The following is a 49,876-nucleotide window of genomic DNA, read 5'->3' as shown; positions in this document are numbered from 1 at the left end:
CATCAGCATCAGCATCAGCATCAGCATCAGCATCAGCATCAGCATCAGCATCAGCATCAGCATCAGCATCAGCATCGAATTAAATCCTGCGCACCTTACCCTTACTACAACGTCTTCAGCGGCAGATAAATATCCGTCACCAGTTCATGCTCCGGCACCTCATGCACAAAATTCATATAGTGCATATACAGCGGAAAATCACGCAGCTCCTCGCCGCTGGCGGGCAGCCAGTCGCGATACAGCTGCTGTGCCAGCTCGGTTAATGCATCGTGCGATCCGCAGTGGCGCAGCACCGCACAGCGACCGCCGGGGATCGTGCCGTTCACCACGCCAAATGGATTATCTTCCGGAATCGGTTCGGAAACCGATCCGCAGATATGAAACTGAAATACCTCTGGATCGGTGGTGGCCGGATCGTCCGGCGCAATGCCGAACGTCTGGCTGGTGAGTACCGGTGACAATCCGGTAGTTTTACGCCAGGCAATAAAGCGCGCCGCCGTTTCGTTAATACGCTCGTGCTGCCCGCGATGGGTCAGCATAGCGATCTGCGTTGCCGGAAATGTTTTAATTTCAACGGGCATTTTCTCTCTCCGTCTCAGATTTAGCTGTGGCATACGCTGGTGCCAGGTTACCCAGGCAGGCTGCAGGCGAAATTCACTCGGGGTCATGCCAAACATCTGCTTAAATGCCCGGCTGAACGACTCCGAATGCTGGAAGCCCGCATCCAGCGCGATATCAGTGATTTTTTCCGCAGAGTTGAATGCCAGCCGGTACGAAGCATGCTTCAGCCGCATCAGCTGAATATATCGCCACGGCGTTACCCCACAGCAGGCGGCGAACTGCCGGTGAAAGTGATACGGCGAAAAATGCGCCACCGCACTCAACTTTTCAAGCAGCAGCACATCGTCAAGATGGCGCTCAATATAGGCAAACACCCCGTCAAAGCGGCGGCGATACTCTTCAATTTTATCGTCTGGCATCACATTCTCCTTGAGCAACCACTATTCCACAGCCAGCGGGCGGTCAGCCTGACGGATCTTGCTGACATTGCGCCGGAAGCTGTTGCTGCTGAAGCTTCCACGCGGCCACTTCCTCATCCAGCCAGGCATTGAACAGCGCCACTTCCGCCGGTTTCTCAGCGTGCAGCGGCGTCACCCGCCAGTATGACCAGGGGTAGTCGCCACGAAAACGGGTCAGCTGTACCAGTTCACCGCGCAGCAGCGCATCCTGCACCAGCGTGCGCCTCTCCAGCGCAATGCCCTGCCCGCGCCTTACCGCCTCCAGAACCAGATTGGAGTCATTAATGCACAGCCCCGCAGGCAGGATTTCAGCACCAAGCCCGGCGCTGCTGCACCATGTTTTCCAGGACTCCGACGAGAAAATAATCTGACTTTCCGCCACGTCTTCCGGCGTGGCGGGCAGCCGTCCGCCGTTAAAGGTCGGTGAAGCCACCACAATTAGCTCGTCGCCAAAAAGATACCGGCACTCCACGCCCTGCCAGCCGCCATTGCCCATACGAATAACAATATCACTGGGATGTTCGGCGATATCGTTAACGGTCAGGCTCACCGTCAGGCGCAGGGTTATATGCGGGTGCAGCTGTCGAAAACGCTGTAGCCTTGGCGTGAGCCAGTGGTTGCCAAATGACGGCACGGTGGCGATGGTCAGTTCTGATTTCCGCGGATTAACCTGTACCAGGCGGGTGGCATCACTGATGCGGCTCAGCGCATCACGAATATGCAGTGCATACAGCCTGCCCGCCTCGTTGATCTGTAATCCACGACCGTGACGGATAAACAGCCTCACGCCGATCAGCTCCTCGAGCTGTTTGATCTGCTGGCTGATAGCCGAATGCGTCACGCAAAGCTCTTTTGCTGCCCGGGTCACGCTGCCCAAACGGGCAACGGCTTCCAGGCTGCGCAAACTGGCAATGGGGGGAAAACCTGACATCGGCAACTCCTGAATGATTATCCGGCGATACGGGTTAACTTATCATGCACCCCGCATTTTCAACAGGTTATCGGCGACTACCCCGCCACCCTGATGTAACCAAAACTGACCAAAGCCGTTAGAAAGCGCTGATTATCGCCCGGAAGAATTTACGGTAAGTTAAGGGTCTTAGCGAATGTGTAAACCCGGAGCGGTAATGAAACTGATTGGCATGATGGATTCCCCCTATGTGCGGCGCGTCGCCGTTTCACTGGCGCTGTACGACGTTGAATTTGAAAGCCAGACGCTTTCGGTATTCAGTACCTTTGAGGAATTTTCACAGCAGAATCCGGTGGTGAAAGCGCCGACCCTGGTGCTCGACGACGGCACCGCGTTGATGGATTCCACGCTGATTCTTCACTATTTTGAAGCGGTTGCCGACGCCTCGCACAAACTGCTGCCGCAGCGGCCGCAGGCTCTGGCAGAGGACTTACGGCTGCTCGGGTTGATCCTGGCGGCCAGCGAGAAAGCCGTGCAGCATGTGTATGAGCATCATCTTCGCCCGGCGGAGAAACAACATCAGCCGTGGATTGAACGGGTGACCCGGCAGCTGCTGGCCGCCTGCCGGGAATGGGATCGTGCACTTGAAAAACGTCAGTTCGGCGAAAAAGCCGATCAGGTGGCCATCAGCAGCACGGTGGTCTGGACCTTTATTCAGCAGATGATCCCTGCTGTGGTCGCGGCCGCTGAATTCCCGTCCATTCAGCGGGTCAACGCACGTTTTGAAACACAACCCGCGTTTCAACGCTATCCTCACGGCTGATCCCGTGCAGATACGGTGGCAAAGGTTTCATCCGCCGTTATCTGTCCTTGGCCGTTCCACGCAGAATCGCCTGTGCCAGCGCATCCGGGTGGGTGAGCGCGATCATATGCGGCGCATCGGCGATAACCTCCATGCTGGCTCCGGGGATTGCCAGCATCCCCTGCATCAGCTCGGGCGGCGTGGAGGCATCCTGTTCCCCGGCAATGATATGTGCCGGAACAGCAATTTCCGCCAGCCGGGTGCCGCTTTCAATAGCGGCCAGCGCCAGCCAGCCGGCATTCCAGTCGGTGACAAAGGCACGCTGCACGCAGTCCCGTGCATATCGCACCGCCCAGCCATTTACCGCTAAATCGTCCGGGCGGAACCAGCGCGTCAGGCTGGGTCCCACCTGGGCATCCATCCCCTGCTCTTCTGCTGCACCGGCACGCTGGCGGAAAGCGTCAAACGCCCAGGCGGTGGCAGCGATAATGGTCAGCGTCAGGAAGCGTTCCGGTGCCATTAAGGCCAGCTGCTGGGCAATCGAGCCGCCCAGCGACAAACCGGCGATATGCGCCTGGCGGATGCCAAGCCGATCCAGAACGGCGGCCAGATCCCGCGCATAATCCTGCAGACCGTTCGCGACAGGTGCCGCCGCCGCCGCACCGAAGCCCCGCAGATCGTAGGCAACCACCCGGAAACGCTCGGTAAGGAGTGGAATAACCTCCCGCCACATCCGCCAGTCCAGACCCAGGGCATGAACCAGTACCAGAACGGGTCGGTCGCCGCCGCTGTCATAAAGTCGGGTCTGGTGATCGTCCAGCGTAAATTTACCGGCGGTCAGCGGCTGAAAGCGGTCCATTTCGGTTAACGCCGTGCGCGTGGCGTTCAGCAGGTTCAGCGCGCGAGGATAGCCGACATACACCGAGGCATGTTCCGCCAGGGCAATCAGTTCGTCAGGATCGGCCCCCACGCGCAGCGCTGCCTCAAGGTGAATGCGCAGCTGCGGCTCCGCTCCCCCAATCGCGCCGAGCATCCCCAGAGTCACCAGTTCCCGATCCCGACGCGAAAGCGTAGAGGCGGCAAACACCGTACCAAAAGCATGTTCAATCAGCGTTTCCGCAATGATCGCCGAGGTTTCACTGACCCTGCTGACCGTCTGCTCGCCGCGAGGGCCATCAATGGCGGTTAATTCCTTCCAGCCGATTTGTTGATAATTCATCGTCGTATCCCCTGTTGTCATTCCGAGTACAGAGAGTGTATCTTTGCAAAATTGGTAAATGAACGGGCAAAAAACGATGATAGATTTCGAAAATTCGAAAATGGCAGGCTGGAAGGAAATTCCCGTTTTTCTTGCGCTGGCACGCCTGGGTACGCTGACGGCGGCCGCACAGGTGCTGCACATCGCCCCTTCCTCCGTGGCCCGACACATCGAGCAGCTGGAACAGGATCTCGGCACCGTACTGTTTCAGCGCAGCCCTCAGGGCTATGTTCTTACCGAAGCCGCACAGGCCATACTGATCCATGCAGAGCGTGCCGAATCCGCAGTGAATGACGCATTCCGACAGAGTTCCAGCTTCGCGCAGGAAGTATCAGGCACGGTGCGTATTGCACTGCCGGAGAATTTTGCCAACCATCTGCTGATCCCCGCGCTGCCCGATTTCCAGCGCCGCTATCCACAACTGCGTATAGAGCTGGCGACCAGCATGCGCATAGCCAACCTCACCCGGCGGGAGGCGGATATTGCCATTCGCCTTTCCCGGCCGCAGCACGGTCAGTTTATCGTTTCACGTATCGGCCAGATGACTACCCGCCTGTATGCCAGCGCCGCCTATCTGGCCAGGCACCCGACAGAAATAACGGCACAGGGTGCAGACCATCAGATGGTTGGCTGGGATGATACGCTCCAGGATATGCCGCTGCCGCAGTGGCTTGCGGGCCAGCTGCCATCCGCGCATTCTCCTTTTACCGCTTCAACGTTGCAGGGGCATTTGGAAGCCGCAATAGCCGGAGCTGGATTAACGGCGCTGCCCGATTTTCTTGCGGGTCAATTGATTCCGGTCGGCAAAGAGCGGCTCATTCAGGATATTTATCTGATTACCCACAGCGATGTTCGGCGCGTCCCGCGCATTGATGTGACCATGCTATTTATCCGGGATTTATTTGCAGAGTGGCATGAAAGGTTATTTGGCGGTAAGAATTAAACCGGCTGCTAATTCCCTGTAATCAGTAGGCCAATAATCCTGTCCCAGGGTTCAGGAATCCACACTCACCGTGTTTCTATTACCCACTGGTACTAATGTACAACGTTGGTTAAACATAAATTTACATTTATCTTTAACCGCGATTGATTTTCTGTACAATGACGCCAGATCTCTGCCCATGCCAACGTAATCATCTAATTACAGATGATTAATTTAAAAGTCAGGCATAGACTTCACTACGGAAATATTGATTAAGGAGAACACATTACATTTACGTGGTTTAAGTGATAGCCTGCCGCGCAACCACTTTGCACAATTAAAACACAGATCAAGTTACCTCAATAATACCTTTTCTGCCTTCAGGTAGCGGGATATTTCCGCTCGCCTTAAGGCCGGGAGTTTTATGGACGATACGCAGTTTTATTGAAGAGACGTCATTATTTATGAAAATTTTTTCTGTTTTAATCCTTAGCTTTTTACTGTGTTCTTGCTCGCTGAAATTGGGGAATGAAAAGAAAGGCGGTGCAATTGAATATTTTGAAAAAAATTACAGTACCCAAACCCGCATGCCGTTTCCGGGCGGTGGCGTTTACCTGAATATGGAGCGCTATCTCTATCCGATGGTGGTGAAGTATTGCTACAACCAGAACGCGCGGCTGATCGAAAACTGGTGCGTTGACCAGAATCAAAAGCCGCTGTTCCGCCTTACCAACACCCCGAGCGGCACGGTGCCGGTCTATGTAAACGGCACCTCGTTCAACACTCCAATGGCCAGCTTCCTTGTCATTATTGAGCGAAGTGACTCAATGACCGATGCAGAATGGCTGGCGGCAGCGATCAATAAATACGAATTCGATCCCCAGAAAATCACCGCCGGCATTCAGGCGCAGAAGGAATAACCCGCGTTTGATTATCCCGTGTGCAGCAGTCTGGCAAGCCGCTGCTGCACATCAACACAGCCCGTCAGCACCAGGTTTCCATTCAGCAGGCCGTTGTCTTCAAGAAACGCATTACTTTTCCCTCCCGCTTCTTCAATCAGCAGCATTCCCGCCAGCGCATCCCAGCTGTTCATATGCGCTTCGTAGTAGGCATGTACCTGCCCGGCGGCGACATGTGCCAGCATCAGCGCCCCCGCCCCGAAGCGACGATACTCAATGCCAGCGTTAAGCAGCACGTCAATGGTGCGGCTGTAGCTTTCCACCGGCGCGCGGCTGGAGCGGCCCAGCCCCACGACCACCGCCTCCGCCTCCGGCTCACGCAGGCGCAATCGTTTCTCATTGAGGAAAGCGCCCTGCCCCCTGCGGGAAAAGAAAAACTCATCACGATCCGGCGCGTAAATAACCCCCATCTCGATGACATTTTTGCGGACGTAAGCCAGTGAGATGCACCAGTAATCCATACCAAGAATATAGTTAGTGGTGCCGTCAATCGGATCGATCACCCAGATCCCCTGCTCCCCGCCCTGCAGACCGCTCTCTTCGCCGAGAAAACCGTCTTCAGGCCGATGCGCCTGCAGCCACCCTTTGATTTCCTCTTCCACAAACAGATCCGCATGGGAAACAAAATCCTGGCGGGCCTTTTTGTCAACTTTTAGCCCCGCATCCCGCAGCACCTGCGCCTGCTTACCCAGTTGTCGAATCAACGTACACAATGACTGTTGCTGCTCTTCGGTCATGCCTTGCCCTTATATGATGGATGGCGACGTGCGCCGGTGAATAAGTGCCACCTTCACCCAGAGGGTACGTGAAGGTCGTTGCGGGTCGCTGGCTCTTTCCAGCAGGCAGGAGAGAGCCTGGTGGGCAATTTCAGCGACGTCCTGATGAAGTGTGGTGAGCTGATAACTAAACTGCGCGGTCTGCGGCGTGTTGTCGAAGCCGATCAGCTGAAAATCTTCCGGGGCCTGCCTGCCGCGCTGTTTCATACCGTCAAGAAAACCCAGCGCCAGCTGCGCGTTCGCGCAAAAGACACCCAGTGAGTCAACGTCCTGCCCGGCTGCTGCCCGCAACCCTCCGTCATAGCCCTCTTCCGGCGCGATCAGCGGCAGTAAATCACATTCGGTATCAATGCCCAGATCGGCCAGTGCCAGCCGGAATGCTTCACCGCGCATCCTGCCCGCCCAGGTGGAATCCTGATTATTTAACCAGCCAAATCGTCGGCAACCGGCCCGATACAGCTGTTCCGCCGCAAGGATTGCGCCCGCAGCGTTATCCGAGCAAACGTAATCCACAAACGGGATATCCGGCTGGCGGTTAATGCCCACCACCGGGATCTGTTGTTCAACGCATTCATTCACCAGCGCTTCCGGCGGCTTACCGGAAGTGACGATCACTCCGGACACCCGAAACTGCGTGAAGCGGCGCAGCGTTTCGGCCAGATCCGCTTCACTGCGAATTTCGGCCACCAGCGCCTGAAAGCCGCGCCGCTGAATTTCACTGAGCAGCCCGTCCAGCAGGCTGCTGCGAAACGGATCGCCAATGCGCGAAACAATCACCCCAATCAGATGGCTGCGTCGCCGGTTCAGCCCCTGAGCCAGAAAATTCACCTGATAGCCCAGCTCTTCTGCGGCGCGCAGCACCCGTTCCCTCGCTTCCGGCGAGATACTGCCGTTGTTGCTCAACGCTCGGGAAACCACCGCACGCGAAACACCCGCGCGGCGGGCAACGTCCTGAGCGGTAACGCTCTGCTTACGTAACGACGATGTCAAAACGGGTTCCCTCGCAAAAAAGTTTTCGCCCTTAATTAAATTGTCACAAAGACACGACAAAGTAGGCTCACATAATGTCGAGCCAACATTGCATTTTTTTTACATCAAGATGAACACGTGTTCACAGAAGCAAAAAAATGCCAGCAAACAGAGATTGCGGAAACGGACATGAGTTATTTAACTATCTCCCGGCTGAAAATCAGCTACGGTGAAAAAGTGGTGCTGCAAAATATCGATCTGGCCGTAGAGAAAGGCGAGATGATCGCCCTGCTCGGCCCGTCCGGCTGCGGTAAAACCACCTTATTAAATGCGCTATGTGGATTTATTAACGTTAACGCTGGCGATATTTCGATTGCCGGTAGAGATATTACCCACAGCGCGCCGGAACAGCGCAATATCACCATGGTATTTCAAAGCTATGCGCTTTGGCCGCATCTGACGGTAGCAAAAAATATCGGCTACGGCCTGAAACTGCGGAAATGGCGGCGTGATGATATTGACCGCCGGGTCAACGAACTGCTGCACATCGTGAATTTAAGCGGCCTGGCGGAGATGAAAGTGACCGAACTGTCCGGCGGCCAGCGGCAGCGCGTGGCACTGGCACGGGCGCTGGCCATTGAACCGGACGTGCTGGTGCTGGACGAACCGTTATCCAATCTGGATGCCAAAGTCCGCCTTAACGTGCGCCATGAAATAAAAGCGCTGCAAAAGAAACTGGGCTTTACCTCATTAATTGTCACCCACGATCAGCAGGAAGCGCTGGTGATGGCCGACCGCATCGCGGTATTGAACCAGGGCAAAATTGAACAAATTGGTACGCCGGAAGATATTTATCAACGCCCTGCGACGCCGTTCGTCGCCGATTTTATGGGTGCCGATAACAAATTATCCTTCAACGATATTCAGGCCAGTGCAGACATGGCTCTGCATATTAACGGCAATTATTTATCCGCCTCCAGTCAGCAGCAAATCGTTTATTTCCGCAGTGCCGATGCCGGTCTGTCTGAATTAAATTGCACGCCGCAAGACAGCGGCCTGACCGTCGAGGGCGTAGTTGAGCAAAGCGCGTTCCTTGGCAATTTATATCGCCACAGCGTGCGCTGTAATAACCATCTGCTGCTGGCAGATGCCGGTATCTGCTGGCCGCCGCAAACGCCGGTCAGACTGCACGTTCCGGCTTCGGCACTGCACGTTTTTACTTCATCTCATGTTCGTTAATTCCATCGTTTTCATCCTGGGGAAAAACCATGTTTACTAAAAGCAAAGCGGCCGTTGTTGTTGCCCTGTTTTTGAGCTACGGCGCACAGGCCGAAACCATCCTGAACGTCGCCACCGCGGGCGATCAGAATATGGTGGACTACGTTAAAACCTGGCTGGGGCCGAAGTTCGAAGCCGCGCATCCGGGGGTTAAGGTTCAGGTTGTGGGTACGGGTCCTGGCGATGCCGGATCGAACAAAATCATTGAAAAGCTGAGCGCACAGAAAGAAAGCGGCGCGAAAACCTGGGATATCGACGTTGCCGTGGTGCATCAGAAAGCCGGTGGCGAACTGGTGGAAAAAGGGCTGCTGGAGAAATATCGCCAGCAGATTAAAACCGGCTCGATGGTGACCGCCGACAACGCAAAGAACGCGCTGGGTGTTAACGTGGACGGCTACGTCATGCCGATGTTCCTGAGCCAGACCGCCATCGCCTGGAACAGCGACACGGTGAAAACGCCACCGGCATCCTACGATGAGCTGGTTGCCTGGGCGGCAAAAAATCCGCAGGCGTTCGGCTATAACGGTATTAAAAACGGCATGTCCGGCGTCAGCTTCGTCGCAGGCTGGATTTACGCCTACGGCACCGATGCGCAGCGCCTCTCCTCTCTGCCTTATGACAAAGGCGTGGAGAAAAACTGGGGAGAAGCCTGGCAGAAGCTGAAGGCGTTTAACAAGAACGTGACCTTTACACCGGGCAACGCAGGTACGCTGGATATGCTGAGCCGTGGTGAAATCAGCATGGGCCCGGTGTGGGTGGATATGTTCTACAGCTGGAAAGATCAGGGCAAGCTGCCACCGTCAATCAAGCTTTCCCTGCTGGCACCGGGTATGCCGGGGCAGCCGATGTACTACGTCACGCCAGCAAAAGCGGCTCAGCCGCAGCTGGCTCGGGAATTTATCGAACTGGCCACCAGCCCGGAAATCCAGGCAGAAGGCATTGTGAAGCAGTTTAACTGGTATCCGGGCATTGATGCCGAGCACGTAAAACCGAAGCTGGATGCGGCCACGTGGCAGAAGCTGTTTGCTGAAATCTCCCCGCAGGCGCTGGCAGAATACGGTAAGAGCTTCCCTATCACTCCGTATTTTGACGACATCAAAGAAGGCTATGAGAGCCAGGTTTCTAACTGATTGACTTCTGATGCTCAGGTGCGGCCTGCCGCCCTGAGCTTTTCTACTTGCTGATGTCAGGTTTGCTATGCGTATTTCGCTGAAATATTTGCTGCTGGTCGCCCCGGCGGCGCTGATGATTGCCGTGCTGTTTCTCTATCCGCTCGGTTTTTCGCTGATTGCCGCCTTTACCCGCGATGCACACGAATTCACCTTCGACCATTTCCGTAAGGTTTACTCGCTCTATTCCGGCGATATTCTGTTTACGCTGGTTATCGTGCTGATTTCCGTCGCCCTGCTGGCGCTGTTCTCCATCACGCTGTCGGCGGTGATTACCTTATCGCCCTGCCGCCCGATTGTGCGTACGCTGGCGTTTTTATACCGCCTGCCGCTGTTTATTCCCTTTATCGTTGCCGCGCAGATGATGCGCACCTTCCTGGCAAAAAACGGCCTGATGAACAACGCGCTGGTTTCTGCCGACCTGCTGACCCCGCTGGAAACCGTCTCCTGGCTGGGATGGAAGGGCATTATTATTACCTTTGTCTGGAAGCAGCTGGCGTTTGCCACTCTGCTGATTTGCGGCGCGATGGCCGCACTGGATCAGCCGCAAATTCTGGCGGCACGCAATCTGGGCGCTTCCCGCCCGCGTATTCTGTTTGACATTATTCTGCCGCAGGTGCTGCCAGCTATTGGCGTGGCCCTGGTACTCTCCACCGTCACTATGATGTCGGTGCTTTCCGTTCCAATGATGATCGGCACCGGCACGCCGACGATGATCACCGTGGATATGGCCTTCCGGGTGAATTCCTACAGTGACTACGCCGTGGCTAACGCGCTGGGCGTGGTATCGCTGCTGATTTGTGGCGCGCTGTCCTGGTTTTATCTGCGCCACAGCCTGCGCCAGAAAGGAGGCGAAGCATGAAAGACGTTATCCTGAAAGACGCAGCAATTCCGTTGAAAAAACGCAGGCGATTTGGCCTCAGCCTGCCGCTGCAAACGCTGCTGCTGGTATTTATGCTGCTGATTATGGCAGGGCCGCTGCTTAACCTGCTGATCTGGACGGTGGCGGAAAGCTGGTTCTTCCCGCACAGCCTGCCCAGCCAGTGGGGACTGAAATACTGGTATCAGGTGTTCAGCCCGTACAGCGATGTTTCGGGATCGCTGCTGACCAGCGTGTTTATTGCCGTGCTGTCAGTACTGGTGTGCCTGCTGATTTCTATTCCGGCTGGCTATGCGCTCTCGCGCCGGGCGATGCCGCTGCGGGTGGCGTTTATGCTGCTGTTCCTGATCCCTCAGGCTTTCCCCAATCTGACGGTGTATATGAACATCGCGCGGCTGTTCTATCAGTGGGGGCTGAACGGGACGATTGCAGGCGTGGTGCTGGTACACAGCGTTCACGGTCTGATGTATTCGGTGTGGATCTGCGTAGCGGCCTTTGCCGCCGTTGATCCGCTGCTGGCTCGCGCCTCGCGTAATCTCGGTGCCGGACCCGTTTACACCTTCTGGCATATCGTGCTGCCGCAGGCGGCACCGGGGATTATCGCCGCCAGCATTTTTGTTTTTCTTGAATCACTGGACGAGTTCACCGGCACCTTCTTTGTTGGTGCGCCGGATATCTCCACCCTGCCGCTGCTGCTGTTTAACGCCAGCATGTCGGGTAACTACCAGATATCGTCGATTACCGCGCTGATTCTGCTGGTGCCGTCTTTACTGTTTATGCTGGTGATCCACAAATTTATGCGGCCGGAAATGCTGTCGAAGATAGGTAAATAGCAGGCGGGATAAAACATCGCCCCGACGGAACAGATTCCGACCGGGGCGAAAGAGTGATACTTAACGCTTAACCAGCGTGTTTCTTTTGCCGGGCTAATGCAAACCCGGCAATGTTTTTATTCTCTCCAGCCCAGACCCGGCGCAACGTGCTTCAGAATCGACTCAATCACGTGCACGTTATAGTTCACGCCCAGCTGGTTTGGCACGGTCAGCAGCAGCGTGTCGGCTTCGGCAATCGCCTCATCCTTCTCAAGCAGCTTGATCAGTTTGTCCGGCTCGGCGGCATAGCTGCGGCCAAAGATCGCCCGGGTTTTCTCATCCAGATAGCCGACTTTGTCGCCCTCTGCACCGCTGTTACCGAAGTAGGCGCGGTCCATATCGTTAATAAGCGCAAAGATGCTGCGGCTGACCGACACGCGCGGTTCGCGGGTGTGCCCTGCTTCCTTCCACGCTTCACGGTAGGCGCGGATCTGTTTCGCCTGCTGAATATGGAACGGTTCGCCGGTTTCATCATCCTTCAGCGTTGAGCTTTGCAGGTTCATCCCCAGCTTTGCCGCCCAGACGGCGGTGGCGTTAGAGCCTGCGCCCCACCAGATGCGCTCGCGCAGCCCTTCAGAGTAAGGTTCCAGGCGCAGCAGTCCCGGTGGGTTCGGGAACATTGGCTGTGGGTTTGGCTTACCGAAGCCTTCACCGCGCAGCACGTCCAGCAGCTCTTCGGTATGGCGGCGCGCCATATCCGCTTCGGTTTCACCTTCGCCAGGCTGGAAGCCAAAATAGCGCCAGCCGTCAACGACCTGCTCAGGGGAGCCACGGCTGATGCCCAGCTGCAGGCGTCCACCGGAGATTAAATCAGCCGCACCGGCATCTTCAGCCATATACAGCGGGTTCTCATAGCGCATATCGATCACGCCAGTACCAATTTCAATTTTTTTGGTTTTGGCACCCACTGCGGCCAGCAGCGGGAACGGCGCGCTCAGCTGACGGGCAAAGTGATGCACGCGGAAGTAAGCGCCGTCGGCACCCAGCTCTTCAGCTGCGACCGCCAGGTCGATGGATTGCAGCAGCGCATCAGCGGCTGAACGGGTTCCGGACTGAGGTGAAGGTGTCCAGTGACCAAATGACAGAAATCCAATCTTTTTCATAATCGTTACCTTCCGCGTGAAATTTAAGATGCTGTATCAGTGTATGCATTGATAATAAATCTCATGCAGCACGCAGCGCAAACCGTCATTTTTCGTCATCAACAACAAAAAATTTCAACAAGTGGAAAATGTCGCCGCCACGACTCCGGTTGATGTCCGGGGAGGAAGGAACTCAGGAACAAAGCGCGGATTGCCGCGAACCCGATAGGCTGTCTTACTTTTCCCACAGCTCACGCAAGCGCGCACCCAGAGCGTTGAAATCCTGTTGATGAGTGTCAGGAAAACCACTGGTTGACGTTTCGATGTTATGCATTAAGGCCGCCTCGCAGGTGGCATCATCGTTACGACAGGCCAACTCGTTCCCGTCTTCGTTATCTTTATAACTTGAAGCGTAAACAATGAACGTCTTCAATAATGGGCGCACTTTGATTTTGGCAATATTTTCAACGGAGATGGTTTTCGCTTTCAGCAACGGATTGCCAATGAGATTAAGAGTAAAGTTATTAAATACCTCTGGCCGGAACATGGATGATGTCAAAAAACACTTGCTCATTGACGGTATCCCCAACGTATAGGTGCCCACCTGACAAATAGCATCAATACTGTCGCCTTTACCTAACTCCAGATAAACAGGATCGTTTTTATTGATCTGCAAATGGATCCCCTCAAGGGCACTCACTCGCGACACACTATCAACGGCAACGATATAGCCATTGCCAAAGGCATTTTCATTGATGGAGCTAATCTCCCCTTTAATACGAATACTGTGATTGGTGTATTTCTTCTTAGCGGCCAGTTCGTTACGTTCGTATGCGGCGCGGATCTCGCTGGGTTTCAGCGGGCCGATAAAGTAGGCGTCGAAAGCGGAGGGTTTATCGTGTTTAAACAGTTCGGCCTCAAAGCGGGCGGCCTGCAACATATAGTTATCGAATGCGTCGTTATTGCGGGGTTTGAGAAAGTCCGATTCATCTGCACTGGCAAAACCCGAGCAGATTAACAGCAAGGGCAACGCTAACTTCTTTAGCATGAGATCATCCCAGAAGGTAATAAGGTCAATAAAACGTGTTGTTTTTAATATTAAAAAAGGCCCGCACATTGCTGCGCGAGCCTGTATATATTGCCTGAAAAAATTATTTCAGACGATAAGCAACAACGCTGTCACCCTGCTGGGTGCCCAGCGAACCGTGACCACCCGCAGCGATAACGACGTACTGTTTGTTATCGCTACCCATATAGGTAGCTGGCGTTGCCTGGCCACCGGCAGGCAGCTCGGTCTGCCACAGCAGTTCACCAGTGTTGATATCGTAGGCGCGGAAGAAGTTATCCGCCGTTGCGCCATGGAACACCACATCACCAGCCGTGATCAGTGGACCACCGTGCGCCACCATGCCCATAGGGAAACCGATTGGGAAACGGCCCGGTAGGAAGGTGGTGTTCAGGTTTTTAGTGGTACCAACACGGCGCAGCCATTCGGTTTTGCCCGTCGTCAGATCCACACCGACCATACGGCCCCACGGTGGAGCAATACACGGAATGCCCAGGTTTGAAGAGAGCTGCTGGATATGAATCGCGTAATCACCCTGGAAGTTTTCGTTCCAGTACGGCGTACCGTCTTTGGTGAACAGGCGCTTGTCGGCCGTTTCTGGCGTACGTTTGATCAGGTTGTACTTATAGGCCAGACGAACCGGTGAAGCAATCAGGATCTGGCGCTCAGGATCGACCGCCACAGAACCCCAGTTGAACACGCCAATATTGCCCGGGAAGACGATTGAACCGCGTTCGGTCGCTGGCGTCCACGGATTACCGTCATAGCGCAGCGATTTGAAATCAATACGGCAGGCCATCTGATCGAACGGCGTCAGGCCCCACATCGCTTTTTCAGTCAGCGGGTCCGGAATGAAGTTCAGTTTTGACACTGGCTGAGTGGCAGAGAACTTCTCGCCTGGCACACCGCCTTCCGTAGACACATCCACCTGATTAATCGGATACACCGGCTGGCCGGTCAGGCGATTAAGAACAAACAGGTTGCCGGTTTTCGTCGGCAGGATCACGACAGGCTGTTTCTGGCCCTGATAGTCGATATCCAACAGCGAAGGCTGAGACGGGTTATCGCGGTCCCAGAGATCGTGTTTAGAGGACTGGAAGCGCCATTTGAACGCACCGGTTTTCAGATCCAGCGCCACCAGGGTATCGCGGAACTTCTCGGTGTTACTGTCGGCATTACGCTCAATACCCAGCTCATCCGGGGATGCGTTACCAAACGGCACGTAGACCAGACCGTTTTTCAGGTCAGCGCTCAGCGTGCCCCAGGCAACCGGCGTATCCTGCGGATAGGTTGCGTCAGCAGCGATCGGCTGGGTCAGCTCCGGGTTAGCCGGGTCAAAGTTCCACACCAGACGGCCAGTAATCACATCATAGGCGCGGATCACGCCTGACGGGTTGCCGCTGTTGTAGCCGTTGTCCATGACGGAACCGCCAACAATCACCAGATTACCCGCTACCAGCGGTGCAGCCGTCTGCATCAGCGCGTGTGGACGGATGGTGCCCATGTTAGCACGCAGATCCACCACGCCGCCGTTGCCGAAGTCAGCACACAGCTTGCCGGTATCCGCATCCAGCGCCACCAGACGTGCGTCCGTGGTCGCATTGAAGATGCGTTTACGGCAGATTGCCGGGCTGGCTGCGGTGGTATCGGCCGGGGACACAGAACCATCGTAGTAGCTCACGCCGCGACAGGTCTGGTGCTGCTGCAGATAAGACGGATCTTTCGCCGGCTGATATTTCCACTTCAGCTCGCCCGTTTCCGGGTTAAGCGCATGGACTTCGTTATGCGGCGTACAAAGATACAGTGCGCCGTTCACCTTCAGCGGCGTCGCCTCGAAGGTGTATTCGCTGGCGTCCTGGGACGGATCGCGCAGGTCACCGGTGTGATAGGTCCAGGCCACGTCCAGTTTATTAACGTTATCTTTGGTGATCTGGTTTAACTGGGAAAAACGCAGGCCGTCGGTCGTACCGCCGTAGGCTGACCAGTCATTTTTTGCCAGCTCGGTCTGCACAGGTTTGCGCTCGTTGGTGATATCACCCGCTTTCGGCAGCGGATCGTAGAACATCATGCCGACGACCAGGGCCACGATCAGAATCAGGGTGGTCCCCAGGAAAGGATGGAAACCGCGGGCGCGGCTGCCCTGCTGTGCTTTATACAGCGGGCGGACAACCCACGGCATCGCCAGCCACAGACCTATCAGGCCAATGATGTCGCCGCGTGGAATCCACTGCCACTTATCAAAGCCCACTTCATAAATCATCCATGCAAGGACAATCCACATCAGTACGGCATAGATAGACAGCGCGATTTTTTTGTTCAAAAACAGTGTTACTGCGGTCAGCAACAGTCCCAGCGCCATAATGACGTAGAACGGCGTTCCCCCGACCATCAGCAACTGACTTCCCATGTACAGCATGGCGATCCCGACGATCGCGATGACTATACTGGTTAGCTTATTAACCATGATAATCCCTCAATGTGTTGCGAAAGTACTCAATAAAATTTACGTAGACTTACAGTAAACGCACATTAATTTAACTAAAAAAATAAGATAAAAAAACAATTTAATTTTAGTAATACCCGTAAACAATTCCGCAACGGAATTATTTTTATCGAAAGAGCAGTTTTAAATATCACCCAGCAGTTTATTTTTGGAATTTAAATCCAAAAACTTCGCCATACGTTGCAGGCTTTACCTGGGTTTTGCGAACGGCCTCGATTGTTAACAATTTATGTCAAAACCCGGGCCAAAAATCCCTGACACTCCCGTTATCCTCGCCGTGAGCAATATTTATCCACAACACTTGCAAGTACGAAAAACATCGTACACAATAAGAGCCGCAAAAATGAGATTCAGGGACGTCAAACGCAGGGCAATACACTGCCTCACCGAGGGAGCATACGATCACCAAACCCGGGGCAATATTGATGTGAAAAACCTGTTTGCAACCGGGCAAGTCAGTGAAGCATGGGTCATTGACCTTATCGGCGGTACATCCGGTGAACATTACCAGTGCTCGCCGCATCATCAGGACAGCAGTATTGATGTCCACATTTTTAAACCCTGGCGGCTGGGTCAACGCTGGTATGTGAAATTCTTTTTTTTAGAACCGGACATCATTTTTATTAGCGTACATATCTGCACAGCAGGAGAACGATCATGAAGATTGTGAAAGAAGGCGATACACGAAACGTCCTGTGCCATAACTGCGGTAAATCAACGGCAACCTATCTGCTGCGTGATGTTGATTTCAGCGATCGCAGCGGCGCGGTTAAAAATATTCTGGCGGCCGTCTGTAACGGTTGTCAGCAGGTCGTTTCTATCCCGGCACAGTGCACGCCGCAGATCAAACAGGCGTTTGATCAAAACCGGCAGCCGCTGGAAGTCAGAGTTCCGGCGCACTTTCTGGATATTCTTAACGTCGCGACACAGAAGATCGACGAATCCCTTGGCGAGGAGTTTAGCAAGATGCTGATCCTCTATTACCTGCATGCGCTGATCAGCGGACGCTATACAAAGGATGAACTGAAATCGCTGTTAAACAGCGAACTGGCACAGGCGAAAGCATCAAAACGTCTGTCGATGAAGATCAGCCCCCGGCAAATGGCAGAGCTGACGGCCCTGATGCAGCAGCAAAACCTCAGCAAAATATCGGATGTGGTGAAAGCGGTGATCCTGAAAATCAATCAGGATCTGGTACAGGAGAAAAACCTCAGCGGCCTTGCTGAGCTGCGCAACGTGGCCGCGGCATTTTGCTGACAGGCTGCTCTACGGCCCTGTGTCTTAACCCTTTTACAGACGCGGTGCCCTGCCCGTCCACGCTGCCAGCGGCGGTAGCTCCAGACTGCTGCGGAAATCCGCGCCGCGATAGTCCTCATCCAGCAGCTGCCTTTTGCGCAACTCAGGCAGCAAGCCATTAAGCAGCAGATCCTGCTGCTCCGGCTGCCCCAGCCCGTGCAGTGAGATCACGTCGAGCACGCCGACGCGGTAGCGCTCCTCAATGGCATCGGCCAGCGATTCAGGCGTCCCGGCCACAAACCAGTGCCCGGTTTCCTCTGCGGCAATAATCAGCTGGCGCAGGGTATGCCCTTCGCGGGCAAAACGAGTGAAAATCTCGGCCCGTCCACGACGCCGGTTAACCCTGGCCAGCTCCGGCAGCCGGTGTGAAGGAATCGTGCCATCCAGCGGTAAATCGTGCAGATCAACGCTGCCGCCGAGCATATCCGCCAGCCGCAGGCGGCCGCGCTGATAATCGATGCGCTGGTGCTTCTCTTCCAGCCTGCGTGCCACATCCGCCGGGCTTTCACCGATGATCGAATGGAACGAATTCATGATTAACGGGGCAGAAGGCCGTTCGAATTGCTGCGCACGCTGACGTACATCGCTGACAAAAGCCTGTGCGGCACTCAGCGTAGGCTGCGAAGTGTAAATGACCTCAGCATAGCGCGCACCCAGTGTGATCCCGGCCTCCGACTGTCCGGCCTGGAACTGTACCGGTCGGCCCTGCGGCGGCGGCGGCACGTTTAGTGGCCCGGCCACCTGGAAGAAATCACCGCGATAGTTCGCCGGATGCAGCCTGGTGTGATCAACTTTCGCACCGCCGCTGGACAGTCTGCTAACGGCAGCCGGATCATTAGCGTCAAAAAGCGCGTTGATCACTTCAATAAATTCGGTGGCGCGCGCGTAGCGGCTTTCCGGCGAGGGCAGTTCACCGCCGCCAAAATTTTCCTCGCCGACAGATGAGGTGACGGCGTTCCAGCCTGCACGACCGCCACTGATATGATCCAGCGTGCCAATTAATCGGGCAAGATTGTAAGGGTGCTGAAAGGTGGTGGTCACGGTGGCAATCAGGCCAATCTGTCGCGTCACCTGGCTTAGCGCCGCCAGGACGACTATCGGGTCCTGGCTACCGGTGATCCCCGCCAGCCCGGCAGGATCGCTTTGAAGCAGATCGGCGGTAAACAGTCCGGTGATTTTTTCGCGTTCGGCAATTTTTGCCAGCGCCACGGCGCGATCGATGCCGTAAGTCACCGGTGAATCGGCAGCGGCATAAATCGCACTGCTCGCGCCCACCAGCGTTTTTAACCGTCTTTTCTCTCCACCAGCCACCGTCTTCCCCTTATTTATCACCCTGTTCAGAGGGTTAAAACATAGCGGGATGGTATTTTAGCGCCACCAAGAAAAATGAATGTCGATGGGCGAAATTCAGCTAAAGGTACGTTATCCGCGCAGGGATTTTGGCGAAACACCAAATTTTTTGCGAAAGGCGACAGAAAAATGCGCCGGGGTGTAGCCCACGCTGTAAGCCGCCGTGGATACGCTGACTTCCCCTTCGGTCAGCATCCGCCACGCGGTATCCAGCCGCAGATTTTGCAGATACTCAAACACGCTTTCACCGAACTGACGGCGGAATCCGACGGTCAGCTTACGGGTGTTAAACCCTACGCTCAGCGCCAGTTCAGCCAGCGACGGCGGGTTAAGCATGCGTTCCGCCAGCAGCTTTCTCGCCAGATGCAGCTTGTCGATATCGCTGTTCGACAGGCGCAGCGAACCTACTTCCTGTACCGGCCGTGAGATCAAAGAATCCAGCGCGTGGGCCATAATTTCCAGCGCCTTACCGGAAAGGAACAGCGCTCTGGACAGTCCCTGCATCGGGCAGGTCGCCACCTGGGCATGCAGCGATTTGATGGTGGCGGACGCCTCCAGCACCAGCAGGCGCGGCCCGCTGAAGCGCCGGGACTGAAAAGATGCCTCCAGCTGCTGTTGAAATTCACTGTCGATATGGTTGGCGACGGCGGCTGGCGTCAGGGCGATGGTGGTGTAATCCAGCTGTCGGCCAGGCTCGAAGCGCTGGCGGCTCTCCCCTTCCTGCTGATTCCACACCGCGCAAACGCAGGGACCGGTGATGTGCTGCCTGCCGGAACCGGGCAGATCGCAAAGCAACTCTCCTCGATCGACGACGATGAGCTTCAGGCCCGGTACTAGCTGTTCCTGTAACCATTCGTCTTTCTCAGGCCGCAGCGAACCGCTGCTCATGGCAATGGTGCCGTCAAACATGGCGTGGCTTGCAGGTAGAGGAAGCGCGCTTTCAGGCACGCTGTCGCTGAACTTGTTCATGGCACTGTCCGTTAATTTAGGCGGGTTTTCACCGGGCGTGGCAATCACCTAATGAAATCGATTCTCATTCTCACATTACCAGCCTCACCGCGTGCCGTCCACCTCAAGACGAAAGTCTTTTTTTGGTAACCTTATAATTAACATGCCTTTATTGACCGTAACCGCGTTCAAAAATCGAAAGAAATAGTCGCGCCAGCGAAAGCCTCCGGCGTTGCCGAAAATCCCCCTCTGGCGAGAATAGTCAGCGCTTATTTCACAGTAAAAGCCGGGGAGGCTCTGGTGTCTGACTATAACAAACATAAATTTTCAACGATCGCCGCCTGCGTGGCCCTTGCCACGCTCGGTTTGTCAGCGACACTCCGGGCGCAGCAGCCCGCCGATGAACAAACGCTGACGGTGACCGCCGACGACAGCGCAAAGCCGAACGAAGGCTATGTGGCAAAACAGAGCCGAACCGGCAGCCGTACCAACAGCTCGGTGGTCGCCACACCGCAGTCGCTGAGCGTGATCGGTCGCGATGAGCTGACCGACCGTAATGTGCAAACCACCACCGAAGCGCTGCGCTACACACCCGGCGTTTTTACTTCTACATCGGCAATCAACTCTCGTTTTGACTACTTCAGCATTCGCGGCTTTGATGCCACGCTGAACGGCGCGCTGCTGGACGGCCTGCGATCCACTTCAGCACAGTCCTACGTTCGCTATCAGCCCTACGGTATGGAAAGCATCGACGTGCTGCGCGGCCCGGCCGGGTTCATGTACGGCAGCGGTTCACCCGGTGGCGTGGTTAACGCCGTCAGTAAACGCCCCACCGAAGATTCTCGCCACGAAGTGGGCGTTCAGGTGGGCAATCACGGCCGCTATCAGGGGCAGTTTGATGTGTCTGGTCCGGTGACCGATGATAAATCCGTGCTCTATCGCGTCGTTGGCGTCGGCCGCGACAGCAATACCCAGTTCAACAACGTGCCGGACGACACGATGTATCTGGCACCATCGCTGACCTGGAAACCAAATACCGATACCTCGCTGACGCTGCTCTCTTCATTCAGCCGCGACACCTTTGGCCCGCCGCGCAGCTACACGCCGATTTACGGTACGCTGCTGAGCAACCCGAACGGAAAAATCCCGCGCAACCAGTACCTCGACGGCAGTAATCTCGACAACCACATTACCCAGTTCAACGTCGGCTATGAGCTGGATCACCGCTTCGATAATATCTGGTCGGCGCATTCCGCCGCGCGCTACAGCTATACCGATCTGCTGACACAGACGTATTCCGGCGCGGGGCTGGATACGGATATGCGCACGCTGAAACGCAGTGCCTACCAGTTCGGCATTATCGGCAAGATTCTGGCGACGGATAACAACCTTAAGGCCGAATGGGATGCGGGCCCGGTGCGCGGCACCTCGGTGGTGGGCGTGTCCTATCGCCGCACCGGCGAGGATTACTACCTGAACTACGGTGCTGCGCCGTCAGTTGATATCTACAACCCGACCTACGGTGGGCGCTTCACCACGCCAGCGACCACGTTCACCAGCACCTATCAGACCGCCGATGAAACCGGGGTGTATCTCAGTAATACGCTGGCACTGGCCGAAAGACTGATGCTCGACCTCTCCGCCCGCGAGGACTGGGCGTCGGTCCACACCGCTAACCGGGTGAGCAACACCAGCACCGATCAGGACGATCACCACTTCACCTGGCGCGCGGGACTAACGTGGCTGACCGATATCGGCGTGGCCCCGTACGTCAGCTACACCACCTCGTTCGCGCCGGTACTGGGCACCAATAAGCTGACCGGAGCCACCTTCAAGCCGACCACCGGTAAACAAATTGAAACCGGGGTGAAGTATCAGCCGGAAAGCTTCGACGGCCTGTTTACTCTGGCGTGGTTCGATCTCAAACAGGACAACGTCACCATCACCAACCCGCTTAACGCACTGGATACATTGCAGTCTGAACAGATCACCTCTAAAGGCATTGAGGCGTCTGCCAGTGCCAATATCACCCCGGCGTTTAAAGTGATTGCCAGCTATACGTGGAACGATCTGGAAAACAGCAAATCTGCCAACGAGAGTTTAGTGGGTAAAACCCCGACCGGACTGCCGGAACAGATGGCATCGCTGTGGGGCGACTACAGCATCCAGCAGGGGCCGCTGGCCAGCCTCGGCATCGGTGCGGGCGTGCGCTACGTAGGCAAAACCTGGGCCGATTCCGCTAATACAATCCGCGTGCCGTCCTACACCGTGGTGGATGCCGCCGTGCATTACGATCTCGGCCAGCTGAACAGCTCGCTGAAAGGGGTCAGCGCCGCAGTCAACGTCAACAACCTGTTCGACAAAGACTATTACTCAACCTGCTCTTCCACCTCGTGCAATCAGGGTACCGATCGCACCGTCGTGGGCAGCGTCAGCTACCGCTGGTAAGGATATAACATGATGATGTTACTTCGGGCAGGCTCCCCTGCCCGCGGTACGTTCAACGTACTGCTAATGGTATTTCTGCTTGCAGCCTGCGCGCTGTTCACCACCGCCCGCGCCGCTGAAAACAGCAGCGTGACGGTGACCGACATGCTTAACCGCACCGTAACCCTGCCTGCGCCTGCGAAGCGCATCGTGCTGGCCGAAAGCCGCCACATCATGACACTGGCGCTGCTGGATAACGATCCGCTGTCCAGCGTGGTCGCCTGGGGCACCGATCTGCAACGCTATTCGCCCGCCACCTGGCAGGCGCTGAAGCAGCGCTTCCCGCAGGCGGCATCGATCCCTGAGATTGGCGATCTGAACAGCGGAACGTTCTCAATGGAGGCGGCCATTGCAGCAAAACCCGACCTGGTGGTGTTTACGCTTTATGGCCCGATCCCGGACGGTCTGAGCAAGCTGGATGCGGCCTATGTGCCTTATATTTTTGTCGACTTCTTCCGTCATCCGCTGACCAAAACCGTTCCCAGCATGCGCATGCTCGGCAGGCTGACCGGCCACGAAAAGCAGGCCGAGGCCTTTATCGCCTTTTACCAACAGCATATGGACGAAATAGCGAAGCGGGTGGCGAAAGAGACCACGCGGCCAACGGTGTTCTTCCACCTTAACCCTGGCGGTGAAGAGTGCTGCTTTACCTCCGGTAAGGGCAATATGAGCGACTTTATTGCCGTGGCGGGCGGTGAAAACCTCGGTGTGAAAACGCTGAATCAGGCGATTGGCAAACTGAATCTGGAATACGTGCTGGCGCAGAAGCCGGACTTCTATCTGGCCGGCGGCGGTTCCAGCGTCAGCCGTCAGGGGCTGAACGTCGGGCCTGGCGTCTCAGCAGCAGAAAGTGCCCGCTCGCTGAAGGTGATTGTCTCGAATCCGTCGCTCGCCAGCCTGTCGGCGATCCACAACCGCCAGGGCGCGGGGATCTGGCTGTTCTTCTTCGATAATCCGCTGTTCTTTATCGGCGTGGAGGAGATGGCGAAAATGCTACACCCGGCGGCCTTTGCCGATATCGACCCGGCAAAAACCTTCGACGAACTGAACCAGCGCTTCCTTGCCTTCCCGCTACAGGGTTCATTCTGGACCACGCTGAACGGCCAGGAGTAAAAAATGCAAAAGCCAGTTGCCGGTCTGACTGGCCCTTTACTGCCTCATCTGCTGCTCAATGGGATGATTCATCTGCTGATAATTGCCTGCTACGGCGCGCAGGCGTGGCTGACCGCCGATGCGCTTTACATGCTGATGCAACAGGGGCTGGCCGCCGACATTGCTCCACCGCTGGTGATGCTGGCGGTGACGATCCTGCTGCGTGCACTGCTGCTGTGGCTGAGTGAGTATACCGCTCAGCGTATTGCGCTGGCCTGTAAGGTTCATCTGCGGGAGAGGCTGTTGAATCAGCTGGTGCGCTTTGGTCCCGGCCTCACGCTGCTGCATCCCGGTAGCGATATTCAGGGTACGGTTAACGGCGGCGTAGAAGCGATGGAAAGCTATTACAGTCGCTACCTCCCCGCCCTGTTCAGCGCGCTGTCTGGCTGTAGCCTGATTGTGCTGACGCTGGCCGTTGTCGACTGGCGGTCGGCCCTGCTGCTGGGATTTTTCACCCTGGCCTTTCCGCTGCTCGACGAGCTGTGGATGCGCTGGCAGATGCCGAAAGCCAGTGGCGTATTTACTGCGATGGGCGCTTTTGCCGCCACGCTGCTGGATGCGCTACAGGGTCTGCTAACGCTGAAGGCGTTCGGTGCGGTAACGCCGTGGCGCGCCCGGCTCGCCGGACAGGCATTGGATTTGCGCAAGGCGTCGATGGCCACGCTGAAGGTGATTCTGATGCGCGGCGGCATCACCCGACTGGTCAGCCTGAGCGGCATGGCGCTGGTGCTGGTTTTCAATGCCTGGCGCGTGGTGGAAAACGATTTATCACCGTTTGTCCTGCTGCTGACGCTGTTCCTCGCCCGGGAAGCGTTTCGCCCGCTTATCCGGCTGGAAAACGCCTTTCACACCGCCTGGGCGGCGGGCGGTGCCGTCGGCCCGATCAACGATCTGCTGACGTTGACCGCGCCGGTCGATGAGCCGCCGGTGCCAAAGGCAAAGCCGCAGCGCCATGATATTCGCATCGAACACCTCAGCTTTCGCTATCCGCAGGGCAACCTGGCGCTGTCGGATGTATCGCTGACGGTCGCCGAGGGGCAGTTCGTGGCTCTCGTTGGCCCCTCGGGTGCCGGTAAATCCACCTTCGTCACCCTGCTGCTGCGCTGCTTTGATGCCAATGCCGGTGCGATCCTCGTCGGCGGCGTTGATATCCGCCAGCTGTCGCTGCACAGCCTGCGGGAAATGATCGGCGTCGTTTCGCAGGAGGTGTTTCTGTTCCACGGCACGCTGGCTGAAAATCTGCGCATGGCCAAGCCGGACGCCTGCGTTGATGAACTGATGGCTGCCGCCGAGGCCGCGCAGCTGGGCGAGTTTATTGCCGGACTGCCGCTGGGTATGGATACGCCGGTTGGTGAGCGCGGCGCGAACCTCTCCGGCGGGCAGCGACAGCGGGTGGCTATCGCCAGGGCATTGCTGAAAGATGCCCCTATTTTAATCCTTGATGAAGCCACCTCCAGCCTGGATGCCGCCAGCGAACGTGCGCTGCGCGATGCCCTGGCCCGGCTGCGCAAACACCGTACAACGATCGCCATCGCCCACCGGCTGGAAACCATTCAGGACGCCGACCGCATTCTGGTATTCGACCAGGGTAAGCTGGTGGAACAGGGCAACCATCATCAGTTGAATACTGCCGGTGGTCGCTACGCGCAGCTGATGGCCGCCCAGGGAGAAGCACCATGAAACAGCGCGGGCACGGCGGCATCGCCGGACTGCTGAGCATGATGCGCGGCCGGTATTGGCTGCTGGCCATGGCGGTCATCTCCGGCGTGCTGGCTCAGGGCGGCACGCTGGCCTGCATGGCAATAAGCGGCTGGATTGTCGGTATCGCCGTAAGCGGCGATACGGTCTTACTGCCCCGGGCATGCGGCTGGCTGGGAGTGCTGGTGCTGTTCACCGCCGCCGTCCGCTGGTGGCAGGCGTGGGTTTCCCACGATCTGGCCTTTGCGCTGATCGAGAAGCTACAAATGGCGATTTTCGACGGGCTCGAACGTTCCGCACCGGATAGCGCCAGCGGCCAGCGGCTGGGCGATCTGGCGACCGTTGCCACCGCCGATGCCGAACTGATGGAGCGTTTTTACGCCCATACGCTGGCGGATTACGTCGGCGCGATTGTGGTGCCGCTGGCCGCACTGATCGCGCTGTGGCAGCTCGACCCGCTGCTGGCTGGCGTAATGCTGCCGTTTTTACTGCTGGTCGCGACCGTGCCGCTCTGGCTGGCGCACCGTGCTGCCTTACAGGGCCAGCAGATGATGCACGAACAGGGGCAGCTGAATGCCGACACCGCTGAGTTTATCCACGCTCAGCGCGAGCTGGCGGCGTTTGGTCAGTCAGCCGCCTTTATGCAGCGGCTGCTTAAACGCTCCCGCCAAGTGGGCAGTATGCAGCAGCGCTACGGCTCCCGCAGCGGGCTGGAATTCGCGGCGGTAGATGCGTTGAGCGCGGGGGCGGTGCTGGCACTGATTGCCGCCGCCAGCACGCTACTGCACGCGGGCAGCCTCTCACCGCTGTGGCTGCCGCTGGTACTGGTACTCGGTGTGGGTGCGCTGCTGCCGATTGTTGATGTGACGCAGACCGCCAGCCAGCTCGGTGAACTGCGGGCCGGTGCCGCCCGGATTATGCGTATTGTCGATTATCCCGCGCGGGTGAAAGACAGCGGTAGCGCACCGCCACCGAATCGCCACGATCTGGCCTTCAGTGCAGTGTGGTTTGGCTATGCCGCACAGCGCCCGGTTCTACAGGGGCTGTCGGCGTCGATTCAACCCGGTGAAATCGTGGCGCTGGCGGGCCGTTCCGGCGCGGGAAAAAGTACACTGGTTCATCTGCTGCTGCGCTTTTATGACGTGGATGACGGCGGAGCAATAACTCTTGGCGGCACCGATATCCGTTCAATGTCGCTGACCGCTTTGCGCCAGCTAATCAGCTGGGTACCGCAGGAGGTGTATCTGTTTAACGGCACCGTTGCCGATAATATCCGCCTGGGCCGCCCCGATGCCAGCACGCAGCAGATCGAAGAGGCCGCGAAACTGGCACAGGCACACGGCTTTATCAGCGCACTGGCGGATGGCTATGACAGCGACTGCGGCGAACGCGGCAGTCGTTTTTCCGGCGGCCAGCGGCAGCGTATCGCCATTGCCCGAGCCCTGCTGACCGGCGCACCCTTTCTGATCCTTGATGAAGCTTCCGCCAGCCTGGATAACGAGAACGAACAGGCCTTTCACCGGGCGCTAAGCCAGCTGCGGGAGAAACGGACTGTTTTGCTGATCGCCCATCGTCCGGCCACCCTGCGCCAGGCCGATCGGATATTGCTGCTCGAAAACGGGGTCATTGCCGAGAACGGCACGCATGATGCGCTGCTGGCATCAGGAGGGAAATACGCTGCGCTGATAAAAAAGGTTGCCGCTGACTGACCCTCGCAGGCATCATGCTGCCCTCAGTCGCGGAGCCACCCGTACTCCGTTTGTCGTATTGCCGAAGACTCACCATGACCAATCGCTTTTTCCCGACCGCCGTCGGGCTGTATCTGAATTATCTGGTTCACGGTATGGGCGTGTTGCTGATCACCCTGAACATGCCGCACCTTGAGCAGCAGTGGCATACCGATGCCGCGGGCGTTTCGGTGGTGATTGCCTCACTGGGCTTTGGCCGCCTGATGGTGCTGTTTGTTTCCGGTATGCTTTCCGATAAATTTGGCCGCCGGCCGTTTATCCTGCTCGGTATCCTGTGCTACGTCGGCTTTTTCTTCGGCATTGTTTCGGCACAAAGCGTGGTTACCGCCTTTGCCTGCGGACTGCTGGCCGGGGTAGCCAACAGTTTCCTGGATGCCGGTACCTACCCGGCGCTGATGGAAGCGTTTCCTCATTCTCCCGGTACGGCCACCATTCTGATTAAAGCCTTTGTCTCTGCGGGCCAGTTTCTGCTGCCGTTTATCATCTGGGGGCTGATGCTGAGCCACAGCTGGTTCGGCTGGTCGTTTATGGTTGCCGCCGCCATTATGCTGGTTAACGGGATTTTCCTGCTGCGGCGGCCGTTCCCCGCTCACCGACCGCCACAGGCAGCCACCCCCGGCGGAAAAAGCCTGATACTGGAAGACAGGCGCGCATTGGCCGACATCATCTGCTTTACGCTGTTTGGCTATATTTCCATGGCCACCTTCTACCTCGTCAGCCAGTGGCTGGCGCAGTTTGCGGAATTTGTCATTTTAATGCCGTATTCGGCCTCTATTCAGCTGCTCAGCGTCTATACCGTGGGGTCGCTGAGCGGCGTATTTATCACCGCGCTGCTGGTAAACCGGCTGGTCAACTCGCTGCTTCTGCTGCGTCTTTATACCTTTATCTCCCTGCTGGCGCTGCTGGCGATCAGCCTTTATCCCAGTGCGCGGATTATCGCGCTGTTCGCCTTTGTCATCGGCTTTTCGGCGGCGGGCGGCGTGGTGCAGCTGGGACTGACGGTAATGGCAATGAAGTTCCCGCAGGCCAAGGGAAAGGCCACCGGGATTTACTACAGTGCGGGCAGCCTCGCCACGTTTACTGTCCCGCTGATCACCGCCCGCCTGTCGCAGCACAGCATTGCCAGCATTATGTGGTTTGACGTCGGCATGGCGGCCGCCGGATTCGCGCTGACGCTGCTGATCGGCGGGCGACGCCGCTTACTTCTGCACTCGCGAGTTGTCAGCTAAGCCAGGCTCTTACTGTACCTCCGCCATTTGCAGCAGCGCACTGCGCAGGGAGGCGGGGAACATCTCTCCGTGGCGCAGCCCCGGAAACAGCTGCCAGGTCACGCCGACACCGTTATCGCTAAGCTCCGCGACGGCGACGCGTACGGCGGCAAGCGCGTCCGGCCGGTGCTCTTCGCCAGGGCGCGGCAGATCCCCGTCGCCCTCCAGCAGGTGCAGCCTCCTGCCCTTCGCTTCATCTTTGGTGACCGCGCCCAGCCGCTTGAGCAGCACGAAATCATCCTGCGCCACCGACGGGCTGGCGGCGAAGTAATCGTTAAATGATGGCGCGGAGAGAAAGCTGTCGAGCACCAGCAGCCCGCCGTAAGAATGGCCCCACAGCCCTCGCCGCTGCGCGTCAATCGGCAGCCCTTTTTCCACCTGCGGCGCGATGGTCTGCGTCAGCAGCTGGCGAAATGCGGAGCTGCCGCCGCCTTCCCGGCCGCCCCGATTCTGCCGATCGCGCCAGTGCGCCGGGGTGTAGTCATAAGCGCGGGCCAGCTGATCGAACGGCAGATCGGTCTGATATCCGACGGCCACCAGCACCGGCGGCGTTACTGCCGACAGCTGCCGCAGCAGATCGTCGGAAAGTTTGTCCATTGCCGCGTTGCCGTCCAGCAGATACAGCAGCGGATAGCCCGAGGCGGGCGGTGCTTTGTCCGGGATCGCCGTCCACACTTTGTAATGGCGGCGACCGTCGGCGGAGTCAAACTGGCGGACGGTGAAATGGTAATACGCCGATCCCCGGTCGGCGATATTCGGCCCCAGCGGGGTGAGATTCGGTCGGGCAAAGCTGTTACCTGCACCAAGCAGCATAATCGTGAATACTCCCAGCCGCGCAATGACGCGGCATATTTGCCGGTGATCCGGTCGATGACTCATTGTCTGTGTTCCCTGAAAAAGCGCGCGTCGCCCGGATGCAGACGCCGCGCGCGGTGCGTCAGAAGTGCATGCCCAGCTGCATATAGTAAGTCCGGCCCGATTCGTTATAGGTACGTGCCCCGGCGCCATAGGCGTAGGTGCCGTTCGCCCCGGAGGTTAACGCATTACCTTCACGGAAGTGCCGCTTGTCGAACAGATTATCCACCCCGGCGGTGACGTCCACCGCTTTATTCACGCTGTACACCGCGCTCATGCCCAACACCGTATAGGGTGACACCTGCCATTTTTCACTGCCTGAGGTGGCTTCACCCTGCGAGTTATATTGCTGCGGTTTCTGCCTGCCGTACCAGGTCAACGTCCCCTGTAACGACAGGTCGTTAGTCGCCTGCCAGTCCAGCGTCGAATTAATGGTGTATTTCGGAATAATCGACAGGTAATCGCCGGTGGTTTTGTTTTTATTTTCGATGATATAGGTGAAATTGTTATTCATCTTCAGGCTGTCGCTAATCGGGAAGTTCAGCGTTCCCTCCAGCCCCTGCACCAGCGCGTCGGGCACGTTTTCCCATTTATAGACGTTAGAGGTGCCGTTGAAATAATCCGCCGTGTAGCCCGCCTCGATCTTGTTGTGGTAGTCGTTGCGATACCAGGTCAGTCCGGCCTGCACTTCGTCATGGTGATATTCAATGCCGATCTCTTTGTTAACGCTGGTTTCCGCCTTCAGATCGCGGTTCCCCTGCAGATAGCAGCTGGTGGTGCTGGCGTAACAGCCGTTACCGCTGCTGTAGAGCAGATAGTTGGGGTTAGTCTGGTACAGGTTTGGCGCTTTCCAGGCGCGGGCGATCCCCAGCTTGAGGGTAAAGTCATCGCCCAGCTCCTGCGACAGGTTCAGCGACGGGCTGAGGTTGCTGCCGGTGACCGACTGATAGTTATAACGCAGCCCCGGCGTCAGGCGGGTTGAATCGGTCAGATCGATATTGTCTTCGCTGTAGACGCCATAGATATCCGCCGAGCTGTAGCTGCTGCGGTCGGTACTGGACACGCCGTTGACCTCAGAAGTGGTGGTCACAATATTGGAAGTGGGATCTTTCATCGTCTGATGATTCATTTCGGCCCCGAAGGTAACGGTCTGACTGACGCCGAAATCAAACGGAATATTTACCTCGGAGTGCAGGTTGGTATCGTTCAGATTGATGGTGGAAAACCCTTCGCTGGTGGTGCTGAACAGCCCCTCCAGCCCGCCGGACAACCCTTCATTCAGGCGGGTACTGCGTGTTTTCTCAAACTGAACGTAGTTACTGGTGGTAACGCCGTTATCCCAGGCTCCGGTGTATTTCAGCGCCAGCGTCTGGCGATAGATGATATTGGTTTCTTTGCCGTAGTTGGCTTTCACCAGCGTGCTGCTGTTGGTGTTTTGCGTATCCCCGGCGTAAAGGTTGCCCTGACGGCTGAACCCGGCATCCAGCTCCAGCGCCTGCCTCGGCAGAAATTCCCAGCGCAGCACGCCGTTGATGTTTTTATTGATCGCGCCTTCGCGCCCCGCTGGCACCATCCCGGCATATTTGCCGCTGCGTTCCGCCGTATGGCCGTCGTTAATATTCTGCCCGTCGGCCTGGGTTTTGCTCCAGTTACCGTAAATACGCATCGTCAGATTATCCGCCAGCGCGCCGCTCAGATTGGCGTTATAGCGGCGGGTGGCCCCTTCTGATTTATGCTCGGGAACGTTGTAATAGCTGTTAAAACTGCCGTGCCAGTCGTTGCCCGCCGGTTTGGTAATAATATTCACCACCCCGCCCATCGCGCCGTTGCCGTACAGCGCCGCCGCCGGTCCACGGATCACTTCAATACGATCGATCATTTCTGGCGGCACCCAGTTGCTGTCGCCCCGGGTATCGCGCTCCCCGCGCCAGCCGTAGCGCACCGAGTTGCGGCTGCTGACCGGCATGCCGTCGATCAGGATCAGCGTGTTTTCCGGCCCCATGCCGCGAATATCGATCTGACGGTTATTACCGCGCTGGCCGCTGCTGGAGTTTCCGGTAAGGTTGACCCCGGGCATGGTACGTATCAGCTCAGAGACATCGCGCTGGATGGGATGCTTTTTGATCGCCTCGCTGTCGATAATCGACACGCCGGGTGCCTGTAGCGTTTGCTCTCTGGCGGTCACCACCATGGTGTTATCGCCCTGGCTGCTCTTCTCACCAATGGTTAGTTTATCTTCTTTATTGGTCGAGTCTTTCTGATTCCGATCCGGCGTTTTTTCAGCGGTGGGTTGCTCAGCCTGTACCGCAGGCACGGCAATGGCGAGGGCAACAAGCGAGCTTAACAGCGAAAACTTCAGGGATTTTTTCATAGTGACGAGTCTTACAAACGAGCGAGGAAGGAAAAGGGAGGAATCAATTTAATGAGAATGATTATTGATTTCAATAAAAGATGTGATTTTTTGTGGGTTATTGTTTAGTAATGTGAATGTATCATTACTGACCGAAAAAATAACTTCGCGTGATCGGCAGCACGCGGGCCTTGCTGACCGGCGGCCGCAGAAACGAGCATAAAAAAAGAGGCGAAGATAACTTCGCCTCTTTTTCGGTCAGTCTGGCACTGATAGCGATTAGCGCACAATCAGCCCTAACAGGATACCAACCGCACCAAAGTCAGAGTCGCTGAAGGTGGTGTTGGCCAGGCCGATGCTGCCCAGTACCGGCAGCAGGAACACCGGGATAAAGGTGATCAGCAGACCGTTAGTGAAGGCACCGAGGATTGCACCGCGACGGCCGCCGGTGGCGTTACCGAACACGCCCGCTGCGGCACCGACGAAGAAGTGCGGCACCACGCCCGGAATAATCACCGTCATGTTCAGCGCATACAGCAGGAACATGCCCAGAACACCGGCTACGAAGCTGCTGAGGAAGCCAACCAGCACCGCGTTTGGCGCGTAAGGGAACACGACCGGGCAGTCGAGCGCCGGTTTGGCATTTGGCACCAGCTTGTCGGAGATGCCTTTGAACGCCGGAACGATCTCGGCAATCACCATACGCACGCCCTGCAGAACGATATATACACCGGCGGCGAAGGTAATCGACTGCATCAGGGAGAACATGAACCAGTTTTTGCCCCCGGCGTTCATCTCTTTTACCGCCGACGGACCGGCCACCAGACAGGTGAAAATAAAGATAAAGAACATGGTGAAGGCAATAGCAACCGGGGTGTCGCGCAGGAACAGCAGGCTTTTCGGGACCTGCATGTCCTCGGTGGACTTCTCTTTATTACCGAACTTGCTGCCGATAAACGCGGACAGCAGCTGGGAGATTGAGGAGAAGTGGCCGAAAGCAACATCGTCCGAACCGGTGACTTTTTTCATATACGGATGAATAATCGCCGGGAAGAACACCATCGAAACGCCCACCACCAGCGAACCGACCGCAATCAGGCTGGCACCGCGCATTCCGGCGGTAGACAGGATCACTGCCACCATCATCGACATAAACAGCGTGTGGTGACCGGTCAGGAAGATATATTTCCACGGGGTAAAGCGGGCAATCGCGATGTTAATCACCATGGCGAAGAACATAATCATCGCCATCTCTGTACCGAAGCTTTTCTGCGCCACGGCCACGATCGCTTCGTTGTTCGGCACCACGCCCGGAATACCGAAGGCGTGATGGAAGATCGCCGCAAAATCACCCAGCGAAGAAACAATCAGCCCGGCACCGGCACCGAGGATCAGGAAGCCCATCACGGTTTTCACCGTTCCCTTGATCACTTCAGTTGCGGGTTTCTTCTGTGCAACCAAACCAATCAGCGCAATCAGGCCAACCAGTATTGACGGCTCGGAGAGCACGTCACTCATTAAGAAACGGAAGAATTCCATTATGGCTCCTGATTATAACGCGCCGAGTTCCGACAGTGCGGCGGAGATACGCTCTTTCATCGCCGCTTTGTCTACCATGTTTTGCAGAGAGACGATTTTGCCGCCCACCTGCTGTGCAATCAGCTGCTCAGCGATATCGCTGGTGCCAACAAAGATATCGCTGGCGGTGCCTTTTGCCGAACCCAGGTCCACGTGATCGACTTCCGCCGCAACGCCCAGATCCTTCACGATATTTTTAATGCTCATTTCCATCATCAGGCTGGTGCCCAGGCCATTGCCGCATACCACGGTAATTTTCATATGTTGTTCCTCTGGTCGTTTAATAACGTGAAATAATGGATAAAATCTGTTCAACGCTGGTGGCAGCCATCAGCGCGTCGGTATCTTCAGGCGTGTCAAACAGCCCGGCGAGCGCGGTGATAATGCCGATATGGCTGTTGCTGTCGGTCGCCGCCAGCACAAACAGTAGCTTCACCGGGTCATTGCCCTCGGAATCAAAGTTCACGCCCTGCTGCACCAGCGTCAGGCTGATGCCCAGTTTATTCGCGCCTTCTTCCGGGCGAGCGTGGGGCATGGCAATACCGGGGCCAACGACATAGTACGGGCCAATCGCTTCATGCGAACGGTAGATAGCCTCAACATAGCGGGCTTCGATCGTACCGTTGTCACGTAATGGCTGGCAGGACAGCGCAACTGCGTGACGCCAGTCTTCACAGGCTGGTACAATCTGCACAACGTCAGCAGTCAGGAGTTCTTTCAACATTTATCGGTCACCTCTCTCTTTTCGCCCGAGCAGAGTAGTGTCGAACCGCCCGGAATAATGTGATAGAGATCTAAAAAGTTAACGCTAACTGTTAAAGCTATCAGTAACTGTGATCGGCATATCATTTGCTGGTTAACCAGTTGTTGTCTTTTATCCGGAACGGCACACTGTCAGCAGGGTAAATCATTGCGCGGCAGCGCCGCGTAACAGAGCGTTCAGGAGAACCAGGATGCGAAAGCGTCGTAGTAGTGGTCGCGTGACGCTACAGGATGTTGCTGACTATGTTGGCGTTGGAGTCATGACGGTGTCGCGAGTGATGCGCACGCCGGAGCTGGTGTCAGACAAAGTCCGCAGTGAAGTTGAAAAAGCCGCCCGCGCACTGGGTTATGAAGCCAGCACGCCCGCCGCCGAGCTGGCTGCCAGCCCGCAGCAGCGCGTCACCCTACAGGATGTGGCCCGCCACGCCGGGGTTGGGCAAATGACCGCATCGCGCGCGCTGCGTGACCCGTCGCAGGTTTCTGAAGCCTCCTTGAGGAAAGTGGAACAGGCGGTGCGTGAACTGGGCTACGTAACCAATCAGGCCGCCGCCGCGCTGGCTTCCCAGCAGTCGCATACCGTGGCGGTGCTCTATCCTTTTCAGCACGATCGTGCCAGCACCCGCTTCGTGCAGGCGCTACAGCACACCCTCAGCAATCAGCCGTTTCAGCTAATCATGGCCTGCCACGAATATCATCAGTACGGCGAAACGCCGCTGGTGGAAAAACTGCTTCAGCATCGCCCTTCCGCGCTGGTGCTGTTCGCCGCACAGCTGTCGCCGAAAACCTGCGAGATGCTGGAGTCATCGGAAGTGGTGACGGTCAACGTCTGCGGAGCCGGGCAGTTTTCCGCCGATCTGACGCTGAATATTGCCTTCAGCGACGCCGCCGAACGGCTGACCCGCACGCTGCTGGAAAAAGGCTATCGCCGCATTGCCTTTATCGGCGCACAGACCGATAACCGCCTGCATAAGCAGCAGCTGAACGGCTGGCACAGAGCGATGCTGGCGCACTATCAGAACGCCGACCTGATGATCACCGTGCCGGATGCACCGAGCCTGCAGTTTGGCCGCTTTGCGCTCGGTCAGCTGCTGCAAAACCAGCCGGATCTGGACGCGATTATTTGCAGCCACGAAGAGATCGCCATCGGCGTGCTGGCCGAATGCCAGCGGCGGCTGCTGAAGGTGCCTTACGATATGGCGGTGGCCTGCCTGGATGGTTCGACCGACTGCGATCACACCTTCCCGTCGCTGACCTCGATGCGGCTGAACTATGAAAAACTGGGCCAGCAGGTGGGCCAGCGGCTGATGGCGATGCTCGACGATGCGCCGCAACCGCTGGAAGAGCAGATTAAATTCGCCTTCGAACCGGGTGACAGCAGCTAAGCGCAATAAATAATTCCGGCATCCCCTCCTTTTGTCGTTATCTTCAGTTAGGCTGTTGGCAATACGGGAAAACGATGTAAGGAGATTGAATGACTTATTCTCAGAACCAGTCGCTGTCGGTTACCGAGGCACTGGACAAGCTGGAAGCGCAGTACGATGCCGCCGTCGCCGCCCTGCGCGATGCCATTACCGCCTTTATTGCCGACGGCAGCCTGCCGGACGCCGCAGCCCGCGCCAGCGGGCTGTTTGTTTATCCGCAGCTGCGCGTCAGCTGGGACGGCGTGGCCCCCAGCCAGCGCCTGACTCGCGCCTTTGGCCGCTTTACCCGCGCCGGATGCTACAGTACTACCGTCACCCGCCCGGCGCTGGCGCGCCACTATCTGAGCGAGCAGCTGGAGCTGCTGAGCAGCGAATACAGCGTATCCATTGAGGTACTGCCGTCGCAGCAGGAGATCCCCTTCCCTTACGTGATTGACGGCTCCGGCCTGGCGCTGGATCGCAGCATGAGCGCGGGCATTGCCCAGCACTTCCCGACCACCGAACTGTCGCAGATTGGCGATGAAAACGCCGACGGCCTGCTGGCTGTAGGTGAAACCTTCCCGCTGTCGCACTTCGATGCGCTGCGCACCGACTTTTCGCTGGCGCGCCTGCGCCACTACACCGGCACGCCGGTCGAAGATTTCCAGCCCTACGTGCTGTTTACCAACTACACCCGTTACGTCGATGAGTTCGTGCTGTGGGCCTGCGAGCAGATCGCCGATCCCGAATCGCCGTATCAGGCGCTGTCCTGCGCCGGTGGCATCACCATCACCCACGATACGCCGCACCCGGAGCAGACCGTTTCCGATCTGGCGTGGAAGAAGCACCAGATGCCTGCCTGGCATTTGATCGCCAAAAACGGCCAGGGGATCACTCTGGTGAATATCGGCGTTGGCCCGTCGAATGCCAAAACTATCTGCGATCACCTGGCGGTGCTGCGCCCGCACGCCTGGCTGATGATTGGCCACTGCGGCGGGCTGCGCGAAAGCCAGACCATCGGCGACTACGTGCTGGCGCACGCCTATCTGCGCGACGATCACGTGCTGGACGCGGTGCTGCCGCCGGATATCCCGATCCCGAGCATTGCCGAAGTGCAGCGCGCGCTGTACGACGCCACCAAGCTGGTCAGCGGCATGCCGGGCGAAGAGGTCAAGCAGCGGCTGCGTACCGGTACGGTGGTGACCACCGACGATCGCAACTGGGAGCTGCGCTATTCAGCCTCCGCGCTGCGCTTTAACCTCAGCCGCGCGGTGGCGGTGGATATGGAGAGTGCGACCATTGCCGCACAGGGCTATCGCTTCCGCGTACCGTACGGCACGCTGCTGTGCGTCTCCGATAAGCCGCTGCACGGGGAGATTAAGCTACCTGGCCAGGCGAACCGCTTCTACGAAGGAGCGATTTCCGAGCATCTGCAAATCGGCATTCGCGCGATCGATCTGCTGCGCGCCGAGGGCGATCGTCTGCACTCGCGCAAGCTGCGTACCTTTAACGAACCGCCGTTCCGTTAAGCATTAGCCGGGCATCTGCCCGGTGAGATTAAAGGCTGGAGAGTGAAGCGTGCTCTCCGCCTTCAACATTTTCGGCGTTACTCATGGTGGTGATGTAAAAATAGGTGATGGTGTTTCAATAACTCTTATTCCGCATACATCCTATCTGAAAAATACACCGGACTATAACTATGATACACAACAATTGTCGCTAATAGACTCTCGTACCTTGGTGGGGCGGTTTGAGACTACAACTGATGCCCAAGGTAAATTTGAATTTTAAAACCTTTCGCCAGAGGATTGCAAAATCAACGGCATGATGACTTTGAATGAAAATTATATACTTCAGATAGTAACCATCATGGAAATTATCACTATTAAGGACGGTGAAGTAACTTCTGTGAAGCCTGATTGATTCAGTTATGTCGCTAGATAAATAAGGCGCAATACGCCTTATTTATAATTGAATTTCTGGGTGAGTTTTAAGTACCTTGCTCCTGTAGTTATTACATATCTCTTTCTTTTTTTAATATTATGAGGTACCAAAAAAAAATCCCTAAAGGCTAAGGTCGATACCAGGACTCTGCCAAGATAATCAGGCAAACCGGTTGACACGTCACTAATTAGGTATTAACGGCGCTTTCCTCCAAATGCAGAGCCATCAACGCAATAATTTAATAAATCTCTCTTGATACCTTTTGCTTTATCCAAATCAAAGCCTTTACAGAAGCGGCAAAGTCGTTTTGTCGTACCATCCGTGTATGAATAGATCCAGTTTTCTAAATGAATCACCTTGCACCTGTCGCATTTCAAATACCCTGACACTTTCTTACCTCGGAGACTAGAGAGAACGACTTTCTCTTTTCGCTTCTTTTCTGGTTTATTGCTATTATCCGTCTTAGCTACTACCTTTTCAGCAAGAAGACTTTGCTTATTTTTTCTCATCACTCCCTCTCGTCACATAGATAGGTTCAATACAACATTTAGCATAGTTTCTTATTGCGCGCACTGCAAAAACGGCTTGTCCACGAATTCCTCGCTGAGCTGAAAATAGTACCCATAAAAAACGCTCAGAATAAGGCTATGATTTACCGCCTCATCCTCACCCCTCAACAACCTGTCTTTTCCGTTTTTAAAACCCCACGCCAGCGTTTATCATCTGCGCTCAATAGTAAGTAAAATTTTATTTAGGCGTGGAAAGATTATTAGGCACACCAGACGGCGAGAAGGACGAGTTCACGCGCGAGATGACAACCTCAGACATGGACAGGTGGGTATCCGAGAACATCGGACTGTCCCGCTGCGCCGTTGAGACGGAGCTATTTGCGACGAAATGGTTTGACTATCGCAACATGCACCGCTTGTTGCCACCTGCACGTTCTCTGAAATCTATAAGGTCGAATACGCACGCATCATGCTCACGCACGGTCGTGAAGACTTCAAGCGAGCGGCATATCGCATCGGCCTGAAACTTGTTGTGTATCAGGATCACGGTAATGGGCATAAAGACGTCCCTATGGCGTGCTCGTTAGTTTGCGGATAAGTATTGTTGTTCGTATGACAATTACATCTCAACGATACTCAGCATCGCGGCGCAGCGTATCTGGACAAACCTCCCACATCTTTGGCAAGACGACCTTGTCAAGATATTTGAGCAGAAGCTGTCCCGTCGTTCCCAGATCCGCATCGACGATAACATCTTCAGCTATCACTATTCACCGCGTCCCCTTAGCCCTTCAATATTGTCCGACTACTTTTCAACACGCCTACGGTTTTTTTTATTCGCACACGCGTTACACCTGTAACGGTGCACCTGTTACACCCGTCCATATCGTTACACCTGCAACGCCACTGCATCACTTTTAAGATGATGAATTTTATGATTTTTATTTTAATCATATTTTGTGGCACGCCTTTCGCATTCTCCAGCGCGAGTACCTGCTCCGGCCCTGCTGACACCACGGCAATGGACAGGTTTAAAGCCAATCTCAGGGGAATAACTATGAAAGCAGCACGTTGGTATCAGGCTCGCGACATTCGTATTGATGATATTGAGGAACCGACGGTTTCCGCAGGGAAGGTAAAAATCAAAGTCGCGTGGACCGGGATCTGCGGCAGCGATCTGCACGAATATCTTGCCGGCCCGATTTTTGTGCCGGTAGAAAAGCCGCATAAAATCAGCGGCGATATCGCACCTATCGTGATGGGCCATGAATTTTCGGGTGAAGTGGTAGAAGTGGGCAGCGGCGTCACCAAATTCAAAGCCGGTGACCGCGTGGTGGTTGAGCCGATCCTCTCCTGCCAGGAGTGTGAAGCCTGCCGCGAAGGCAAATACAACCTGTGTGGCGATTTGGGCTTCCACGGCCTGTCCGGCGGCGGCGGCGGTTTCTCCTCCTTCACCGTGGTTGCTGAGCACATGGTTCACCGTATGCCAGACTCCCTTTCCTACGAGCAGGGTGCGCTGGTTGAGCCTGCGGCCGTTGCGCTGCACGCGGTGCGCATGAGCAAGCTGAAAGCCGGTGATAAAGCGGTGGTGTTCGGCGCGGGTCCGATTGGCCTGCTGGTGATCGAAGCGCTGCGCGCAGCCGGTGCGGCAGAGATCTATGTGGTTGAGTTGTCGCCGCAGCGTTCAGAGAAAGCGCGCGAGCTGGGCGCACGTCTGGTTATCGATCCGAGCAAAGAAGATGCGGTTGCGCGTATTCGCGAGCTGACCAACGGCGGCGTTGACGTGTCGTTCGAAGTGACCGGCGTGCCGGTGGTGCTGAAGCAGTGTATCGACAGCACCCGCTACGAAGGCGAAACCATTATTGTGTCTATCTGGGAAGGCGAAGCGTCATTCCATCCGAACAAGGTGGTGCTGGCCGAGCGCAACATTAAGGGCATTATCGCCTACCGTCATATTTTCCCGGCGGTAATGGATCTGATGACTCAGGGTTATTTCCAGGCGGATAAGCTGGTGACCAAGCGTATTGATTTGGCCGATCTGGTTGAGCAAGGTTTTGATGCGCTGGTGAAAGAGAAGCAGCAGGTTAAGATTCTGGTGCGTCCACCGCAGTAAGTTTTTGTTAGTCCACCGTTTGGTGGGTTGAAGAGCTGATAAAGCCACTGTCATTGCGACGGTGGCTTTTTTTGTGGGGAGGCTGTGGGTCGGGAGGCAGTCTGTACGGCTGGCGGCCGGTCCTCGCGCCACGCATGCGTGGTGCCTTCGACTACAGCATCCGGCCGGTCGGACCGGCGAAGACGGTACTTCCTTGTACCGACTCCGCCTGACACCAGCGTCCTGCTGGCGTCTCCTGGCCTGCTGCTTTCGCCTCAGCGCTGCGGATTACCCGCCAACCGTACAGACTGCATCCCTTTTGGCAAATTTCTCGCTGTATTACGAGCACAGATCAGGCGTTTTCTTGCACTGGCAGTAATCATGGAAACTGTGGAGGTTACGGAGGTAATTACACAAATTGATGTACAGGCTCGTTTTTTCACTTACAGAGCAACAGATCATGCGTTGAAAGAAAGGATCTTCTCGAGATCCTTTCTTTCTCATTGTCTTGGCCCAATTTGTTTTCCTGTCGCAGTGATTGAGTCAGTATGAAGCCAACCACTTACTGACTCCCCATTCTTTTTAAAATAAATAACTGAGGAAAAATTATTATAATTAAGGTAAGCATTAACCATGTTATTTTTAACTATAAATAGATCCTTTTTTTTGCATTTCTCATTCGGGGCAGTATAAAAATAAGATCTACCAGCACTAACTTTATACCCTGAGTTCTCAGATGAAATCTGCTCACCATTTTTCGTGGCTATATTATTTAACTCACCACATTGTGCGTCATCATTTTTCAACTCTCTAAATACGTCATCATCACTACCTTCATCCGTATATATGAGACCGGTTTTTTTATCTATTTTCATGTCAAAAATTTTAGCCGAAACACTATCATCACCAGGGCACTCTACTTTTGAATGATTTTCCTTTACAGATATAAAATAATAATCCGTATAACCTTCATCAATATCGAAACTCAAGCACTCACCTTTCACTGATGTAAGTGCATTATCATAAATGGCGTTATACACCTTAAGCGTCAACTCATCGCGAGTAGCCCCACATGCTGAGAAACTAAAAACAATTGAAAAAACAAGTAAAATTTTATTTATCAAATTCATAGAAATCATACCTCCTCATTAAATGAATAAGTTTTGTTGCATAATTAGGATCGGTGGCATATCCTGCATTAGCCACTTCAGTTATAAACTCATTAGGCTGCTCTATGTACAAAAATGCTGGTTTATATCGTTTGTTGCCACTTAAGAAATGACCGTAATCATCTGCAGATTCAGCATAATTAGAATATGCTCTAAAAGTATCATTTATATGAATAACTTTCCCATTTATAACCTCAGTCGTTCCAAATGAAACACTATTTCCCGAGGGAGATTTTCCTTTTATACCGAAATACGCATTATTTTTTACATGCAATCCCCAACCAGACTCTAAAGCTGACTGGGCAAGCAACACGGATGCCGGAATGCCCCATTTAGACGCTGTAGACATTGCAGCCTCTGAAGCCATATCAAGAAAATCTTGAACATTCTTGGGCCTATTTGTTTTCTTATCACGTTTCACCGCAATAGCATCAAGAAACACAATCGGATGCATATGCCACAACGCTTCGCTGCTGCGGATCTCCGGTACATCCTTCATCCACACCAGTTTATTGATGAAATCACGGTTATACAGTGCCATGTCCGGGTACTTCTTTGCCTGTTCATTCAGTGCGGCCTGCCACAGAGCTGACATGCCATCCTTCAGCCATTCGCTGTGGTGTTTCACCACAAAGCGCTGCACCTGATATTGGATATGCGGCTGCGAGTTGTGCAGAAATCGCCACAGTTCGCCGGCATCAATCACACCATCCTGGTTCAGATCCATCTGTTTCAGCAGCTTCTGGTACTGCTCGGTGTAGCTCGAGGAATACATATCCCGCGTTTCACTCCGGGCCAGCGCTTCCAGCTGCCCGTACACCTGGTGCAGCCAGCTCTCTTTCGGCGTCTGGAAAATGCTTTCTGGCGCATCCTCCTGCTCCAGTGGCATGAATCCCCGCTTTTCGAGATCGAACTGGTTCGCTCTCTCCACGTCTTCCGCCGCCATCCATGCCAGTTCGCCCGGAATGTAATACCAGGTCTTTCCATCTGCTTCCAGCTGGCGACACTCGCTTTCCGGGGTGTATCGCTCTGCGGTTGTGGGGGAAGGGTCTCCCCCCACGCCGGCCACAACAAACGAATTGTCCTGCTCTCGGTGCTTCCAGCGCGTTTTATCCGCCAGCGTGTGCAGCTCTGCCGCACCGGTCGTCACCCCGGCCTTGTTAGCCAGAAAATCTTTCATCCGGGTATCCTGGCTGAAAACCTCCAGATGACAGAAGTGCAGTGGTCCGCCAGACGGACGTTCGTTCAGACTCAGGTGACCGATAATCTCCCCGGCTTTCACCGTCAGCGCATCCTCGCCGGACACCGTCACCACCTTATTAAACACCCCGTACTGACGGGCTACCTGCATCCACGCCGGCGACGCATTGCCCTGTCGCCTCACAAACTTATCCAGCCCGGAAATCCAGCCGGATTCCCCGACTGATAATCCGCTTTTCGTGGCTTCTGGTACCGACACCACGGACACGAAAATAAAAGGGGCCGGCTTGCCGTTCAACAGGAATGAAGCCTCCTGCTTAATCTCCACCACGGAACCACGTGGCAGGGTGGTATGCGTATCCTGCGGTACCTCATAGTAACGCAGCGCATCACGAGGAACGTTGACTCCCTCCCTCAGCCCGCTGCGTATCCAGCCGGGAGAGGTGTTGTCCTGACGAATTTTCAGCGTACTGGCGGTCACGGTCGCGGTCGGCGTATCCGTAATGCCATATTCAGACATAGGAGCTATCTGCATCCACAACGTAAAGAAATCCAGCGCATTATCGGGCTTGTCTTTATCCGGGGTACAGGTGGACTTGATGAGGACGAAGGTGGAGCTGAATTTCAGCGTCTTTTTGCCATATGTTACCGTCTGATAATCGTCATTCAGCCGCCAGGCCACCACCTGACCATCGGTCATGCATTTCAGGCCGTGACTGTCCGTTTTAAAGACGGTATTACTGGCAAAGCCATCACAGAGATGAATACCACCATGCCAGTGCTCAGCCTGCTTCATCAGCCAGTGAGTGTCTCCCTCACTCCCTTGCATGGCCTCCATGAACTCCTTTGCCGAACGGTAGCCGTCAATTGGCAGCACCATTTTCATCCTGTTCTCCCTGAACTTATGATGGTTATTTCCCCATCATACACCGGATGCGACTTAACCAGCATTTTCTATATTGTGTAATCAGTTACTTAACATCTGACTGTAGCGGAGAAGATGCCTTTGTCGCACAGGCGCAGCCGGTGGGTCTGAAGAGCAATAAAAACTACCAAAGGAAAGAGAGGAAACTCAAAGTAGATACATTCCGAACATCGTCTTTCAGCTTTTAGCCTTAAGCAGACGACACCCGTATCAAAGCGCAGACCGGCGGGTCCCGCAATCGGGTAATCCGCAGCGCTGAACGCAGAAAGGAAGCCAGGATTCACCCGCATGGACGCGGGTGAAAGTCGCAGCCGGGCCAGGACGGCCCGTCTGTGGCGGTCCGACAGGCTGACGCACGAAGTGAAGGCACCACGCAACGCGTGGCGCGAGGACCCGCCCGACTGCGGGATCCGCCGGTCAGCGCGATCCCCGATCCGCCAGCGAACCAGCGAACCAGCGAACCAGCGAACCAGCGAACCAGCGAACCAGCGAACGATTATTACCCCTATCGCTGCCGCGGAACACCCGCACGACCAATCGCCGCCAGCAGCGCATCCACCATCTCCTCCCGCAAATACATATCCGCATCCGACAGCATCTGCGCCACACTCACCGTCTTCGACGCCTGATAAAAACGCCCGCTGCCCAGCGCCGCCTCAAACCGATTGGCATACTGATGCGCCTGCGCCAAATCCACATCCACCAGCAGCACCGCATGCGCCAGCACCACATGACAGCGCGGCCCGTCGACGGGCTGATTCGCCACCGACTGCCAGTACTGCGCCGTACCGGCAATCTTGCGAGCAGCATCGCCCTCACCGCAGGCCAGATTGTACCGCCCGTCGCAGAACGACCCTTCCACCGCCTGCCACCCTGTCGGCACACCCAAATCCAGCAGCGCATCGCTCAGCATATCGCAGAGATGTTCGTACACACCCTCCGCCGCCTCGCCCAGCGTGCGCCACATCGGATAGGCCAGACTGATGTTGATAATCCCCGGCCCCTGCGGCACCAGCCCGCCGCCGGACTTGCGTAAAAACACCGGGCAGCCGGCATCAGCGAACTGCGCCCTCACCTCATCCAGCCCGGCGAAGCGCTTATAGCTGCCCGGCACGACCAGCGACGGCGGCGAATGCCACAGCAGCGCCACCGCTTCACCAGCCGCAGCGCGGGCGTACAGCCCGGCCTCGGCTAGCGTGGGATCGGCGCTAAACATCAGCCGTGGGGAAAGCAGAGAAAACGAGCCGCCGAAATCGGCGGCCGGGGAAGCATCCTTCATCTGGTACCTTTATTCACTACCCGTATGCTGCTGTAACAGCCGGTTCACCTCCGCCGCCTTCTCCATCTGCGGCATATGCCCGGCCCCGCTAATCCGCTCGACCCGACTGCCCGCTGGGGCATTATCGGCATGGTGCGCCGGGATAATCGCATCGTCTTCACCCCATATCAGCAGCAGCGGCACGCTGCCGTTGAGCTGCTGACCCGGCTGTGAAGACTGCTTCCCGCCCGAGAACAGGCTGTCCTGAAGCTGTTGCAGACAATCGCTGACGCCATCAAGCCGTTTGTATTTAAGCAAATCATCCAGCATCTGGCGACTGACTAATTCCGTATCGGCAAACAGTAATTCCACAACCGGTTTGAGATCGCGCCGCGACTGGGCATCGATAAAGCCTTGAGTGTAGGCTTCATTCACCTCTTCGCCAAAGCCACCGCTGCCGATCAGCGACAGCGAACGCACGCGCTGCGGCGCATCCAGCGCCAGCTGCGCGGCAATAGCACCGCCAAGCGAATGCCCGACCAGATGTGCGGCGGGCAGGTCCAGCGCCTGCATAAAGTCAGCGACAAACGCCGCCAGATCGCTCAGGCTGCTGCCGGTCAGCCGGGTTTCTGTCTGGCCGTGTGCGGGGAGATCCAGCGCCACCACCGTCGATTCCGGGAAGGCATCGAGGTTGAACAGCCAGTTATTCAGATCGCCGCCGAAGCCGTGAATAAACAGCACCGTATCATCGCCGTCACCCTGGCGGATATATCGCACCCGCAGGCCGTTTACCACAATATAACGGTCGGATGAAACCTGCTCGTCTTCGTCATCATCCGTCGCCGGAACCACCCAGTCTGCAATAAACGCGTCGATCTGCGCATCGCTGACCGCCTCCGGCGCCATTACGCCAAGCAGTGCCTTGACCGGCAGCACGTCGCCCTCTTCCGCCACTTTGCGCCGCAGAATACCGGCATCGGTGGCCTCGACCGCGTTGGCGATTTTATCGGTTTCCACATTAAGAATCGGCATACCGGTGACGATCTCATCGCCCACCTCCACCAGCCACTCGTTAACCGTGCCTTCGCGCATCGACAGCCCCCACTTGGGCATCACCACCGGGGTGATTGTTGTTTCGCTCATCACTGTTTTCCTCTGTAGCCCAGGGTGCGTTTCACCGCTTCAATAATCCGCTCGGCGCTGGGGATGTAGCGATCCTCCAGCGAAGGCGAGAACGGCACCGGGGTATGCGGCGCGCAGACCATCTCAATCGGTGCTTTCAGTGCGCTAAATGCCTGCTGGCACACCAGCGCGGAGATATCAGTAGCGATATTGCAGCGCGGATGGGCTTCATCCACCACCACCAGCCGCCCGGTGTTTTCCACCGTTTCAATCACCGTATCGACATCCAGCGGCGACAGCGAACGCAGATCCACCACCTCCACGTCGATGCCCTGTTTCGCCAGCTGCTGCGCCGCATCCAGCGCACGGTGCACCATCAGGCCGTAGGTGATAATCGATACGTCGCTGCCGTCGCGCACGATGCTGGCTTCGCCAAACGGAATGGCATAGGGTTTTTCCGGCACGTCGCCTTCCAGGCCGTAGAGGTTTTTATGCTCACAGAAGATCACCGGATCGTTATCGCGAATGGCCTGAATCAGCATGCCTTTGGTGTCATAGGGCGTGCTCGGGCAGACCACTTTCAGGCCGGGAATATGGGTAAAGATCGGCGTCAACATCTGCGAGTGCTGGGCAGCAGCGCGGAATCCGGCCCCGACCATTGCGCGGATCACTACCGGGGTTTCGGCCTTGCCGCCGAACATATAGCGGAACTTGGCCGCCTGGTTGAAGATCTGGTCAAAGCAGACGCCCATAAAATCGATAAACATCAGCTCGGCGATAGGACGCATGCCGCAGGCCGCCGCGCCCACCGCCGCGCCCACATAGGCCGATTCCGACAGCGGCGTATCCAGCAGTCGGTCGCCGTGTTTGGCATACAGCCCCTTGGTCACCCCCAGCACGCCGCCCCAGGCATCTTTTTCGCCGTCGCCGCCCATGCCGCCGACAATATCCTCACCCAGCATAATCACGCTCGGGTCGCGAGCCATTTCCTGATCGATCGCTTCGTTGATCGCCATTTTCATGCTTAATTTACGCGCCATGATCGAACCCTCAGTAGCTTACATAGACATCGGATAACAGGTCGTCAGCATCCGGTTCCGGTGCCGCTTTCGCCTCCTGAACCGCCTGCTCAATCAGCGCGGCCACCTCGCGGTCAACATCGTTAAACGCCGCCGTACTGACCACGCCAGCGCCCTCCACCTGCGCGCGAAACAGCTTGAGGCAGTCCTGATTCGCGCGGATATACTCCAGCTCGTCGCGCCCGCGATAGGTCTGCGCATCACCTTCAAAGTGGCCGTAGAAACGGACCATTTTGCACTCCAGCAGCGCGGGGCCGCCGCCTTCCCGCGCGCGGCGGATCAGCTCTCCGGCGGTTTCATACACCGCAAAGAAGTCGGTGCCGTCAACGGTCACACCCGGCAGGCCAAAGCCCGCTGCACGGTCTACGTAGCTGTCTACCGCCGTGGCGTAGCTGCGCGAAGTCGCCTCCGCATAGCCGTTGTTTTCAATCACAAAGATCACCGGCAGATTCCACACAGCCGCCAGATTCAGGCTTTCAAGGAAGGTGCCCTGGTTGGCCGCGCCGTCCCCGGCGAAGGTGATGCCGATTTCGCCCTTGCCGCGAAACTTCGCCGCCAGCGCCGCGCCGCAGACCAGCGGTGCCCCCGCGCCCAGGATGCCGTTGGCACCCATCATGCCCTTGCTGAGATCGGCGATGTGCATCGATCCACCCTTGCCGTTGCAGGCACCGCCGGTTTTACCGTAGATCTCCTTCATCATCGCAATGACGTCCACGCCCTTGGCGATGCAATGCCCGTGGCCGCGGTGGGTACTGGCGATACGATCGCCGTCGCCCAGATGCGAGAGGATGCCCACGGCGGTGGCCTCTTCCCCGGCGTAAAGATGGACGAAGCCGGGAATATCGCCGCGCGAGAAGTCGACGTGCAGGCGCTCTTCGAAATCGCGGATAGTGCGCATACGACGATAAACGTTCAGCAGCTGCTCAGCGCTGAGCTGGCTGCCGGGATTGCTTGCTTCTCTGGTGTTCATAGTGTTCTCCAGATGGTCGGGTGGATACGCATCACGGCCGGTCAGGCACCGTGACGCAGTAATTGAGCCTGGGCGGCGTAGTGCAGGCAGGCATTGATATCGAGCGAGCGGAAGGCGCGCTCGCGCAGGGAGATGATGACGCGCTGCGTCGGGTTGAAGCTGAGTTCGCGCTCACCGTCGACGGCGATCACTCCCTGGCGCAGCAGGGTCGGCTGCGGCACGCCGTGCTGCAGGGGCTGCCAGTGGGCGATGTCGACTTCGCTGAGGACACCGGGCGCAACGGGGGCCAGCAGACGGCAGCCACCGGACCCAAAGGTGATTTGCAGGCCGTCGTTTTCGCGGCGGCCCACGGGCTGAAGCAGGCCGCCGATGGCCGACAGCCCCACCGCCTGCGGTTCGGCAAAGCTGAGGAAAAGCTGGGAGAGCGCGCCGGTACTCCATATCGATCGCGCGCCGATAAACTGTTCGCCGGTGATAGCGGCATCGACCAGCGCGATATCGCGGCGCAGGGTTCCATCGGATTCGGTGATAACGATGTCCAGCCATTTGTTCCACACCAGCGCTTTTTCTACCGGGATGCGGCCGCTGGCGTAGAGCCCGAGCGCCAGGCCGAGCACCGTCGGTTCGCGCATTTCCGGCCAGGCGTTATTGGTGCCGGTTGAGAGGCCGACGATGGGGACTTCGCCGCAGTGGCGGGCCACGGCGCGATGGGTGCCGTCACCGCCGAGCACGACGATGGCGGCTGCACCTGCCTGCTGCATCCATTTCGCCGCTTCGAAGGTGTCCTGTACGGTGGCGGTGACCGTGCCGGGCAACCAGTCCAACTGCGGCAGTCGCCAGTCCGGGCGCTGGGCCAGTTCACGCAGCAGCAGTGCCCGCAGCCCTTCGCGATCCGGCATCATGCGGACTTCGCCGATGCCACAGGCGGCCAGTGAGGCCATCAGGCGCAGGAGCAGGTTGACGCGTTCGGCCAGCGGCAGCGTGCCGGCATGGCCGACGACGCGGCGGATGTCGCGAGCGGATACCGGGTTAGCGATGATGCCGACCCAGGGGCGTGGCGCGTGGCTGTGTATCATTTGCGTCTCTCCATAATCAACTGGCAGAGATAACGCAAGGGTTGTGCCATATATGTAAAATAAAAGTTAAAACATTGTGATTCAGATGGTTATTAATAGGGTGAAGGCGTTCGCTGCCTGGGGAGTGTTACAGCTGTCACCTGTTCGGTATGTGGTTGAGTGGACAGGTGTAAAGCGATGGGATGTGATGGGATTTGTCGCGGTGGGATTGGTGGAGAAAGCCTGGCCATTGATCAGGTACAGTTGCTGTTAAAATTGAGCCAGGTTCCCAGCCCTGGCGACGGCTGCCGGCCGGTCCTCGCGCCACGCGCTGCGTGGTGCCTTCGGTTACAGCTACTGGCCTGTCGGACCGGCAGAGACGCTACGTCCATGTAGCGACCCCGCCTGACGCCAGCTTCCCTGCTGGCGTCTCCTGGCCATCCGCTTCCACCTCAGCGCTGCGGATTGCCCTTCAGCCGCCGCCAGGGCTGTGCCCCATTCCGGATTTTTTCGTCGCTTTAAAGGGGCATTCAGCAGACTGGTTTTGCTGTCTGGCAATTTGAGTGCTGAACAAAAAAAGGAAGCCAGAGTACGAACGTAGGAAGCAGACGCAAACTTAGGTTGGCACAGCATTGGCTGGCATCCGATATCGCAAATCAATAGCAGGGATATCTTTTACCTGAACACAACTCTGCAATTACGGCGCTGACGGGGGGCTGCCACGACTGGCAATCCACAGCGCTGAACGGAGAGAGGAAGACAGGATAAGCCCGCAGGACGCGGGCGCAAGGCTCGGTCGGCACACGGATGTGCCATCTGAGCCGCTCCGACAGGCTGACGAACGCAGTGAAGGCACCACGCCACGCGTGGCGCGAGGACCCGCCAGTCGTGGCAACCCCCCGTCGGCGTAGGCCACAAAATCGCCAGAAAACACCATTCAGATTAACTGAAATTACCCTCACCATCGGTGTCTATCAGGTATTACCTTTGCCATTACTCTGGCTGGCATCCGATATCGCAAATCAATAGCAGGAATATCTTTTACCTGAACACAGCTCTGCAATCACGGCGCTGACGGGGGGCTGCCACGACTGGCAATCCACAGCGCTGAACGGAGAGAGGAAGCCAGGATAAGCCCGCAGGACGCGGGCGCAAGGCTCGGTCGGCACACGGATGTGCCGTCTGAGCCGGTCCGA

General features: G+C 56.4%; 41 protein-coding genes. 18 read left to right on the top strand and 23 right to left on the bottom strand.

What is annotated here, in order from left to right; all coding sequences use genetic code 11:
- Window positions 1-104 precede the first annotated feature (104 nt).
- Entirely contained in the window at window positions 105-980 is an 876-nt protein-coding gene (locus tag OMR58_RS25145) for an AraC family transcriptional regulator (protein ID WP_200559770.1), read from the bottom strand.
- A 43-nt stretch (window positions 981-1,023) separates the two neighbouring features.
- A complete protein-coding gene (locus OMR58_RS25140; protein WP_264547262.1) occupies window positions 1,024-1,950 on the bottom strand; it encodes a LysR substrate-binding domain-containing protein in 927 nt (308 codons plus the stop codon).
- Window positions 1,951-2,146: 196 nt separating this feature from the next.
- Between OMR58_RS25140 and OMR58_RS25135 the strand changes: the two genes are divergently transcribed.
- Window positions 2,147-2,752, top strand: coding sequence for a glutathione S-transferase family protein (locus tag OMR58_RS25135; RefSeq protein WP_264547261.1), 606 nt, complete (start codon window positions 2,147-2,149; stop codon window positions 2,750-2,752).
- Between the two features lie 37 nt (window positions 2,753-2,789).
- On the opposite strand, the gene OMR58_RS25130 is transcribed toward OMR58_RS25135, so the two are convergent.
- Complete coding sequence (locus tag OMR58_RS25130) at window positions 2,790-3,950, bottom strand: alpha/beta fold hydrolase (RefSeq protein WP_264547260.1); 1,161 nt, start codon at window positions 3,948-3,950, stop codon at window positions 2,790-2,792.
- A 76-nt stretch (window positions 3,951-4,026) separates the two neighbouring features.
- Between OMR58_RS25130 and OMR58_RS25125 the strand changes: the two genes are divergently transcribed.
- Both OMR58_RS25125 and OMR58_RS25120 read left to right on the top strand, forming a co-directional pair.
- Window positions 4,027-4,932 carry a LysR family transcriptional regulator gene (locus OMR58_RS25125; RefSeq protein WP_264547259.1) on the top strand — a complete coding sequence of 302 codons (906 nt, stop codon included), beginning with the start codon at window positions 4,027-4,029 and terminating at the stop codon, window positions 4,930-4,932.
- Between the two features lie 566 nt (window positions 4,933-5,498).
- Window positions 5,499-5,831 (top strand): hypothetical protein, encoded by a 333-nt coding sequence (locus OMR58_RS25120; RefSeq protein ID WP_264547258.1) that lies wholly within the window; start codon window positions 5,499-5,501, stop codon window positions 5,829-5,831.
- Between the two features lie 11 nt (window positions 5,832-5,842).
- Here the strand turns inward: OMR58_RS25120 and OMR58_RS25115 are convergent, their stop codons facing one another.
- Both OMR58_RS25115 and OMR58_RS25110 read right to left on the bottom strand, forming a co-directional pair.
- On the bottom strand, window positions 5,843-6,607 hold the full coding sequence (locus OMR58_RS25115; RefSeq protein ID WP_264547257.1) for an inositol monophosphatase family protein: 765 nt from the start codon (window positions 6,605-6,607) through the stop codon (window positions 5,843-5,845).
- 9 nt (window positions 6,608-6,616) lie between these two features.
- On the bottom strand, window positions 6,617-7,636 hold the full coding sequence (locus OMR58_RS25110) for a LacI family DNA-binding transcriptional regulator (protein ID WP_105591570.1): 1,020 nt from the start codon (window positions 7,634-7,636) through the stop codon (window positions 6,617-6,619).
- Between the two features lie 168 nt (window positions 7,637-7,804).
- Here OMR58_RS25110 and OMR58_RS25105 point away from each other — a divergent pair, with 168 nt between their 5' ends.
- The 4 genes from OMR58_RS25105 (at window position 7,805) to OMR58_RS25090 (ending at window position 11,775) form a co-directional block, all read left to right on the top strand.
- Window positions 7,805-8,854 carry an ABC transporter ATP-binding protein gene (locus tag OMR58_RS25105; protein ID WP_264547256.1) on the top strand — a complete coding sequence of 350 codons (1,050 nt, stop codon included), beginning with the start codon at window positions 7,805-7,807 and terminating at the stop codon, window positions 8,852-8,854.
- Window positions 8,855-8,883: 29 nt separating this feature from the next.
- Window positions 8,884-10,023: an ABC transporter substrate-binding protein gene (locus OMR58_RS25100; protein WP_264547255.1), complete on the top strand. Its 1,140-nt coding sequence runs from the start codon at window positions 8,884-8,886 to the stop codon at window positions 10,021-10,023.
- A gap of 67 nt (window positions 10,024-10,090) precedes the next feature.
- On the top strand, window positions 10,091-10,924 hold the full coding sequence (locus OMR58_RS25095; RefSeq protein WP_264547254.1) for an ABC transporter permease: 834 nt from the start codon (window positions 10,091-10,093) through the stop codon (window positions 10,922-10,924).
- Window positions 10,921-11,775: an ABC transporter permease gene (locus OMR58_RS25090; RefSeq protein ID WP_105591566.1), complete on the top strand. Its 855-nt coding sequence runs from the start codon at window positions 10,921-10,923 to the stop codon at window positions 11,773-11,775. Before OMR58_RS25095 ends, OMR58_RS25090 begins: the two co-directional genes overlap by 4 nt.
- A 116-nt stretch (window positions 11,776-11,891) precedes the next feature.
- Here the strand turns inward: OMR58_RS25090 and OMR58_RS25085 are convergent, their stop codons facing one another.
- The 3 genes from OMR58_RS25085 to OMR58_RS25075 all read right to left on the bottom strand — a co-directional run bounded on the left by OMR58_RS25085 (window position 11,892) and on the right by OMR58_RS25075 (window position 16,426).
- Window positions 11,892-12,917: an LLM class flavin-dependent oxidoreductase gene (locus OMR58_RS25085; protein WP_105591565.1), complete on the bottom strand. Its 1,026-nt coding sequence runs from the start codon at window positions 12,915-12,917 to the stop codon at window positions 11,892-11,894.
- A gap of 214 nt (window positions 12,918-13,131) precedes the next feature.
- Window positions 13,132-13,944 carry a hypothetical protein gene (locus OMR58_RS25080; protein WP_264547253.1) on the bottom strand — a complete coding sequence of 271 codons (813 nt, stop codon included), beginning with the start codon at window positions 13,942-13,944 and terminating at the stop codon, window positions 13,132-13,134.
- 103 nt (window positions 13,945-14,047) lie between these two features.
- Window positions 14,048-16,426: a membrane-bound PQQ-dependent dehydrogenase, glucose/quinate/shikimate family gene (locus tag OMR58_RS25075; RefSeq protein WP_264547252.1), complete on the bottom strand. Its 2,379-nt coding sequence runs from the start codon at window positions 16,424-16,426 to the stop codon at window positions 14,048-14,050.
- A 466-nt stretch (window positions 16,427-16,892) separates the two neighbouring features.
- Here OMR58_RS25075 and OMR58_RS25070 point away from each other — a divergent pair, with 466 nt between their 5' ends.
- Together OMR58_RS25070 and OMR58_RS25065 are read left to right on the top strand one after the other, a co-directional pair.
- Window positions 16,893-17,126 (top strand): hypothetical protein, encoded by a 234-nt coding sequence (locus OMR58_RS25070; RefSeq protein WP_234471722.1) that lies wholly within the window; start codon window positions 16,893-16,895, stop codon window positions 17,124-17,126.
- Window positions 17,123-17,722: a hypothetical protein gene (locus OMR58_RS25065; protein ID WP_264547251.1), complete on the top strand. Its 600-nt coding sequence runs from the start codon at window positions 17,123-17,125 to the stop codon at window positions 17,720-17,722. The genes OMR58_RS25070 and OMR58_RS25065 overlap by 4 nt, the downstream gene beginning before the upstream one ends.
- Window positions 17,723-17,755: 33 nt before the next feature.
- Here the strand turns inward: OMR58_RS25065 and OMR58_RS25060 are convergent, their stop codons facing one another.
- Entirely contained in the window at window positions 17,756-19,072 is a 1,317-nt protein-coding gene (locus tag OMR58_RS25060; RefSeq protein WP_264547250.1) for an NtaA/DmoA family FMN-dependent monooxygenase, read from the bottom strand.
- Window positions 19,073-19,183: 111 nt separating this feature from the next.
- Window positions 19,184-20,080 carry a helix-turn-helix domain-containing protein gene (locus tag OMR58_RS25055; protein ID WP_264547249.1) on the bottom strand — a complete coding sequence of 299 codons (897 nt, stop codon included), beginning with the start codon at window positions 20,078-20,080 and terminating at the stop codon, window positions 19,184-19,186.
- Between the two features lie 279 nt (window positions 20,081-20,359).
- Between OMR58_RS25055 and OMR58_RS25050 the strand changes: the two genes are divergently transcribed.
- The 5 genes from OMR58_RS25050 to OMR58_RS25030 all read left to right on the top strand — a co-directional run bounded on the left by OMR58_RS25050 (window position 20,360) and on the right by OMR58_RS25030 (window position 28,373).
- A complete protein-coding gene (locus tag OMR58_RS25050; RefSeq protein ID WP_264547248.1) occupies window positions 20,360-22,507 on the top strand; it encodes a TonB-dependent siderophore receptor in 2,148 nt (715 codons plus the stop codon).
- A gap of 9 nt (window positions 22,508-22,516) precedes the next feature.
- Entirely contained in the window at window positions 22,517-23,659 is a 1,143-nt protein-coding gene (locus OMR58_RS25045) for an ABC transporter substrate-binding protein (RefSeq protein WP_264547247.1), read from the top strand.
- Between the two features lie 3 nt (window positions 23,660-23,662).
- Entirely contained in the window at window positions 23,663-25,378 is a 1,716-nt protein-coding gene (locus OMR58_RS25040) for an ABC transporter ATP-binding protein (protein WP_264547246.1), read from the top strand.
- Window positions 25,375-27,105 (top strand): ABC transporter ATP-binding protein, encoded by a 1,731-nt coding sequence (locus OMR58_RS25035; RefSeq protein ID WP_264547245.1) that lies wholly within the window; start codon window positions 25,375-25,377, stop codon window positions 27,103-27,105. The genes OMR58_RS25040 and OMR58_RS25035 overlap by 4 nt, the downstream gene beginning before the upstream one ends.
- A gap of 74 nt (window positions 27,106-27,179) precedes the next feature.
- A complete protein-coding gene (locus OMR58_RS25030) occupies window positions 27,180-28,373 on the top strand; it encodes an MFS transporter (protein WP_264547244.1) in 1,194 nt (397 codons plus the stop codon).
- 9 nt (window positions 28,374-28,382) lie between these two features.
- On the opposite strand, the gene OMR58_RS25025 is transcribed toward OMR58_RS25030, so the two are convergent.
- From OMR58_RS25025 to OMR58_RS25005, 5 genes are all read right to left on the bottom strand, one after another.
- A complete protein-coding gene (locus tag OMR58_RS25025; protein WP_264547243.1) occupies window positions 28,383-29,291 on the bottom strand; it encodes an alpha/beta hydrolase in 909 nt (302 codons plus the stop codon).
- 58 nt (window positions 29,292-29,349) lie between these two features.
- Window positions 29,350-31,638, bottom strand: a complete 2,289-nt coding sequence (locus tag OMR58_RS25020; RefSeq protein ID WP_264547242.1) for a TonB-dependent siderophore receptor — start codon at window positions 31,636-31,638, stop codon at window positions 29,350-29,352.
- Between the two features lie 258 nt (window positions 31,639-31,896).
- Window positions 31,897-33,156, bottom strand: a complete 1,260-nt coding sequence (locus OMR58_RS25015; RefSeq protein WP_105591550.1) for a PTS ascorbate transporter subunit IIC — start codon at window positions 33,154-33,156, stop codon at window positions 31,897-31,899.
- A 12-nt stretch (window positions 33,157-33,168) separates the two neighbouring features.
- Window positions 33,169-33,456, bottom strand: coding sequence for a PTS sugar transporter subunit IIB (locus tag OMR58_RS25010; RefSeq protein ID WP_105591549.1), 288 nt, complete (start codon window positions 33,454-33,456; stop codon window positions 33,169-33,171).
- Between the two features lie 19 nt (window positions 33,457-33,475).
- Window positions 33,476-33,919: a PTS sugar transporter subunit IIA gene (locus OMR58_RS25005; protein WP_105591548.1), complete on the bottom strand. Its 444-nt coding sequence runs from the start codon at window positions 33,917-33,919 to the stop codon at window positions 33,476-33,478.
- A gap of 229 nt (window positions 33,920-34,148) precedes the next feature.
- Here OMR58_RS25005 and OMR58_RS25000 point away from each other — a divergent pair, with 229 nt between their 5' ends.
- The 3 genes from OMR58_RS25000 to OMR58_RS24990 all read left to right on the top strand — a co-directional run bounded on the left by OMR58_RS25000 (window position 34,149) and on the right by OMR58_RS24990 (window position 37,148).
- Complete coding sequence (locus OMR58_RS25000) at window positions 34,149-35,339, top strand: LacI family DNA-binding transcriptional regulator (protein ID WP_200559794.1); 1,191 nt, start codon at window positions 34,149-34,151, stop codon at window positions 35,337-35,339.
- Between the two features lie 89 nt (window positions 35,340-35,428).
- Window positions 35,429-36,886 (top strand): AMP nucleosidase, encoded by a 1,458-nt coding sequence (locus OMR58_RS24995; RefSeq protein ID WP_200559795.1) that lies wholly within the window; start codon window positions 35,429-35,431, stop codon window positions 36,884-36,886.
- A gap of 49 nt (window positions 36,887-36,935) precedes the next feature.
- The gene (locus OMR58_RS24990; protein WP_264547241.1) at window positions 36,936-37,148 is read left to right on the top strand and encodes a hypothetical protein; all 213 of its coding nucleotides are present in this window, start codon (window positions 36,936-36,938) and stop codon (window positions 37,146-37,148) included.
- 347 nt (window positions 37,149-37,495) lie between these two features.
- Here the strand turns inward: OMR58_RS24990 and OMR58_RS24985 are convergent, their stop codons facing one another.
- Complete coding sequence (locus OMR58_RS24985) at window positions 37,496-37,810, bottom strand: hypothetical protein (protein WP_264547240.1); 315 nt, start codon at window positions 37,808-37,810, stop codon at window positions 37,496-37,498.
- 1,057 nt (window positions 37,811-38,867) lie between these two features.
- Here OMR58_RS24985 and OMR58_RS24980 point away from each other — a divergent pair.
- A complete protein-coding gene (locus OMR58_RS24980; RefSeq protein WP_105591545.1) occupies window positions 38,868-39,923 on the top strand; it encodes a 2,3-butanediol dehydrogenase in 1,056 nt (351 codons plus the stop codon).
- 479 nt (window positions 39,924-40,402) lie between these two features.
- Here the strand turns inward: OMR58_RS24980 and OMR58_RS24975 are convergent, their stop codons facing one another.
- From OMR58_RS24975 to OMR58_RS24945, 7 genes are all read right to left on the bottom strand, one after another.
- The gene (locus OMR58_RS24975) at window positions 40,403-41,041 is read right to left on the bottom strand and encodes a hypothetical protein (protein WP_264547239.1); all 639 of its coding nucleotides are present in this window, start codon (window positions 41,039-41,041) and stop codon (window positions 40,403-40,405) included.
- Window positions 41,016-43,157 (bottom strand): glucosaminidase domain-containing protein, encoded by a 2,142-nt coding sequence (locus OMR58_RS24970; RefSeq protein WP_264547238.1) that lies wholly within the window; start codon window positions 43,155-43,157, stop codon window positions 41,016-41,018. Before OMR58_RS24970 ends, OMR58_RS24975 begins: the two co-directional genes overlap by 26 nt.
- 544 nt (window positions 43,158-43,701) lie before the next feature.
- Window positions 43,702-44,475: a lipoyl protein ligase domain-containing protein gene (locus OMR58_RS24965; RefSeq protein ID WP_444861345.1), complete on the bottom strand. Its 774-nt coding sequence runs from the start codon at window positions 44,473-44,475 to the stop codon at window positions 43,702-43,704.
- Window positions 44,476-44,484: 9 nt separating this feature from the next.
- A complete protein-coding gene (locus tag OMR58_RS24960; RefSeq protein ID WP_264547237.1) occupies window positions 44,485-45,597 on the bottom strand; it encodes an acetoin dehydrogenase dihydrolipoyllysine-residue acetyltransferase subunit in 1,113 nt (370 codons plus the stop codon).
- Window positions 45,597-46,616 (bottom strand): alpha-ketoacid dehydrogenase subunit beta, encoded by a 1,020-nt coding sequence (locus OMR58_RS24955; protein ID WP_205067221.1) that lies wholly within the window; start codon window positions 46,614-46,616, stop codon window positions 45,597-45,599. Before OMR58_RS24955 ends, OMR58_RS24960 begins: the two co-directional genes overlap by 1 nt.
- A 10-nt stretch (window positions 46,617-46,626) precedes the next feature.
- Window positions 46,627-47,625, bottom strand: coding sequence for a thiamine pyrophosphate-dependent dehydrogenase E1 component subunit alpha (locus tag OMR58_RS24950; RefSeq protein WP_264547236.1), 999 nt, complete (start codon window positions 47,623-47,625; stop codon window positions 46,627-46,629).
- A 41-nt stretch (window positions 47,626-47,666) separates the two neighbouring features.
- Entirely contained in the window at window positions 47,667-48,701 is a 1,035-nt protein-coding gene (locus OMR58_RS24945; protein ID WP_264547235.1) for an ATP-NAD kinase family protein, read from the bottom strand.
- Window positions 48,702-49,876 lie beyond the last annotated feature (1,175 nt).

This window comes from Erwinia sp. INIA01, from assembly GCF_025947915.1.
Classification (GTDB): domain Bacteria; phylum Pseudomonadota; class Gammaproteobacteria; order Enterobacterales; family Enterobacteriaceae; genus Erwinia; species Erwinia coffeiphila.
This window is presented reverse-complemented; position numbering and strand designations above follow the sequence as displayed.

Bases quoted from the DNA above. Each gene is read 5' to 3' on its own strand.
- OMR58_RS25145 (WP_200559770.1), bottom strand. From the start codon at position 980: ATGCCAGACGATAAAATTGAAGAGTATCGCCGCCGCTTTGACGGGGTG.
- OMR58_RS25140 (WP_264547262.1), bottom strand. From the start codon at position 1,950: ATGTCAGGTTTTCCCCCCATTGCCAGTTTGCGCAGCCTGGAAGCCGTT.
- OMR58_RS25135 (WP_264547261.1), top strand. From the start codon at position 2,147: ATGAAACTGATTGGCATGATGGATTCCCCCTATGTGCGGCGCGTCGCC.
- OMR58_RS25130 (WP_264547260.1), bottom strand. From the start codon at position 3,950: ATGAATTATCAACAAATCGGCTGGAAGGAATTAACCGCCATTGATGGC.
- OMR58_RS25125 (WP_264547259.1), top strand. From the start codon at position 4,027: ATGATAGATTTCGAAAATTCGAAAATGGCAGGCTGGAAGGAAATTCCC.
- OMR58_RS25120 (WP_264547258.1), top strand. From the start codon at position 5,499: ATGCCGTTTCCGGGCGGTGGCGTTTACCTGAATATGGAGCGCTATCTC.
- OMR58_RS25115 (WP_264547257.1), bottom strand. From the start codon at position 6,607: ATGACCGAAGAGCAGCAACAGTCATTGTGTACGTTGATTCGACAACTG.
- OMR58_RS25105 (WP_264547256.1), top strand. From the start codon at position 7,805: ATGAGTTATTTAACTATCTCCCGGCTGAAAATCAGCTACGGTGAAAAA.
- OMR58_RS25100 (WP_264547255.1), top strand. From the start codon at position 8,884: ATGTTTACTAAAAGCAAAGCGGCCGTTGTTGTTGCCCTGTTTTTGAGC.
- OMR58_RS25095 (WP_264547254.1), top strand. From the start codon at position 10,091: ATGCGTATTTCGCTGAAATATTTGCTGCTGGTCGCCCCGGCGGCGCTG.
- OMR58_RS25090 (WP_105591566.1), top strand. From the start codon at position 10,921: ATGAAAGACGTTATCCTGAAAGACGCAGCAATTCCGTTGAAAAAACGC.
- OMR58_RS25085 (WP_105591565.1), bottom strand. From the start codon at position 12,917: ATGAAAAAGATTGGATTTCTGTCATTTGGTCACTGGACACCTTCACCT.
- OMR58_RS25080 (WP_264547253.1), bottom strand. From the start codon at position 13,944: ATGCTAAAGAAGTTAGCGTTGCCCTTGCTGTTAATCTGCTCGGGTTTT.
- OMR58_RS25075 (WP_264547252.1), bottom strand. From the start codon at position 16,426: ATGGTTAATAAGCTAACCAGTATAGTCATCGCGATCGTCGGGATCGCC.
- OMR58_RS25065 (WP_264547251.1), top strand. From the start codon at position 17,123: ATGAAGATTGTGAAAGAAGGCGATACACGAAACGTCCTGTGCCATAAC.
- OMR58_RS25055 (WP_264547249.1), bottom strand. From the start codon at position 20,080: ATGAACAAGTTCAGCGACAGCGTGCCTGAAAGCGCGCTTCCTCTACCT.
- OMR58_RS25045 (WP_264547247.1), top strand. From the start codon at position 22,517: ATGATGATGTTACTTCGGGCAGGCTCCCCTGCCCGCGGTACGTTCAAC.
- OMR58_RS25040 (WP_264547246.1), top strand. From the start codon at position 23,663: ATGCAAAAGCCAGTTGCCGGTCTGACTGGCCCTTTACTGCCTCATCTG.
- OMR58_RS25035 (WP_264547245.1), top strand. From the start codon at position 25,375: ATGAAACAGCGCGGGCACGGCGGCATCGCCGGACTGCTGAGCATGATG.
- OMR58_RS25030 (WP_264547244.1), top strand. From the start codon at position 27,180: ATGACCAATCGCTTTTTCCCGACCGCCGTCGGGCTGTATCTGAATTAT.
- OMR58_RS25025 (WP_264547243.1), bottom strand. From the start codon at position 29,291: ATGAGTCATCGACCGGATCACCGGCAAATATGCCGCGTCATTGCGCGG.
- OMR58_RS25020 (WP_264547242.1), bottom strand. From the start codon at position 31,638: ATGAAAAAATCCCTGAAGTTTTCGCTGTTAAGCTCGCTTGTTGCCCTC.
- OMR58_RS25015 (WP_105591550.1), bottom strand. From the start codon at position 33,156: ATGGAATTCTTCCGTTTCTTAATGAGTGACGTGCTCTCCGAGCCGTCA.
- OMR58_RS25010 (WP_105591549.1), bottom strand. From the start codon at position 33,456: ATGAAAATTACCGTGGTATGCGGCAATGGCCTGGGCACCAGCCTGATG.
- OMR58_RS25005 (WP_105591548.1), bottom strand. From the start codon at position 33,919: ATGTTGAAAGAACTCCTGACTGCTGACGTTGTGCAGATTGTACCAGCC.
- OMR58_RS25000 (WP_200559794.1), top strand. From the start codon at position 34,149: ATGCGAAAGCGTCGTAGTAGTGGTCGCGTGACGCTACAGGATGTTGCT.
- OMR58_RS24995 (WP_200559795.1), top strand. From the start codon at position 35,429: ATGACTTATTCTCAGAACCAGTCGCTGTCGGTTACCGAGGCACTGGAC.
- OMR58_RS24985 (WP_264547240.1), bottom strand. From the start codon at position 37,810: ATGAGAAAAAATAAGCAAAGTCTTCTTGCTGAAAAGGTAGTAGCTAAG.
- OMR58_RS24980 (WP_105591545.1), top strand. From the start codon at position 38,868: ATGAAAGCAGCACGTTGGTATCAGGCTCGCGACATTCGTATTGATGAT.
- OMR58_RS24975 (WP_264547239.1), bottom strand. From the start codon at position 41,041: ATGATTTCTATGAATTTGATAAATAAAATTTTACTTGTTTTTTCAATT.
- OMR58_RS24970 (WP_264547238.1), bottom strand. From the start codon at position 43,157: ATGAAAATGGTGCTGCCAATTGACGGCTACCGTTCGGCAAAGGAGTTC.
- OMR58_RS24965 (WP_444861345.1), bottom strand. From the start codon at position 44,475: ATGAAGGATGCTTCCCCGGCCGCCGATTTCGGCGGCTCGTTTTCTCTG.
- OMR58_RS24960 (WP_264547237.1), bottom strand. From the start codon at position 45,597: ATGAGCGAAACAACAATCACCCCGGTGGTGATGCCCAAGTGGGGGCTG.
- OMR58_RS24955 (WP_205067221.1), bottom strand. From the start codon at position 46,616: ATGGCGCGTAAATTAAGCATGAAAATGGCGATCAACGAAGCGATCGAT.
- OMR58_RS24950 (WP_264547236.1), bottom strand. From the start codon at position 47,625: ATGAACACCAGAGAAGCAAGCAATCCCGGCAGCCAGCTCAGCGCTGAG.
- OMR58_RS24945 (WP_264547235.1), bottom strand. From the start codon at position 48,701: ATGATACACAGCCACGCGCCACGCCCCTGGGTCGGCATCATCGCTAAC.